A 57,671-nucleotide genomic window follows, 5' to 3' on the forward strand; every position below is an offset into this window, starting at 1 on the left:
CGCCGGGTCGATCGGCACGTAGGCGGCGCCGGCCTTGAGCACCGCCAGCAGCCCGACCAAGGTATCCAGCCCGCGTTGCGCCACGACGGCGACCCGCTGGTCCGGGCCTGCACCCAGCCCCACCAGTTGCCGCGCCAGCTGGTTGGCGCGACCGTCCAGCTCGCCGTAGCTCAGGGGCTGGCCAGCGTGCAGCGCCGCCACGGCCTCGGGTCGGAGCCTGGCCTGCGCCTCGATCCGCTGGTGGATCAACGGTGCCTGCTGCCCGTGGGCAGTTGCCGGCGGGTTCCAACGCTGCAACTGCAGCTGCTCAGCGGCCGTCAACAGGCCAAAATCGGCGATGCGCAAGCCTGGCTGCTGCAGCCCCTGGTGCAACACGTGAAGCAGCCGCTCAGCCAGGGCGGCGACTTCATCCTTGCTGAACCAGGCCAGGTTGTGCACCAGATGCAGGTGGGCCTTGCCGCTGTGCGGGTTGGTGCGCAGGTGCAGGCTCAGTGGCGTCGGCTCGTGGCCGTTACAGGTCATCACCGTATGGCCGCAGGCCTCGCCAAAGCGCAACGCGTTGCCATCTTCTTCATAGGACACCATCAGCTCGAACAGCTGCGGCCGTTCCTGGCGCAGGGCACCGAGCGCGCGGTTCAGCTCGCTGAGGGCGAAGCGCTGGTGGCGAAAGTCCTGCTTGAGGGCATCGCGAATGCTGCGCACCAGCGCGGCAAAGGGCTGGCTGCGGCCAAAATCCATGCGCAAGGCACTGACCTGGGTAAACAGCCCGAGGGTCGATTTGAAGCGGGCACTGGCGCGGTTGCGTACCGGCACGCCGACCACCCATTGGTCGCACTGCCAGGTGCGTGTGCAGCACACGTGCACCGCCGCCAACAGCACGTGGAAGGCCGACGCCTGGAGTTCGCTGCCCAGTGCGTTCATGCCCGCCAGCAGTTGCTCATCGAAGGGCAGGTCGAGGGCCGCGCTGGGTTCGCCGGCCGTCAACTGGCCGCGCTCACGCGGCGCCAGCAAGGCATCGGGCAATTGCTGATACTTGCCCAGCCAGTAGTCGCGGTCGCGGCCATGGCGTGCAGAGGCCTGGTACTGGCTGTCGTCGATGATGAACTCACGATAGCCCGGCGCGCTGTCCGGCAAGGGCTCGCCTTCGCCCAGCAGGCCATAGTAGTCGGCGACGCGCTTGAACCACAGGTCTACCCCCCAGCCATCGAGGATCAGGTGATGCGCCTGCAGTGCCAACAGGTAGCGCTGTTCGCCCAGCCTGATCAGCTGTGCCGCCCATAGCCCGACAGTGCCCAGCAAAAAAGGCTTGCGCATGCAGCTGTCGAGCAGCGTCCGGGCTGCGGCCAAAGGGTGCGCGGCAGCCCGCAGGTCATGCTCGTGCAATTCCACCGCCAGCGTTTCGGCAAAGTACTGGCGCGGTACGCCATCCTGCCCCTCCGGCGCCAGCAGCACCGTGCGCAAGCCTTCGTGCAGCGCCACCAGGTGCGCCACTGCCCTGCGCAACCGCGCAACATCCACCGCGCCGTCCAGCTCGACGTAGGCGCCGATGTTGTAAAGCGGTGAATCACCGTGGCCAATCTGGTCCAGCCAGATGTCCCGCTGGGCTGCGGTGAGGGCAAAGGTTTCGGCGGCAGGCATGAGGGGGCAGGTCCTTGTTGGCTTGAACATCCGCGGATTCAAGCACCCCCTCCCGGCACTGTATGGCCCGTTAAACCCGGACAACCCGGCTGCGTATCCCTGGCAGCTGAAAAGCCTGTAGGAAATCAACCATGGCTGGCCGCCCTGGATGGCTTACGTCAGGCCAGTGCGAGCGGAAACTGAAGCGAACCGCCAGGGATATGGCCGCGTTTCACTGGGCAAAACCGGTTTGCTGCGCAGCTGTCACGGTTTGATGTGCCACGCGCACAGCAGGAATCAATGGCATTTTCTGTCCCGGTTTTCCATTACAGACGCAGCCCTTGCAGCGGGCTTGAATACCGTCACCCCCTCCCCGCCAACCGGAGCACTCGACCGCGAGACCACCCGCCGTAACGCTTTGAATCAAGGAAGAAAGGATATGAAGCTGACCGCCAGCCTCGCACACCCGCCCGACCCTCAGCTGTACCTGCAACTTGGCGAACTGATCGCCAGTACCGGCGCCGACGCCTTCGCGGCACAGATGTTACGCCTGGTTGAGGCCCAGGTACCGATCCACAGGCTCGAACTCAGCGAATGGACCCTGGACCCGCGCCAGGCCAGCGTCAGCCGCATCCGGGTACTGGGCAGCGCCGGCCTGGAGCAGCAGCGACCCGGCAACGAGCCACTGCGCCACCCGTTACTGCAGAACATCATGCAGATGGACGACCCGCTGCTGATCGAGTTCAAGGCCCCGCTGGACGCCCAGCACCCCCATCAGTGCCACCTGGTGTCCTGCAGCGGCGACCGGCGCTGGGTCATCTGCTTCCATCGCCTGCCAGAACAAAGGGCGTTCACCCTGGCCGAGCTGTCACAGCTCAAGAGCCTTTCCGACACCTTGCTGCCGCTGGTCGAGCACCACGGCCAATTGCTCGGCCAAGGGCTGGCCCAGCGCGTCGGTTCGCCCTTGGTGGACCTGGAAGCCGGGTCGTTGCGCCACGCCTTTGGCGAGCGCCTGGCCCAGGAAGCCGTGAGGCTTTCCAGCCGCGAGGAAGAGGTGTGCATTGGCCTGCTCACAGGGGGCACGGTGCCGGAAATGGCGCAGAAGCTGAACGTGAAGAACAGTTCGATCGAAACTTATCTCAAGCGCGCCACCGCCAAGCTGGGGGTCAGTGGCCGCCATGGGCTGGCGAAATGGATGGCCGGCGCCTGATTGCACGAGAACCCGTGATGCCCCGACATGCCCTGACCCTGTGCGCCGCGCTGCTGTGCGGCTGCTCCCTGACGCCGGACTATCAGCGCCCCGCCGCCCCTGTGCCCGGGCAGTTCCCGCAAGGCTCGGCCTATCAGGGCGACGCGTTGGCCCGTCAGCCCGCCGAGGACTGGCGCGCGGTGTTCCAGGACCCGCTGCTGCGCCAACTGATCGACAGCGCCCTGGCCAACAATCGTGACCTGCGGGTGGCCGCGCTGAACATCGAAGCCTACCGCGCCCAATACCGCATTCAGCGCGCCGACTTGCTGCCCAGGGTGGCTGCCGACGCCACGGGCAAGCGCCAGTACCTGCCCCGAGGCATGACCGGCACCGACCAGGGGATGATCAGCTCGACCTACGCCGCAACGCTGGGTATCAGCGCCTACGAACTGGACCTGTTCGGCCGTGTGCGCAGCCTCACTGACCAGGCGCTGCTGACCTACCTGGCCAGTGAAGAGGCGCGGCGCAGCACCCAACTGAGCCTGGTGGCGAGTGTGGCCAGCGCCTACCTGACCTGGCGGGCCGACCAGGAACTGCTGGTGCTGTCCGAGGAAACCCTGGCCGCCGATGAACGCAGCCTGCGCTTGACCAGCGCCCAGCGCCGCGCCGGCACGGTGTCGGCGCTGGACCAGATCCAGGCACGCACCAGCGTCGACAGCACCCGCGCCGCGGTGGCGCGCTACAAACGCCAGGTGGCCCAGGACCTCAACCAACTGACCTTGCTGGTCGGCACGAGCGTGGATAGCGAGATGGCCGCCTTGCCCCTGAGCGACGAGCAGATTGCCGGTTTGCCGGCAGGCCTACCCTCTGACCTGCTTCGGCGCCGCCCGGACATCGTCCAGGCGGAGTACCAGCTGCGCGCGGCCAATGCCAACATCGGAGCGGCGCGGGCCGCGTTCTTCCCCAGCATCAGCCTCACCGCCAACGCCGGCAGCACCAGCCCGCAGCTGAGCGGCCTGTTCGACGGCGGCAGCGGCACCTGGCTGTTCCAGCCACAGATCAGCCTGCCGATCTTCACCGCCGGAAGCCTGCGCGCCAGCCTGGACTATGCACGCTTGCAGAAGGATATTCAGGTGGCGCAGTACGAGAAGGCCATCCAGGGCGCGTTCCAGGAAGTGGCCGATGGCCTGGCGGCACGCGCCACGTATCAGCGCCAGCTGCAGGCCCAGCGCGATCTGGTGGCGTCGAACCAGCGTTACTACGACCTGGCCGAGCATCGCTACCGGATTGGCGTGGACAGCAGCCTGACCTTTCTGGATGCCCAGCGCTCGCTGTTCACCGCGCAGCAAGGGTTGATCAGTGATCGCTTGGCGCAACTGGTGGCGGAAGTGAACCTGTATGCCGCACTGGGTGGGGGCTGGCAGGAAGCCGCAGAGCGGCCTCGGTAGCGCTTGGACCGCGCTCGGGTGCTCGCCGCGAACGCGGTCTAGACTGTACAGACCAGATGACATGGCATGAACCGGGGGGCTGCCACACGTGGAGGTGTGCGATGAGCCAGTTCAAGCGTCTGTTCGTCATGCTCGGCCCGCAAATGCGCCATACCCCGGCGCTGCAGCGCGCGGCAGCGCTGGCCGAGTCCAGTGGTGCCCTGCTGGATATCAATGTGTTCGTCGACGATGTCGACACGTTTGGCCTGATGAGCGACAGCCACGAACGTGAACGGCTGCTCGCCGACAACCGCCAGTGGCTGGCCGACGAGGCTGAGCAACTGGGCAACGCCGGGCTCGATGTATCCACCGAACTGCTGCTGACCCGCGACCCGCTGGGCAGCGTGCTGGAACGCATCGAGCGGCTGGGTTGCGACCTGCTGATCAAGGACGTGCAGCAAGAGCCGGTGCTCAAGCGCCTGCTGGTCACGCCGCTGGACTGGCAATTGCTCAAGGAAAGCCCGGTGGCCGTGCATCTGGTCAGCGACATCCGCCTGCCGCTGCCGCGGCAGATTGCGGCGGCGGTGGACCTCGAGTGCCACGGCGCAGGCGAGCATCTGGATGACAGGGTGATCCGCAGCGCCCATGCCCTGGCCTTGCAATGCAACGCCGAACTGCACCTGCTGCACGTGTGCGATGCGGCCAAGACCCATATCGCCGACTTCGGTGCCGGCACGGTCACCATGCCAGGGTTCGATGGCAGTGTGCGCACAGCGCAGCGGACGGCCTTCAACCGGCTCGGCGACCATCACCAGATTCCCCTGGAGCGACGGCATTTTGTCGAAGGTGCAGCCATCCGCGCGATCGCCCGGTTCGTCAGCCACAGCCGGGTCGATGTGATCGTGATGGGCAGCCATCGGCATGATGCGATGCAGACGTTCCTTGGCGGCACCACAGCGCATGTGCTGGAGCACCCGTTGTGCAATGTGCTGGCGATCAAGGACGCCCGCTGAGCATCGGTTTGCCCGGGAAGGCCAGACCCGCAAACTGCAGGGTATCCGGCACACCCGTACAACTAAAAAATAATGCATTTGATAATGATTCGTAGTAGTTTCTCGGCGCTTTTACCTCTTCCCATCAGCGCCCTACTCCAGGATCGTACCGTCGATGCGTCGCACGTTCGTTTCGCTTTGTGTGCTACAAGCTATCTCCCCGCTGGCCTTTGCCGAGCCTGAACCTGTCGGCGAGCCCACCCAGATCGAACTCCAGGCCCTGAACATCACCAGCAGCGCCGACGGCGAACGCGCCGATGGCCCGGTGGATGGCTACAAGGCCACCCGCTCGGCCAGTGCCACACGCACCGACACGGCCTTGCACGAGACCCCGCAATCGATCAGCGTGGTGCCCAGGGATGTGCTTGAAGACACCGGCGCCACCCGCCTGCAGGATGGCCTGGACTACGCCGGTGGCGTCGGCCGCGCCAACAACTTCGGCGGCCAGGGGCTGACCACCTTCACCGTGCGCGGCTTCACCACCGGCGAGTTCTACCGCAACGGCTTCCCGATCAACCGCGGCTACCCCAACGCCCCTGACGCCAACACCATCGAGCGCCTCGAAGTGATCCGCGGCCCGGCCACCAGCCTGTATGGCCGTGGCGACCCTGGTGGTACGTTCAACGTGGTCAGCAAGCAGCCGCTGGCCGAGCCCAAGGTGACCCTCGCCAGCCAGTTCGACGACCAGGGCATGCACCGGGCGACCCTGGACGCCACCGGCCCTTTGAATGCCGATGGCTCGCTGGCGTATCGGCTGAATGTGCTGGGCGAAGGTGGCGAGAGCTTCCGCGACGATGTCGAAAGCGAGCGCTATGACGTTGCACCGGTGATCAGCTGGCAGGTCAACGACGCCACCAAGGTCATCTTCGAAGGCGACTTCATGCGCAACAACCACCCGCTGGATCGCGGCCTGACGCGCCTGCCCGGCCAGATCGGCACGGCCTCGCGGGACACCAACGTCTGGGAAAAAGGCAGCGACAACCTGCTGCACAACGACAACGACATGGCCCAGTTGCGCTTCGAGCACCTGCTCAACGACAACTGGACGCTGGGCGGTGGCCTGCAATGGCTGGACGGCTCGCTCAAGGGCAACGCGGTGGAAGCCAACGGCCTGCAGGCCGACGGGCGCACGCTGGGACGCAACTTCAACTACCGCAAGCTGGAGTGGACCGACCGTGACTACCAGCTCAACCTCACCGGCCACTTCGACACGGGCGGCTTCGCCCATACCCTGCTGACCGGTATCGAATACGAAGACTATGACTACAACTCGATCATCCAGCGTTCGGCCGCCGGTAGCGGTGCCTACCCGATCGACATTTTCGACCCGGTGCAGGGCCAGCCGCGCCCTGCCCTGACCCGCACCACCACCCATGACCAGGAAAACCTCAAAACCTGGGCGGCCTTCATCCAGGACCAGGTGGCCCTGACCGAGCGCCTGAAAGCCCTCGCCGGGGTGCGTTTCGAGCGCTACGAGCATGACTACGACAACAAGCTCAACAATGCCGGTGACTTCAACAAGGGTGAGAACGGCGTCACCCCGCGCCTGGGCCTGATCTACGACCTGACCGACAGCGTCGCCGTCTACGCCAACACCGCGCGCTCGTTCAAGCCCAACAGCGGCGCGAGCCTGCAAGGCACGGGCTTCGACCCGGAAAAAGGCAAGTCATACGAGCTGGGCGTGAAGTGGGAAGCGCTGGATCGCCAGCTGAGCGTCGACGCGGCGATCTACCACATCGTCAAGGAAAACGTGCTCACCCGCGACCCGAACGACCCGAGCGGCACCTACAGCGTCGCTGCCGGTGAAGTGCGCAGCCGTGGCCTGGACATCAACGTCGCCGGCAACCTGACTCCGGAATGGCGGATGATCGGCGGCTACGCCTACGTCGACGCCGAGGTGACCAAGGACAACAGCCTCCCCACCGGCACCCGCCTGGCGAACATCCCGCGCAACAGCTTCAGCCTGCTCAACACCTATGAATTCCAGGATGGGCTGGCCAAGGGCCTGGGACTGGGGGTTGGCGTGAAGTATGTGGATGACCGCGCCGGGCAGACGGCGGCCAGTACCTACACCATGGAACGCTACAGCGTGGTCGACCTGCTGAGCTTCTACAAGGTCAATGAGCACGTGCGCTTGAACCTGGACGTGAAGAACCTGTTCAACAAGGGCTATGACGAAGGGGCGTTCAACACCTATGTGTACCCGGGTGCGCCGCGCACGGTACAGGCGGGGGTTGCCTATACCTTCTGACATGACAGGGGGCCGCCTGGCGGCCCCGTGCATCAGAAGCTCTTGCTGTAGAACAGCGAGTAGGACTCGATACCGTCGTTCGGTTGCTTGATGCCGGCATTCGAGTAGTGCATCAGGCGGACCCCCACCTTCTGCGCACCCGGCAGCTTCAGGCCAAAGCCGATGCGGTCTTCGAAGTTGACCGATGAGCCCAGGTGCTGGTCGCCCACATCGGTCTTGGAGAAGGCCGCCAGGCCGATGCCGGCTTCGACATACGGGGTGTAGCTGAAACCGCTGAATTCATAGGTGAACACCGGGCTGAACGACAGCGAGTGAGCGCCGCTGGCATCGCCACCTTCCCAATAGGTGTAGGCCGCGTCCCAATATCCCGTCACAAAGCCGATGTCGCTTTTCAGCCACTGCTTGTCCCAGTCGAACGCCATACCGAGACGGTACGTCATGTCGCCCTGGCTAGTAGCTCCCACGGCGCCGGAAATCTGTGCGGCCTGGGCCATAGAGGTGCCCCCGAGCACCAATAGGGCGGCGGCCAGCGTGCTGGCAAGACGGGTTTTCATCAATGACTTCTCCTGATGGTCACACGGGCAAGTGGGGGCTAGGGCCCCTCGATTTTGGCGGTGAACGGTGCATCCAACCGGTCACACGGCGTAATACTTTTCTGATTATTGTCCAGATAATCAGAAAGTTGAAAGTAAATTGCCAGCATTGGTTGAATTTACCCGCAGTGCCCAGCGACTGATGCCGGCAGGTCCGCGCCAAGGCGGAGTACAGATGTACTCCGCTCGTCATGGGCGCTCAATGCCAGTTCAGGCTTGCGGTGACTGGCGTCTTGCCGTTTACCGTGACCCGTTGCTGGACCGTTGCACCCTGCGCCTGGCCGGTGACCTGGTACTGGCCGGGTGGCAGCTGGACATAGACCAACGGCCCGGCATCCTGCAGGCTCAACACGGGCTTGCCTTGTGCAGTGCGGATGTCGACTGCGGCGCCGCTCTCGAACTGGCCGTGTGCACCGGTCGACAGTTCGATGTGCAGGTCATAACCCGGGGTCCGGCGTATGGCATTGGCCTCATCCTGGCCGATACCGCCCGCCAGGTAGCGCACGCCATTCTGCTCCTGCGGCTGCACCTGCACGGCTTGCATGTCGATGGGCGCGTTGTGGTCGTCGACTTCTGCGGCAGCGGCCAGGGTCCAGGGCAGCGCCAGTGCGATCAGCAACGTGGCGCCCACAGCATGGTGATGGTTACGCATGGTCAGCTCCTCCTCAAGGAGATGGCTTACCTGATGTTTGACCTCACACCCTGCTGATGTTCACGCCGCCCGCCGCTCTTCGAGAAGTTTCACGAACATGCTCAGGCTGCGCGAAACCGTGCCACGACGCCATACCAACCAGGTCTTGAGGTAGCGGAACTGCTCCTGCATCGGCCAGGCGCAGACCGTGCTGCAGCCAGGCATGTTGTCGAGCATGCTGCGCGGCAGCATGGCCAGGCCGGCACCGGCGCTGACGCAGGCGAGCATGCCATGGTACGACTCCATTTCGTGGATCTTGCCGGGCACCGCCTGGTCCTGGACAAACCAGTTCTCGAAGTGGTGGCGGTACGAGCAGTTGGCGCGAAAGGCATAGATGCTCGCGCCGTTGACGTCCTGGGCACGGGTGACCGGGGCGTGGTTGAGGGGCGAGATGATCACCATCTCCTCCTCGAACACCGGCATGCCTTCGAGCGTGGGATGCAGCACCGGGCCGTCGACGAAGGCCGCCACCAGGCGTCCCGACAGCACGCCTTCGAGCATGGTGCCGGAAGGCCCGGTGGACAGGTCGAGGTCGACTTTGGGGTAGCGCTGGTTGTAGGCCGCCAGCAGCGCCGGAATGCGCACCGCCGCCGTGCTCTCCAGCGAACCCAGGGCGAAAGTACCCTGGGGATCCTCGCCGGCCACGGTCAGGCGTGCCTCGTGCACCAGGTCGAGGATGCGCCGGGTGTACTCAAGGAAGTTCCAGCCCGCTGGCGACAGGCGCAGGCGGCTCTTCTCGCGGATGAACAGCTCGACGCCGAGGTCTTCCTCCAGCTGCTTGATGCGCGTGGTCAGGTTCGACGGCACCCGATGGATATGCTGGGCGGCGGCGCTGATGCTGCCCTGCTCGGCCACGGCCTTGAAGATTTCCAGTTGCACCAGGTCCACAGTCATTCTCCAAACGTGAATGTTTCGCTCATTATTATTCAGTTTTCATTAAAGCCATAGCCCACTAGTCTGGGGTCACCGAGTAACAACAACGAGAGTGTCCAGCCATGAGTGCGATCAGCAGCCTGACCCACGCCATCTCCGTCGACCCGTTCAGCGGCGAGCAGATCGGCGCCTACCCCTTCGACACCGACGCCGCACTGGAAGCGGCGCTGCAACGTGCCAAGGCTGGCTACGGCAACTGGCGCCAAGTGTCGCTGGGTCAGCGCAGCGAGTACCTGCTCGCCCTGGCCAGCACCCTCGAAGCCAAGGCCGAAGCCTTCGCGCAGATGATCAGCCGTGAAATCGGCAAGCCGATCGCCCAGGCCCGCGGTGAAGTCGCCAAATGCGTCAGCCTGTGCCGCTGGTATGCCGAGCACGGCCCGGCGATGCTCGCCGCCGAGCCGACCCAGGTCGAGAAAGCCCGCATCGAGTACCGCCCGCTGGGCCCGATCCTCGCCGTGATGCCGTGGAACTTCCCGGTCTGGCAGGTGCTGCGCGGCGCCGTGCCGGCGATCCTGGCCGGCAACACCTATGTCCTGAAGCACGCACCGAACGTGATGGGCAGCGCCTACCTGCTGGGTGAACTGTTCCAGGACGCCGGCCTGCCTGAAGGCGTGTTCGAAGTGCTGAACGTCACCCCGGACGGCGTCACTCGCGCCATCAACGACGTGCGCATCGCCGCCGTGACCCTGACCGGCAGCGTGCGCGCCGGCATGGCCATCGGAGCCCAGGCAGGTGCCGCGCTGAAGAAATGCGTGCTGGAGCTGGGCGGTTCCGACCCGTTCATCGTCTTGGCTGATGCTGATATCGACGCCGCTGTGCAGGCCGCCGTGATCGGTCGCTACCAGAACACCGGCCAGGTCTGCGCCGCCGCCAAGCGCCTGATCATTGAAGAAAGCATCGTCGAGGAATTCACGCACAAGTTCGTCGAAGCCACGCGCAAGCTGAAAGTCGGCAACCCGCTGGAAGACGACACCTACATCGGCCCGATGGCCCGCTATGACCTGCGTGACGAGCTGGATGGCCAGGTCCAGGCGTCGCTGGCCGAAGGCGCCAGCCTGCTGCTGGGCGGCAACAAGGTCGAAGGCGTGGGCAACTTCTATGCACCGACCGTGCTGGCCAACGTCACCCCGGACATGACCGCGTTCAAGCAGGAGCTGTTCGGGCCAGTGGCGGCGATCATCACGGCCCGTGACGCCGACCATGCGCTTGAGCTGGCCAACGACAGCGAGTTCGGCCTGGCGTCGACCGTCTACACCGCCGACTATGCACTGGCCGAGCGCATGACAGCAGCGCTGGACACCGGTGGCGTGTTCATCAACGGGTACTGCGCCTCGGACCCCCGCGTGGCGTTTGGCGGCGTGAAGAAGAGCGGCTTCGGCCGTGAACTGTCGCACTTTGGGGTGCGCGAGTTCACCAATGCCCAGACCGTGTGGCTGGACCGCAACTGAGTCCAGGCCCCCGGGGCCGCAGAGCGGCCCCGGCGTTAGCCATCCCGGACCTGGTCCTTGACCCAGTCCAGCATCCCCCCCGGCACGATCAGTTCGTGCCGCGCCCGCGAACAGGCGGTATACAGCCCCGCCAACAGCCGCGCCCGCTCGTTGCGATTGCCCGCCGTGCTCGGTGCCACCATCAGCTCCGGCGACACCATCACCCGGGCGAACTCCATGTTCTTCACATCCCGCACCCGGCCAAGGAACAGCTTTGGCGCCTTGTCCCAGCGGTAACGGCTCTTGGCCTTGGCAAAGTGCTCGGGGGTATAGCCTTTGCGCAGCATGCCGGCCACGGCGACAAAGGCCTTGTCGTCGCCCTTGTCCTGCTCCAGCGCCTGCCAGCTGGGGTAACGGAACAACATCGGGTGGCGCGCCCGGGTGCCATAGCGGTACAGCTCGATGCAGTCCTCGACGAACAGCTCGAAGTCCTTGCGCGCGCTTTGCAGCAGCACGAAAGGCACCCCTTGATGGGTCAGGCGCTGGAACCAGCCGAACAGGCCCCACTCGTCATCGACGATCAAGGCGGTTGGCTGCTCAGGCACGGTCACCGTGTCGAAGAAACTCACCCGCGTGTAATGCTCGGCACTGCCGCTGAAGGCCGCCTGGATCGCCGCCGGGTGCGCCTGGATCAACGGGTTGAGCACGCCGTCCATGGCCGGGCCAGCGCGCAGCGAGTGGTCGATGTAACGCTGGCGGATGAAATTGCCATGGTGCGGGCTGAGGCCATTGAGGTTCTGCAGCTCGTCACCCAGGGCAATCACCGACTGCGGACTGCGATCGAGCACCGCGAGCATCGGCGCGGACAATTCATGGGCTTCGTCGACAATGACGTGGCTGTAGCGGCTGTCGATCACCTCGGCAGTCAGCGACAACAGCTTGACCCGGTGATAGTCACGCACTGGCAGCTGGATTTCGCGGGCTGACGGGCGAATCAGCTCCTGCCAATACAGGCGCGCCTTCTCCAGCAGCACTTCCTGGTCCAGCGGCGAGGTACCCGGCCCGGCCCAGGGCAAGTGATGCAGCTGCAACTGGCTGTCGCCGCTGCGGCAGAAACTGCGCACGGCTTTGACGCACAGGGCCACCACATCGCGTGCGGCGAGCGGGCCGATGTCGGGGATGTTCAGCCAGCGCACCACCTGCGCCTCCTGCGGGCGCCAGGACAGTTTGGTACGGTACGGGTCGCGCAGGCGCCAGCCGTTGCTGGTGAGGTCGCGGTTGAGGATGTCGTCGGCCAACTGGCCGAAGGTCATCGCGGTGTAGGCCTGGGCGTCCTTCACCCGTGCCTGCAATGCCCGCAGCTGGCCTTCGGTGAGGGCCAGCAACAGCGTGCGCTGGGGGTCGAGCAGGCGTGCGAACTGGTGGATCAGGAAGGTCTTGCCGGTGCCGGCGAAACCCTGCACGGCAACCGATTCGTCGACGCCGCAAAGGAATTCGCGCAGCAAGCGGTTCTGTTGGTCACTGAGCATCAGGTCACTGCCCAGTGATGGCAGGTAGACCGGGTGGAGCGGGGTCACACGCTGGCGGTAGCTGTCGGCGAACTGGAAATTCCACTGGCCTTCGGCATCCTGGAACTCGTCGGCCTGGTACTCGGTTTCCGCCGACACCAGGCCCACGCCGTTCTCACCCAGCATGCCCAGCCCCATGGCGAACGCCTCGCGGTCGAAATGCTGCGCGACCTGCCCCTGGAAGCGCCCCGGGGCGGCACCCTCGACTTCATTGGCGATGCGCACGATCTCGGCGAAGCGACGCTCCTGCGCGTCCGCCGAGGCGCTGGCCGGTTGGCGTGGCAGGTTCTGCACGAACAGCACGGCGGCCGCCTCCAGCAGGCTGGCGGTCGGGAAGAAGTCGGTGGCGGTGGGCGCGCTGGCCAGGCGGTCGGCCTGGTCGCTGGGCAAAGGCAGGTAGAACATCGGGACCTCGGGTGGAAACTGCCGGGCACGATAGCAATTTTCCAGTGGGAATGCCGGTATGAACAGCAAAAAACTCAGCCTCTGCTCCGCTTGAGTGTTTCGCTCGGAAACTCCTTGAACAACTGCCGGTAACTCTCTGAAAACCTTCCCAAATGCCAGAATGACCAGCGCATGGCCACCTCGGCCACGGTCACTTCGCCGCCGCGTAACAAATCCCGCCGCGCACCGTTGAGTCGACGCAAGCGCAACCAGTGCGCCGGCGGCATCCCGGTGAAGGCCTTGAACGCCTGCTGCAGCTGGCGCAGCGAGACACCGGCGACCTCGGCCAGCTCCACCAGATTGAGCGTTTCTTCCGGGCAATCTGCCGCCCATTCGCTGACCCGCTGCATGATCGCCCGCTCCTCGCCGCGCCGCCCCAAGGCCCCGCCTTGCAAGCGCTGGCAGGCATTGTCGAGGATGAACAGGCAGTCTTCGAGCAACTGCTCGGCCAGTGCCTGCCCTTGCAGCGGGCAGTCTGCCTGGCCAAGGCGGGTCAAGGTGGCGCTCAGCCAGCTGCCGAACAACGCGTTCTGCCCACTGCCCAGCGGCACCATGAACAACCCTTCGAGCCGGTGCAGGTCCAGGCCATGGCGGGCGAGAAAGGCCTGGTCGAACACCACGGCCACTTCCTGGTAGTTCTCCGGGGTAATCCAGATGTTACGGCTTTGTTCGTTGAGCAGGTACAGGCTGTTCTCGCTCTGGTCGAAACAGAACGCCAGCGAACCGCTCGGTGCGCGGAAAAACTGCTCGACGCGGGTATTGAGCCGTTCCTCGTAGACCTCCACGCCATCGAGCCCCAGGCAGCGCAGCTGGCCGCTGAAATGTCCTGGCGACATCTGCCGGTACTGCTGCTGCCAACCGGGAGTGGCGCGCACCTGTTCGGTGACATCGGTGGTGTGGAAAGCCTGGACCTGCAAGGCGTTGGGCGCTGTCACGCTTTGTCCTAGTTGCACTCTTTTGGTGCATTCATCGCTGAAGAAAGTGGATAGATGGCTTTGCGAGCCTGCGCTCAAGATAGTCTCCAGCGCGCCACCTGGGAAGTCACCGGCACTGCCGCGCACACGAAACCCCAACCAAGAGGTCTGTATGAACGCCCCCTTCGATCAGCTGTCCGCCTGGCTGAAAGAACACCGCATCACCGAAGTCGAATGCGTGATCAGCGACCTGACCGGCATCGCCCGCGGCAAGATCGCACCGACCGCCAAGTTCCTTCACGAACGCGGCATGCGCCTGCCAGAAAGCGTGCTGCTGCAGACCGTCACCGGCGATTACGTCGATGACGACATCTACTACAGCCTGCTCGATGCAGCCGACATCGACATGGTCTGCCGCCCCGACCCGACGGCCGTCTACCAGATCCCGTGGGCCATCGAGCCCACCGCCATCGTCATTCACGACACGTTCGACAAGCAGGGCAACCCGATCGAGCTGTCGCCACGCAACGTGCTGAAGAAGGTGCTCAAGCTGTATGCCGACAAAGGCTGGCAGCCGATCGTCGCGCCAGAGATGGAATTCTACCTGACCCAGCGCTGCGAAGACCCGGACCTGCCCCTGCAAGTGCCATTGGGCCGCTCGGGCCGCGCCGAAAGCGGGCGCCAGTCGTTCTCGATCGACGCCGCCAACGAATTCGACCCACTGTTCGAAGACGTCTACGACTGGTGCGAGCTGCAGGGCCTGGACCTCGACACGCTGATCCACGAAGACGGCCCGGCGCAGATGGAGATCAACTTCCGTCATGGCGACGCGCTGGACCTGGCCGACCAGATCACCGTGTTCAAGCGCACCATGCGTGAAGCCGCGCTCAAGCACAACGTCACCGCCACCTTCATGGCCAAGCCGATCACCGACGAACCGGGCAGCGCCATGCACCTGCACCAGAGCGTGGTCGACATTGCCACCGGCAAGCCGGTGTTCGCCAACGACGATGGCAGCATGAGCGAACTGTTCCTGCACCACATCGGCGGCCTGCAGAAGTACATCCCCAAGCTGCTGCCGATGTTCGCGCCCAACGTCAACTCGTTCCGCCGCTTCCTGCCGGACACCTCGGCACCGGTCAACGTCGAATGGGGCGAGGAAAACCGCACCGCCGGCCTGCGCGTGCCAACCTCCAGCCCCGATGCGATGCGCGTGGAGAACCGCCTGCCGGGTGCCGACGCCAACCCCTACCTGGCGATCGCCGCCAGCCTGCTGTGCGGTTACCTGGGCATGGTCGAGCAGATCGAGCCGAGCGCGCCGGTCCAGGGCCGTGCCTATGAACGGCGCAACCTGCGGCTGCCGATCACCATCGAGGATGCGCTGCAGCACATGGAAGACTGCGAAACCGTGCAGCGTTACCTGGGCAAGCAGTTCGTCCAGGGCTACGTCGCGGTCAAGCGTGCCGAGCATGAAAACTTCAAGCGCGTCATCAGCTCCTGGGAGCGCGAGTTCCTGCTGCTGAGCGTGTGATTCACCGGGGAGGGCCAGGCGCCCTCCTTGCACCGTTTTCAAAGAACAAGACCAACGAGGTGTCGACATGCGTCATCTGCAAGCCCTGATCCCCGCTACCTTCGCCCTGCTGTTCGGCGCCGCCGCACAGGCCACGCCCAGCGTCAGCGTGTACAACTGGACCGACTACATCGGTGACACGACCCTGGCCGACTTCCAGGCCAGCAGCGGGATCAAGGTGGTCTATGACGTGTTCGACTCCAACGAAACCCTGGAAGGCAAACTGCTCGCCGGCCGCACCGGCTACGATGTGGTGGTGCCCTCCAACCACTTCCTGGCCCGCCAGGCCCAGGCCGGTGCGTTCCTGCCACTGGACCGCAGCAAGCTGCCGAACTGGCAGCACCTGGACCCGAAGCTGCTCAAGCAGCTCGAGCAGAATGACCCTGGCAACCAGTACGCAGTGCCCTACCTTTGGGGCACCAACGGCATTGGCTATAACGTCGACAAGGTCAAGGCCGCACTGGGTGTCGACCATATCGACTCCTGGGCAACGCTGTTCGAGCCAGAGAACCTGAAGAAGCTCAAGCAATGCGGCGTGGCCTTCATGGATTCACCCGACGAGCTGTTCCCGGCAATGCTCAACTACCTGGGCATGGACCCACGCAGCGAAAAACCGGGCGACTATGCCAAGGCTGAAGCGCGCCTGCTCGAACTGCGCCCGTACATCACCTACTTCCATTCCTCCAAGTACGTCTCGGACTTGGCCAACGGTGATATCTGCGTGGCCTTCGGCTATTCCGGCGACGTGTTCCAGGCGGCCAACCGGGCCGTGGAAGCGAAAAACGGGGTCAAGATCGCCTACAGCATTCCAAAGGAAGGCAGCAACCTGTGGTTCGACCTGCTGGCAATCCCCAAGGATGCGCAGAACCCTGAGCAGGCCCTGGCGTTCATCAACTACCTGCTCGACCCGAAAGTGATCGCCAAGGTCAGCGCCACGGTCGGCTACGCCAACGCCAACCCGGACGCCCAGGCCTACATGGACACGTCTCTGGTCGACAACCCGGAGATCTACCCACCCCAGGCAGTGCTGGACAAGCTGTACATCTCCAGCACCCCGAGCCCGAAGATCATGCGGGTGATGACCCGTTCCTGGAGCAAGATCAAGTCCAACCGTTGAACCGAGAACGCACCATGTCTTTCGATACCCAACATACCGCGTCGTACTACGCCGCCACGGCGCGCAACGCGGCGCCCTACCCCTGCCTCGACGGCGAGCTGACGGCTGACGTGTGCGTAGTCGGCGGCGGGCTGACCGGGGTCAACACCGCGCTGGAACTGGCCGAGCGCGGGCTTTGCGTGGTGCTGCTGGAGGGCCGGCGCATTGGCTGGGGCGCCAGCGGGCGCAACGGCGGCCAGCTGATTCGCGGCATCGGCCATGATGTCGGCGGCTTTGCCCGTTACGTTGGCCAGGACGGCGTGCGCTACCTGCAGCAGGCCGGCATCGAGTCGGTGGCACTGGTCGCTCGCCGCATCGAGCAATACGCGATTGCCTGCGACCTGCGCTGGGGCTTCTGCGAACTGGCCAATACCCCGGCACAGTTCGCTGCCTTCAAGGCTGAACAGGAAGACCTGGCCAGGCTGGGCTACCGCCACCACACCCGCCTGGTCGGGCCCGAGGGCATGCAGGAGATCGTCGCCAGCGACCAGTATGCCGGCGGCCTGGTGGACATGGGTTCAGGCCACCTGCACCCGCTCGACCTGGTCCAGGGCGAAGCGCGCGTAGCCCAGGGCCTGGGCGTACGCATCTTCGAGCAGAGCCCGGTGCTGCGCATCGAGCATGGCCCCACCGTGACCGTGCATACGGCGCGCGGCAAAGTACGGGCACAGAGCCTGGTACTGGGCTGCAATGCCCACCTCGACGACCTGGAGCCACGCCTGAGCGGTAAAGTGCTGCCGGCCGGTAGTTACGTGGTGGCCACCGAGCCGCTGCCGGAGGCCGTGGCCAGCAAGCTGATCCCGCAGAACATGGCCCTGTGTGACCAGAAAGTCGGCCTGGACTACTACCGCCTCACTGCCGACCGCCGCCTGCTGTTCGGCGGTGCATGCCACTATTCCGGCCGCGACCCCAAGGACATCGCGGCCTACATGCGGCCAAAAGTGCTCAAGGTGTTCCCACAACTGGCCAACGTGCGCATCGACTTCCAGTGGGGCGGCATGATCGGCATCACCGCCAACCGCTTCCCGCAAGTGGGGCGGTTGAGCCAGCACCCCAACGTTTTCTATGCCCAGGGCTATTCCGGGCATGGGCTGAACGTAACCCACTGGACGGCGAAGCTGCTGGCAGAAGGCATCGCGCTGGGGCAGAGCCAGGGCCTGGACGTGTTCAGCGCGGTGCCGCACCTGACGTTCCCGGGCGGCAAGGCGCTGCGCTCGCCGCTGCTGGCGCTGGGGATGTTGTGGTATCGGTTGCGGGAGGCGCTGGGCTAAACGCGAGTCAGGCCGAGCTTGTCGCGGGAGTGACGTTCTCGCGACGGTTCAACTTTATAAACAGCATTACAACCAAAGTGCAAACATATGATTTATAGACATATTTTTTAAAAGCAAATCAAATAAATCCTCTAAAGAATCGCCTGCAATCCCTTGATTGCAATGACATTTAGCAGCTTCAGCGCAGGCCCTGCAGGACGTGTCTCCCCCTGCTCCCATTTACGCACCGTTGATGCGCTGGTATGCAGATGCAATGCGAATACCGGTTGGCTGAAATTCAGTGCCTCGCGAAGCTGGCGAATATCCAGCGCACTGAAATCCCGCACCGGAGCGGGACAGAGCATTTCGAAATCCCGAAGGGTAACCTTGCCAACAGCCCCGGCCTCATGAAGTACGGTCAGATCCTCACGCAACGATTCAACAATTTTGCTGCTCACAGCAAACCTCCATCAAAACACCTGATTGCAAAGCCCGCCTGAGCGCTACGGGACAAAGCTCCAGGAAAACCCTGCCAGCGAAGCGCAACGCTTTTTGTTCTTCCAGCGTGATATTGGCCTTGTCACTCTTGGCAAACCCGTGCAGAAACACATAACGATTGCCGATTCGAGCAGACAGCAGTGTCCGGTAACCACCTCGCTTGCCAGTACCGTGCCCTGCAACACGCTTCTTGAACAAGTCGCCGCCGAGGCTGGCGTCAATCAGCCCTCTGCGCATTTCATTCACCGCCTGGCACAACATCGCATCTGATAATTTCTGCCCGGCTTGCCAGCGCGCAAAATCCTTGCGCTTGAGAACTTCCATGAGCGGTCTCCAAACCATACCCGTTACGGGCATAGTTTTTCAACGGTAGCCACGATCGCATAGACGCTCTTTCCGGCCAAATCGTAGGAAAAGTCAACGCCTCAACTCGTTACCGAAGCGACTTTTCGCCGACCCACTGGCCATCTGCCAAGCACCTGCTAGCGTTGTTCTGGCCGACCCATCATGGATGCAAAACCATCATGAAATCACTGCCCCGCGTTACCCTGTTGTGCGCCGCTTTGCTCGCTGTGGCCGCCTGCTCCAGCAACCGCGTGGACCCCAAGGACTATTCCGGCTTTCTCAAGGACTACAGCCGCCTGCAGGAAGCGAAAAGCCCATCCGGTGCATCGGTGATGCGCTGGATCGACCCCAAGGTCAATATCAACCAGTATTCGCAAGTCTTCATCGAGCCGAGCCAGTTCTACCCCAAGCCGCAGGCGACGGCGGTCATTTCCCAGCAGACGCTCAATGAAATCACCCGCTACTTCAACGATGCCCTGCGCCGTGAAATGGGCAGCGTGCTGACCCTGGCCAAGGCACCCGGCCCTGGCACCATCGTGGTACGCCCGGCGATCACTGCCGTGTCAACCAGCAATGAAAGCCTCAAACCCTACGAATTCATCCCGATCGCGCTGATTTCCGCAGGCGTCAACACCGCCATGGGCGGCCGCGACCAGGAAGTGGATGTCGGTGTCGAAGCGGCCTTCCTCGACGGCGGCAACCAGAAGGTACTGGCCCAGGTGGTACGCAAAGGTACCGGCAAGGAGCTGGAAAACGACAAGACCAAGCTGACCCTGAACGACGTCAAGCCGGTACTGGACGGCTGGGCCAAGGACATGCGCGCCAGCTTCATCACCCTCAAGAACAAGAGCAAATAGCCATCAGCCGCTCCGCTCGTCGGAGATAGTTCAAAAACGCCATCACTGCCTGGCAGCCCTGCTTTACTCAAGCGGGCTGCCAGGCAGGCGGCACCGCAGACCAGGGACTGGTTGCACAAGCTGGCTGACAACAGCCGCTCGCTCCGGGCAGGCAGCACTGCCGCTCGGCTCCCCTTCTCCCCGCTTTCCGCCCGCCTTTGCAGCCGTGTATCGGTATTTCATTCATCGAATGCAATGGAGGCAATCATGTCTGACTCACTGCTCGCACCCTCGGCAGGCCTGTTCCCGGTGTCCTACCAGATCGGCAACGCCGCCGCCGGCGCCCCGCGCCTGCAACTCGACCTGCTGGTCTATACCCCGGACCGCAGCCTTAACGGCACAGCCCAGATCACCCAGGCCGTCAACCCACCGCTGGACCTGCACCTGGATGTCTGGGGCAGCTACACCTACCTCACCGTTCAGCCACCAAGCGAAGGCAGGATCCTGATCACCGCCCAGGGCAACCAGGGTGGCCCACACGCCAACTCCCCGGTGCAGTTCAAGTTCAGGGCGCTGCTCGAGCCAGGCTGGCAGCATGGCGTGGCCGATTACGAGTATTACAACGGCCAGCGCTGGGTGAGTGTGGACAACGTCCCGGTCACGCTGGAAGGCCAGCGCATCCAGCAACTGGCCAATGTCGACCTGCACAGCGAACTGCACAACGCCACCCTCGAGGCCGCGATCGCCAACGGCGATCTCGCCCACCTCAAGCAGTTGGCCACGGGCGGCCTCGACCAGGCCATCGCAGCGACCAAGTCCCCGGCCACCAAGGCCGCCAAGAAAGCCTGAGCAGGCAAGGAGAAACATCATGGCAATCGGACTGTTCCATGTTCGCCTGAACGTCAGCAACGGGTTGCTCGGCGCCCCGACCCTGACCCTCGATCTGCTGGTCAACAGCGTGACCAAGAAAATCTTCGGCAAGGCCCGGGCCAGCCAGGCCACCTACCCGTCGCAGCCATTCCAGGCGAATGTGTGGGGTGACTACAGCGAACTGCAGTTCGCGCCGGCTGGCGCACCGTCGATCGTCCTCAGCCTGGACGGCAGCCCCAGCGGCCCACTCAGCCAGATCGCGCAGACTTTCCACCTGCACGGCCTGCTGGATACCGGCTGGAGCAACGGCTCGGCCAGTTACCGGTACTTCAGCAACGGCCATTGGGTCGACCAGCACGGGCGAGTGCGCAAGGCTCCGGATGTGACCCACCAGGGCCGGCCGCAACTGGCGCAGCGGCTGAAAGCGGCTGTCAGCCAGCTCGAAAACGTTTAACCCGCACACAGCGTTCGCCGGCAGGGCCACCTGCCGGCGAAACGCCGATCAACACTCGACGAACGCGACCGCCAGGCCGCCCCGCGAAGTTTCCTTGTAGTTGGCGTGCATGTCGGCACCGGTATCGCGCAGGGTACGGATCACCCGGTCGAGCGAGATGAAATGCTCGCCGTCACCCCGCAAAGCCATCTGAACGGCATTGATCGCCTTCACCGCAGCAATCGCATTGCGTTCGATGCACGGCACCTGGACCAGCCCGCCGACCGGGTCGCAGGTCAGCCCGAGGTTATGCTCCAGGGCAATCTCGGCGGCGTTTTCCAGTTGCGGCGGTGTGGCCCCCAGCACTTCGGCCAGACCGGCAGCGGCCATCGAACAGGCCGAACCGACTTCCCCCTGGCAGCCGACTTCAGCCCCGGAGATCGATGCATTCTTCTTGCACAGGATGCCGACCGCGGCAGCCGCCAGCAGAAACGCCACCACATCATCGTCACAGGCGCTCGGGTTGAACTTCATGTAGTAGTGCAACACCGCCGGGATAATGCCGGCGGCGCCATTGGTGGGCGCGGTGACCATGCGTCCACCGGCGGCATTCTCTTCGTTGACCGCCAAGGCAAACAGGTTGACCCACTCCATGGCGCTCAAGGTCGAACCGATCACATTGGGCTGGCCAGCTTCCTGCAAGCTTCGGTGCAGGCGCGCGGCACGGCGCTTGACGTTGAGGCCACCGGGCAGGATGCCTTCGTTGCGCAGGCCGTTGTCGACGCACTCGCGCATTGCCGCCCAGATCCGCAGCAGGCCTTCGCGCACCTCGGTTTCCGGGCGCCAGGCACACTCGTTGGCGAGCATCAGCTGGGCCACGCTCAGCTGGTTGGCCTTGCACAGGGCCAGCAATTCGGCACCGCTGGAAAACTCGTACGGCAGGTGAACGGCATTGGCCTCAGCCTGCGGTGCGTCGAGTTCGCCCTGCTCGACGATGAAGCCACCGCCGATGGAATAGTAGGTCTGCTGGAACAGGCTGCCCTGCCCGTCCATGGCCTGCAGGGTCATGGCATTGGGGTGATACGGCAGGCTTTCGTCCAGCAGCAGCATGTCGCGGGCATACTGGAACGTCAGCGGGTGGCTGCCATCGAGCATCAGGCACTGCTCCTGCAGCAACTGATGGATGCGCGGCTCGATGGTGGCCGGGTCGATACGATCCGGCCACTGCCCCATCAGGCCGAGCAGGCAGGCGCGATCGGTTGCATGGCCGACCCCGGTGGCGGAAAGGGAGCCGTACAGGCGCACTTCGATGCGCTGCACCTGCGTCAGCAGGCCTTGCTCACGCAACGCCTGGGCGAAGCTTGCCGCCGCCCGCATCGGGCCTACGGTGTGGGAACTGGAGGGGCCGATGCCAATCTTGAAAAGGTCGAAAACACTGATAGCCATGCTAATGCCTGACCGTGTCGGAGCTTTACACTGCCGCACGGCTGTCTGAGAAAATTGAGCGGTATTGCCAATTTGCGCGATACTGCCGCGGTCACTGGCAGATGACCAACGAAACTTCCTAAGCAAGGCTTTAGTGGTACTAAACGATGAGGCGGCAACTCAATGGCCAGATGTTCGTCTGGCTGCATGTCTTTTCCTGCGCGGCACGGCACCTGTCGTTCACCCGCTGTGCCGACGAACTGCACATCACCCCCGGTGCTGTCAGCCAACAGATGCGCCAACTGGAAGAGCGCCTGGGCTACAAACTGTTCCTGCGCCGGGCACGCGGCGTGGAGCTCAGTGCCGAGGGCCAGCGCCTGGCACAGACGGTCACCGAGGCCTATGGCAGCATCGAGGCCGAACTGTTGCGCCTGGATGCCGGTGAAATCCGCGGCACCTTGCGCCTGCGTTCGATCCCGTCGTTCCTGGCCAAGTGGCTTACTCCCCGATTGCCGCGCTTCCAGCAGCGTTACCCGGACATCGAACTGCGCCTGGTCGCCGAAGACAGCGCCCATGCGTTGCACCCCGGCGACTTCGACCTGGCCATCGACCTCAACGACGGCAGCTACCCAGGCATGCTGTCGACGCCTTTGCTGGATGAACAGATCTTCCCGGTCTGTTCACCTGCGCTGCTGCGTGGTCGCCCACCGCTGCATGGCCCGGCCGACCTGGCGCATTACCCGCTGCTGCACGACATCACCGCCTGGCGCGGCAGCTCGGAATATGCGGAATGGGAGTTCTACCTGGAAGGCATCGGTGCCGGCGGGCTGGACGTGCGCCGGGGACATACCTTCAACCGCAACCACCTGACCATCGAAGCGGCGATCGCCGGCGTCGGCGTGGCGATTGCCCGGCGCACGCTGCTCAATGACGAGCTCGAACGCGGCGCCTTGATCGTGCCGTTTGGCCACCCGATTGCCAACCACAAGCGCTACATGGTGCATTACCCCCCAGGCGGCCTGAACCAGCCGGGCGCGCGTGCGGTGCATGACTGGCTGGTGGAAGAAGCGCAAGGCTTTCGCGCCTTGCACCCGCTGACGCTACCGGCCTGATCACTCGACGGCTATGTGCCGGATGTCGAAGTCGAACGATGGCACAAAGCCGGTCGCGAGCAGGTGTGGGCACTCCGAGGGCTTGTAGTCATCGCTGAGCAAGTCCTGGGTGCTGTCATAGCCGGGCATGGATATCCCGGCCATGTTCAGCAGCGTATGCGGCAGCGAGCCGATGCTGACCTGCTGGTCCTCCCTGGCCTTCAACTTTTCCAGTTTGGCCATCTGCTCTGGCGAAAGGTCGCCGCTGGACCAGACAAACGCCGATGTCGACAGGTCGTACTGGTTACCGATGCCATGGCCCAACAGCTTTCGGCTGTCATCCAGCAGGTTCTCGCCATGGTCCGACGCGTAGACCAGCAGGGCTTTCCTGTGCCTGGCCGCCAGCGTTTGCATGATCGAGAACAGCAGCCAGTCGGTGTACAGGACCGAGTTGTCGTAATCGGCCGTGATCCGGTCTTTCTGGCTGCCGCTGGCCGGCTTGAACCGGGCGAAGTCACGTGGGTAGCGCCGAGCGTATTCGAAGTGGCTGCCCTTGATGTGGATGAATATCGCCTGGCGGCGCCCATCGGCCTTGCCCAGCACCTGTTGCAACACCGGCACCAGCGCACCGTCGTAGCTGCGCTCCAGGTACTGGCGGTACTGAGCTTCTGCGGCGATCTGCGGAATGATCCCGCCAAAGCTGTCGACCTCCTGCGAAGACAGCCAGTACGTGTCGTAGCCGGCCGCACGCAGGATCCCCACCAGCGATTTGTTCGATGCAATCAGGTCCCAGTCGCGGATGGGGTGCAGGCTGAGCAGCGAAGGCACGGCAACCGACGTGTAAGGTGCGGTGGTGCACATGCGCTTGAACTTGAACAGCCCAGGCTGCTGATCGAGGTGGGGCGTGGTGGTGTTCGGGTAACCGTACAATGACCAGTTGTGCGGGCGCGATGACTCGCCGATGACGAACACCAGTGTCTCGAGGTCGGCCTGGTCGGAGATGCGGGTGATGTTCACCTGCGCCGCCATGCGTTGCTGGATATGCCCCTTGGACTGCCAATACAAGGCCGCCGTCAGGCCGAGCTGCGACAGGTAACCTGCGGGCGTGCTCTGGTCTTTCGCCAACAGGTCGAGCACTGCGCCCTTGCTCAGTGAGTTGAGCGTGACGGTCTTGTAGAAATACGCCCCATAGCCCAGCAGCAAGCCGCCGAACGCCAGCGCAAGCATGGCCTTGTTGCGGTGCTGGCGGCGGCCGTGGAGCCCGGCCAAGCCCACCCCGTAGCACACTGCGAACACCGCCAAGGTCGCAGCGATCGAGCGCCAGTAGGTGGCGAAAAAGTCCGTCGCTTCCTTGTAGTTGGTCAGGGCAATGTACAGGTAGGCCGCCGTCAGCCGCGAACCGAAGTTCAGCACCACGAACAGGTCGATGCTCGCCAGCAGGTAGAACGGCAACAGCAGCAGATGCACCTTGAACGGGTTGGCCGATATGAAGCGGATTGCCAGTAGCCACAACAACGAAATGGCAAAGGTGTACAGGACCAGCAGGTCGATTTTCGCGCATTGGCAATCGGCCAACAGCCTGGCGAACTGCGGCGAAAATAGAAAGGCCCAGAGCAGCAGCGAGGGCCACTCGGCTTTCAACAGCCTGGCGATAGCGGCGCCTCCCGCGGACAAGATGATGATGCCCCTCCCCGCCCTGCCGGACTGCGGCGTCAATAAGCCTGCTTGCCAGTGAAGGCATTGAGGGTTCGTACCAGGATCACGAAGTCGAGCCACAACGACCAGTTGTTGATGTACTCGATGTCCGAATTGACCCGCTGGATCATCTGCTCGATATCCTTGGTCTCCCCCCGGTACCCGCGTACCTGCGCCAGGCCCGTCATGCCGGGCTTGATGTTGTGGCGGGCGAAGTAATCGACGATGTCCTGCGAGTACAACGTGTCGTGCTGCAAGGCATGGGGGCGCGGGCCGACCAGCGACATGTCGCCGGTCAGCACATTGAACAGCTGCGGCAGCTCATCGAGGCTGGTGCGCCGAATGAACGCCCCAACCCGGGTCAGGCGCGGGTCATTGCGCTGCGCCTGCTCGACCACGCCGTTTTCCGGCTGATGCACATGCATGCTGCGGAATTTCCAGATACGGAACGATTCCCCCGTCCAGCCGGTACGGTCCTGGCGGAAAAACACCGGCCCCGGGCTGTCGAACTTGATGATCAACGCGACCGCCAGCAACACCGGCGAGGCGCACAGCAGGATGAGCGCGGCCAGCACGCGGTCTTCCAGGTTCTTCAGGAACAGGCTGGTCCCGGTCAGCGGCGTTTCCGACAGGGTCAGCACCGGGATCCCGGCAATTTCGCGCACGCTGTGGTTGATCAGGCGCAGCGAGAAGATGTCCGGAACCCAGTTGACCGCAATGCACTTGTCGAGCAGCTTGAGGTACACATCCTGAATCACTGCCGACCCGCCAAGGGGCGTGACCAGGTAAACCGTGCGGATGCCATGCTGGGCGATGATCTCGTCGAGATCGGCGATGCTGCCCAGCACGGGCAGGCGCAGCTTTGCATCCTGGCCCTCGCGGGCCTGATCTTCTTCCTGATCGACCCAGATGCACCCCATCACCCGCTCGCCGAACCATGGGTTGTTGCTGATCTTCTGATACAGGAAGTTGGCCAGGTCGCCATTGCCGATGATCAAGGCATTGTCCAGCCGCGCATGGGCGGTGAAGCGCTTTTGCAACTCGCGCATGGCCACGTGCAGGAACAGCTGGACGATGTAGCCGATGACAAACAGTTGAACGACCAGCAACCGTGAATAGGTTTCGCTCTGTTTGGTCAGGAAGGCGATCACCACCAGGAAACAGAACGTCGCCGACCAGGCCTTGAACAGCCGGAAGGCCTTTACCGATAGCCCCACATTGCTGCGGTAGATGGCGTAGTGGTCATAAATGACCGCCAGCGCGCCGATCAGCAGCAGCAGCATGATCACGTAGTCCGAGGTGATGTAGCCAAACTGGTCGTAGATCAGGTACCACGCCACACTGGTGACGGCAATCCCATCAAGGCCGGCTTGCACGGCGTTGCTGACGCTACTTCTTCGCTGGAGCAACGACCGACTGCTTCTGGGTTCGAACACCATCGTAAGGCCTCACTGAACTGTGTGTGGCAAAAGCCTGACCATCACAACGAAGCGATGGAAACTCACCTCAGGTAGCTGAAAAACCTTTGAAAATTCGCAGCACGGCGCCCCGCCTCGATTGATATCACTGTAGCAGTACCCGGCGTTTGCTGCGGGGGCTCATCGACCGCCCCGACAGGCAGCATTCAGCTTCGCCGTCGTGCTCGCTGCGCAGGCGCTCTGGCATAAAGCAGCGCACGCACCAGGAACAACGGATTACCCAGCACATAACGGGTAAACAGGCGCTTGGGCTCTTTGAGCAACCTGAACACCCACTCACCGTTCAGGCGGCGCACCCAGGAAGGCGCTCGCGCCACCTTGCCACCCAGGAAGTCGACAATCGCACCGCCGCAGACGATCAGGCAGGGGCCGTCCAGTGCCGCCAGGCGAGCGGCGAGCTGTTCCTGCTTGGGCATTCCCATGCCCAGCACGATCAGCGCAGGCTGTTGTGCCTGGGCAAGGGCGAGGTAAGTGTCGAGTTCGGCGAAACCCTCATGCCGTGACACCACGTGCACGCCATAGCGCGCTTCGCAGCGTTGCACGGCCTCGGACAGGAACGGTTCGCGGGTTCCCCAGAATGCCACGCGCCTGCCATTGAAGGCCGCCAGCAGCTTGGGAATGAAGTCCGTGCCGTTCATGTTGAGCCCAGGAGCCAGTCCCAGGCGCCGCAGCAATATCGCCATGCCGGCACCGTCACGCAGCAGCACGTCAGCGGCCGAGAGTGCCTGGCAGTAATCAGCCTTGCCGGCAACCAGGTTCATGGCATGGGCGTTGACGAAAGCCAGTATGGTTGCCCGCTGTGGTGAACCTAACGTCGCGAGCAGGCATTGCTCATCCGTTGCATCCTGGACCAACCGCAGCTTGCCGATGACCGTGTCCCAGCGTTGCAACCCTGTCCAATCCCGCATCAGCTGTCATCCCGCTTCGATCGCACCCAGTCGACCTGGCGCTTGAGTAGGAACCCCAGGTACAGGGGGATTTTCCTCGCCGCATAGAACGGCGCGTACAGCAGTACCGAAAACGGGATCAGCTCCCGTGCGAAGCGCCCCCACGCCAACAATACAGCGGCACCGAGCAGGCCCAACGCCAGCGTGGCAAGTAGCGCTGGCAGCAGCACGCCGAACATGCCGAAGGCCAGCCAGGTGACCGCGAACAGCACCATCAGCAGCAAGGACAACAAGGCCAGCGGCGGCACCAAAAGGTCCATGGCCATGCCCAGCAGCGGCCAGTTACGTCGCACCAGTGCGTGACCTAAAAGCCTGGGCCCCTCAGCCAGCACCACCCCCAGGTGCCCATGCTCCCAACGCTTGCGCTGGATGTTCAGGCCTTCCTGGCTGGTGGGGAAGTGACTGTTGACGACAGCGGCCGGGCAAAACAATGGCGGTTTTCCCAGCGCGGCACACTCCAGGCCCAGCTTCAGGTCTTCGACCAGGTGCCCGGTCGCCAGGTTGAGGGCCGACAGGTCTTGCCAGGCAAATGCCATGCCCGCCCCCATCAGCTGGCAAGGCATCCCCAGCCGGGCCCAGCCCAGTGGGCGGACCAGGTTCTTCACGCGCCAGGCAAAGGCAGCCACCTGCACCTTCAACCCTGCACCGCCAGGCGCATGCATCAGATACAGCGCTTGCGCAGGCCGGGCGTTGTCGACGCAACAGTGCGCCAGCTGCTCGAGCGCACCCGCGCCGAGCTGGCAGTCGGCGTCGATGATGATCAGCACCTCAGGGGGCGACTGGCGCAGGTGCTGCACCCCGAAGTCCAGCGCGTAGCCCTTGCCACGCCGCTGGAGATCCTGGCGCTCGACCACTTGCGCGCCCGCCGCGCGGGCCAGGTTCGCAGTCTGGTCCGTGCAGTTGTCGGCAACTACCAGCAACTGGTCGCCCTCGCACAATTGCGGCCTGATGCTGGCCAGCGTCGACGCGATCAGCCTTGCTTCGTTGTGCGCCGGCACCAGCACCGCCACCCGCGCTCGCGCAGCTTGCCGGGCTACCCGCGCAGGCGCAGGCAAACAGGCGAGCACCACCTGGGCAAACAGCACCAAGGTCGGCATCAGGACCAGCAGCGCCGCCAGGACCAGCAACGCGCTCAACAGGTTCAGCATGCCGCCCCCCTGAAATGGCTGACCAACCGGGCTGCTTCGGTGTCGATGTCGTGGCGCACGAGCACGCGCTGGCAAGCAGCCTCGCCCATGCGTTGCAGCACCTCCACCGGTTGCTGCAGGCAGTCGAGCATGGCCTCGGTCAACGCCTCGACGGAACCTGCCGCGAACAACCAGCCGTTGTCACCCTGGCAGACCAGTTCGGGAATGCCTGCCACGTAAGTGGTAAGGACCGGCCGACGCAACGCCATGGCCTCCATGATGACCACCGGCAAGCCCTCGGCAAAGCTGGGTAGCACCAGGGCACGCGCGGCGAGGATTTCATCGCGCACCTGCGCGCTGCTGATCCAGCCCGTGATACGCACCTGCGCCTGCAAGCCGTACCGGGCGATCAGCGCCTCGATCGGGCCGCGCATCTCACCATCGCCCGCCAGCACCAGCTTGAAGTCCACACCCCGGCTCGCCAGAGCGCGGGCCGCCTCGACCAGCAGCAACTGGCCTTTCTGCTCGCACAGCCGCCCCACGCAAACCAGCCGGGGCGCGGCGGGCGGCGCCAGTGCAACTCCCTGGTGGAAGCTGCGCTCCAGGCCACAATGCACCACCTTGACCTTGTCCCAATGCTCATGGGCCACCCAGCGATACAACTGACTGCGACCGAAGGAACTGACGGCAGCCACGAAAGCGGCCCGGCGCACCTTCTCGCCCAGGTGCAGGATCTGCGCCTTGTCGAACTCTTCCGGCCCATGCACGGTGAAGCTGTAGGCCGGCCCGCCGAGGGCATTGGCCAGCATCACCACCTCGGTCGAGTTGGTGCCGAAATGCGCATGCACATGTTCCGTGGCGGATGCCTGCAGCCATTGCAGCAAACGGCATGCTTCGGCCAGGTAGACCACGTGGTAGGGCCATGGGCGATCTGCGCGCCAGCCCAGGCGAAGCGCCAGGCGCAGTGCGCCGAGAAAACGCTTGGGTCGTGCCCGCACGACGTCGAACAGCGGCCTCAGCAAGCCGTACAACCCTTGCTCCAGCACATAGCGGGTCTTGCCCCGTTCTGCCAGGTCTTCCGGGTCGTGCAGTTCGGCATCCCAGCCTCGCAGGGCGATGCGCTGAACCTCGATGCCCTGGCGCTCCAGCGCCTGTATTTCGCGGCGGATGAAACTGTGGCTGACCTTGGGATACTGATTGATGAAATAAGCGATACGCATAGAGCCCCGAATCTGTGTCCGTTTACGGGATGACCAGGTCTGCCATGGCCTGCTGCACCGGGCTGCCGGCCAAGGCGGTCTGGATCTGGCCAAACACGTCATCCAGCAACGCATGGCGCCTGCGGTACATGGCGCGTTTCTTCGCTGCAACGTCCTCTGCCGCACGTTGTGCGGGGGCCAAGGGAATGCTGAAGAAGTCTTCGCGGTCCGATGGCACGGCGCCATTTTCCTGCCAGATGACATCGTAGTTGGCCGCCAGGTCCTGGTGCTTGTCGGCGCCAAAATAGGGGTGGCGATGGTGGCGGTATTCGTCCCCCACCGCGTAGATACGCTCGGCCCCCACCGTCCTCGCCACGCATTTGATCGCCTCGATCAGCAGGCTCCTGGGGCGCAAGCCTTCGAAATCCTTGGTCAGCTCCCGGTAGATGGTCAGCGAGGTATCGCTGTCCACGCCCTTGTGGATGCCCTGCACGGCGCCGATGTACAGGCACAGGCCCGCCGCTTCCCGGCACAGGGTAAAGGCCAGCGAAGCCACCCGCAGATCGCCCTGGAACAGGTTGACCACCAGCTCGCCTTCGCGCTGAAACCAGATCGGCCGGTCGAGCACCAGGCTGCAGCCGCTGGCGTATGCCGACAGGTCGCACAGCCGCCGATGCTCGTCACGTCGCAACAACAGCAACGGGGCACAGTGCGCGGCGACCACTTCGTAGTGCGACGCCACCGCTTCGAGCCGCTGTGGGGCGCTCCAGCACTTGCTGATATATGGCCACTGAACCACGCCAATGCAGTCGACGCCCAACCGCTCGAAGCGCTCCTGGCCCAGCGCCTGCGACATGCGCTGCACGAACGCCTGCAGGCCGGACCACTCCCGGGCCATCGCTACTGTCAGCTTGAACTTGTTGTTGAGCGCGCGCAGCGAAAAGCCGGGCTGCAAGGTGAGCACGCTCCTGGCCAGCGATCTGAACGTCATCGTCATGTCATTTGTACTCGATCAGCAGCGCCTTGCCGGCCGCATACCTGTTCAGCAGGAACTTCGCCTGGCCGAGCATTTCCGGAAACTTGCCCACTACCAGGAACACCGCCTGCCACCAGTTCTCCCGCGTCGAGCGCCCACCCCGGCGGGCCAGGCGCACGACCTGCAACGGATAGACCAGCAACAACCACAGCCCCCAGCCGCCCGACAACAGGCTCACCGCCAGGATCGCCAGTGGCAGGTTCAGGCCCCACAACCAGGCGCGCCGTGACTCGCGCAGCCAATGGCGCTCCGGCGTCTGCCCATGCAGGTAGGCGCCTTCGGCATAGGCATAACCGGCACGCAGGCTTCGCCGCCACCATTGCCCGAATCGGGTCATGGCGGCATCGTGCAGGGTCATTTCATCGGCCAGGCGCCAGATCTTCCAGCCCCCGGCACGCAGGCGCACGCACAGCTCCGGCTCTTCACCGGCAATCAGTTCGGGGCGAAAACCGGACACCGCCATGAAGGCGTCGACGCGCATCAGGGCATCGCCCCCACAGGCCTTGGCTTCCCCCACGGGGGTATCCCATTCGAGGTCGCAGAGCAGGTTGTACACCGAACGCTGGGGGAAGCGTTCGCGACGGCGGCCACACACCACTGCCACGTCAGGGTGCTGGTCGAGAAACGCCTGGGCCTTGCCCAGCCAGCCGGCATCCACTTCACAGTCACCGTCGACGAACTGCACATGGCGGATGCCGGGCACGATGCCTTGCAGGCAGGCAAAGCCTTCATTGCGTGCGCGTGCGGCGGTAAAGGGTTGCGTCATGTCCAGCGCCACCACTTCAACGCCCAGCCGCTTCGCCAGCTGTACCGAGCCATCGGAGGAGCCGGAATCCACATACACCAGCTGATCCGCACGCCCCATCAGCGACAACAGGCAGCGCTCCAGGCGCTGGCCTTCATTGCGGCCGATCACCACCACTCCAATGCCTGTCTTCATGGGCGTCACTCGTCAGCTGCGGGCCAGGTCAGGTGTACTGCATCGCACCACTGTGCTTGCGTGCCTTGATGGTCGCAGGTACCCCTACTGCCAGGCAGTTGTCCGGCACATCGGTCAGCACCACCGCGTTCGAGCCTATCGCCACGTTGTTACCGATGCGTATATTGCCCAGCACCTTGGCGCCAGCGCCGATGTCCACGTTGTTTCCGAATACCGGGGCAATGGGTTCGTCGACATTTTTCAGGCCTACCACCACGCCATTGCGGATCCGGCAATCGTCGCCAAAACGCGCATAGCCGCTGATGACGATGCCGCCGAAGTGGTCGATGACGAAGTTGCGGCCAATCACCACCTCGCAGGGCAGCTCGACCCCTGTGATGATCTGCACGAACTTGAACAGCACCTTGTAGAGCAAGGAGCACAGCTTGCGCAGCAAGGCCGGGCGCACACCATAACGCCAGCGGCCAAAGCGGTAGACCAGCAGTACCCAGAACCCCTGGGCGCCCCAGTCACCACCATGAGCGCGCAAGTCTGCACGGATGTTATCGAACATGGTTTCACCTACCGTGTGGGCTGGCTGGCAAACTGGGTCTTGAACAACAGTGACCAGGTGGCGCGGGTATGCCGCCAGCACGCCTTGATCGCGGCCAGGCCGCGGCCCTTGAGCAATGCCTTGAGCGCCAGCACCAGGTCGCCCAGGCTCACCAGCAGCATGTGCAAGGCCAGCCCCGCTGCACCGTGATGCTTGCGGAAATACAACAGTTCGCTTTCGATCTGGTAGCCGGAAATCTGCCGGCTCGCCGCTTCCAGTTCAGCCACCGACTTGGAGCTTTCTCCGCCGATGTGCACCACGGTGGTATCGGGGAAATACACCACTTTCCAGCCGGCCGCCTTCACCCGCTTGCAATGGTCCACCTCCTCGTAATAAAGGAAGTAGCGCGGGTCGAACAGGCCTACCTGATCCAGCACTTCGCGGCGCACCAGGTAGAAGCAGCCGGGCAGCCAGTCACACTCACGCACCGAGGCGTGGTCCCAGTCCATTTCATCGACCATTTTCAGCCCCGGGAAAAAACGCTGGAGCCCGGTGCGCCCGACGAACACGTTCAAAGGGGTCGGGAAATAGCGACAGCTCGGCTGCAGGTCACCCTCCCGGCCCACCAGCCGCACCCCCAGAATGCCGCACTCCGGGTGTGCGTCCATGTAGTCGATGGTTTTCTGCAGGCTGTCGGCGGCCACAAAGGCGTCGGTGTTGAGCAGCAGCGCGTACTTGCCCTGCAAGTGCGCCAGCAACTGGTTGTTGGCGCGGCCGAACCCGACATTGAGCTTGTTGCTCAACAACAGGGCTTGCGGGCAGACCTTGCCCAGACGCTCCACAGAATCGTCCACCGAGGCATTGTCCACCACCAGGTAGCTGGCCAATGCCTCACCCCCTGCGGCGCGCAGTGCATCGAACATCGGTTGCAGCAACCCTGCGGTGTTGAAGTTGACCACCATCACGTCGACAGGCTTCTTATCCATTGCTGCCGTCCCCGAAGAAATAGCGACGCCTGTGCATCGCCAGGGTTGACTCCAGCGACGGGTCGAAGGAGCCTTTGCGTTGCTTGATCAGGTCTATCCAGGGGTAGGCGTTGCAGCGCGCTTCGACCCGTTTGATCAGGTCTTCGGTAGTGCAGATGAACTTGGCCGGGTTGCCGCCGACCACCGTCCCGGGCGCTACGTCTTTGGTCACCACCGCACCGGCAGCCACCACCGCATCTGGCCCGATGGTCACTCGCGGCATGACGATTGCGCCGTGGCCCACGAAACTGTTGTCCTTGACGTCGATGACACCGACCGAGTCGAGCTTTCTGCCATAACAGAGTTCGATCAGCGCCACCACGCCGTCATGGCCGATCAACGTGCAGTCGGACAAGCCGACGTTATTGCCGATGCGTACCAGGGCCGGGTCGGTGACGTTGCAACCCACATTCATGTGAAAGTTGCTGCCCACCGAATAGAACTTGCCCCATCGATGCTGAAACTCGCCCCACTGCCGCGGAGTGGGTTTACAGAGTTTCAGGTAGGCCGTCACGCCCCGCCCGGTGGTGTTGGCATAACGCGCCACTGCACTGCGTATCCATCCAAACATATGGCAAGCCTCGCAAATCAAGCGACCCTGGACTGTCCCTGAGGCGAACACGGTCTCGTTCTTGTGAGTGTTGACCCTGTCGCACTCAACCCTTGCACACCGCTACTTCAGTTCAACAGGCTCAGGCCACCGCCTTTGCCGCACGCATCTTCTCGTTGAGGTGGTCGGCCAGCCTCAAGGCGAATTGCAGCAGTGGCATGGTCGGGTTCGAAGCCCCGCCGGTGGCAAACACGCTGCTGCCAGCGACGTAAAGGTTTTCAATGCCAAACACCTTGCAATTGGTATCGACTACCCCGTCCTTGGCATTGGCCGCCATCCGCGTGGTGCCCATGTGATGCGCATGCGGTGACAACCTCAGCGGCAGGCTGGTGTCGTAGACGTAGTCGTTGAGCTTGACGAAACCCAGGCCCATTTCTGCGAACTGCTTGGCCAGTTCACTGCCGATGCACTTGATCGTGTGCCGGTCGCTGGCGCTCAGTACCCAGTTGACGTTGACCTTCGCCACCCCCAGGTCGTCCTGCTCGTCCAGCAGCGATATGCGGCTCTGCACGTTGGGGAACTGCTCGATCAGGGTGCTGATAACGCCATCGCCGGGGCAGCTGAACTTGGCCACGAATTCGATCTTGCTGGCCACGCCCATTTCGCAGGCCAGGTTTTCCAGGAAGTACTTCACCTCAGCCGTACGCCCGTAGGTGCGCACATCGGCCAGCACAGACGCCAGGACATTGCCTTTACCGGCGTGATACTCGGCGACGAAGGCATCGGTGGTGAAATACTGGCGGGGCTCCGTATCTTCGCCGCTGCGCAGGACGAAGGTACCCATGTCGATATTCAGGTGCTCCATGAAGCACCGCCCGACCAGCCCGTCCTTGTGCACCACGCCGGCCTGCACCAGCGACTGGCTGTTGAGCAGTTGCCTGGCGTTTTCAATGGCCCCCATGGCGAGGATGTAATTGCGCGCGGTGACAGGCTGGCGCTTGCCGTCGTAGTCGGAAACCTGCACGGCCTTGAGCTGCCCAGCGGCCTGATCGAACAGCAGGTCGACACAGTTGCAGTTGATGAATACATCCAGCCCAGGCGTTTCGTTGAGCGCCGTGGCGTACTTCTGCGCAAAGCGCGTTGGCGGGCTGAGCAGAAAGCGGTCGGCATCGAAATCGCCACCGTTGAGGCCCGCATTCACCGCGCGAAATTCCGCGCCCTGGGGCAGATCGACGATTTCCATGGCGCCTGGCAAATAGCGTTCGACTTCTGCATAGGGAATTGGCCAACCCGGCATGTCGACGGGTGGGGGCACGGCAAAATCAGAAGCAGTGAAAGGCCGGCAGCGGCCCATCCAGTGATTGGAGGTGCCGCCCAGGTAACGCAGGCGGGCTTCCCCGGGGTACAGCTCGAGGCCAGTGGAGGTGCACTTGTACAGCGCCTGCGAGCGCGGCGTGTATTCGCGCCCGCCACCTTCGAGCAACGCTACGCTCCAGCCGGCCGTGGCCAGGCGCAACGCCAGGGTGATCCCCGCCGGGCCTGCGCCCAGGATGCAGAAATCGTAGGCCTTTCGCAGGCTTTTGTCGGCGTCGTAATCCTTGATCATGAGCGTCCGTCCTGGAAGTATCCGACCGGCAATACCCAACCATTGATGATGACGAAACCGCCCTTGGGCTCAGGGTTGCGCGCTGCCTTGGCATTGGCGCAGACACCGAACGCGGCCGCCCCGGCACTCAGCAAGACACAACTGCGGACAAAGCTTCTGCGCCCCAGCGAAGACGTACAAAACTGCAGCTTCCCCATGATCACAGCCCCATACCGTTGATTTTGTTATGCCCCGCGCACTGCTGCGGGCCTTGTCGGGCGACCATCAGGATCAATCGAAAACGCGCGTCAACAAGGTACCCCTATCGCAATCATAGGCATAACCAACGCCACTCGCCTGTGCTGGAACGTTCGCATCGCCACGTCTCGAATCGACTGCATGACTTCAATCTCCGACCGAATGGCTAGAAGTCACTATAGTTTCATTTAGCCACGATGCTAGCCTCCATCCAGCCCACCGAGGGATAGGTGCCTACAGCCCATGCCAGAACATTTGCGAGCCCTGGTCGTCATTCTGCTTGTGGCCAGTGTGGTTTTCTTCATGGCCCGCCGTCCGGCGGCCGATCTGATCGCCGTTGCGGACTTCAAGCGGCGCCGCAATCTATGGTTCACCCTGACCCTGATGGCGTTCTTCGCCCACAGTTTCTGGGTGTATGCCGCAGCCGCCACGGTCATCCTGCTGGTCGCCAGGCGACGTGAGCACAACCCGCTGGCGCTGTTTTTCATGCTGTTGTTCCTGATCCCGCCGGCGATGACCGAAATACCTGGCTTTGGCGTGATCAACTACCTGTTCGACATCAATCACCAACGGGTACTGACCCTGTGCGTGCTGCTCCCGGCGGCGCTGGTGCTGAGCAGGCAAAGCGAGAGCGTTCGCTTCGGCCGGCTGCTGCCCGACAAGCTGCTGCTGGCCAGCCTGGTACTGACCAGCGTGCTGGCGCTGCGCGAGACCACGGTCACCGACACGCTGCGCCAGGTGTTGAGCCTGTACATCGATGTGTTTCTGCCCTACTACGTGGCCAGCCGTGGCTTGCGCGAACTCAATGACTTCAAGGACGCCATGCTCGCGTTCGTCCTTGTTGGCTTCCTCCTGGCGCTGCTCGGGGTCGCCGAGTATGTCCGTCACTGGCTGCTGTACAACGCCCTGCTCGATGCCCTGGGGCTGCAATGGGACATGAAGGCCTACCTGAGCCGTGGAGGCTCGCTGCGTGCCAGTGTCACCACCGGCCAAGCCATCGTGCTCGGCTACGTGATGGCGGTGGCCGTGGGTTTGTTCCTGTTCGTCCAGCACTTCGTGCAGCGGCCTGCGCACCGCTACCTGGGCGCCCTGCTCCTGGCTGCCGGGCTGTTTGCGCCACTTTCGCGCGGCCCGTGGATCGGCGCCGGGGTGATCGTGGTGGTGTTCATCGCACTGGGCCGGCACGCGGTGTCACGCCTGGCATTGCTGGCCCTGGCCGGGGTATTGAGCCTACCGCTGCTGAGCGTCATGCCCGGTGGCGACAAGATACTCGACCTGCTGCCCTTCATCGGCAAAGTGGACACAGAGAACATCACCTACCGCCAACGCCTGCTCGACAATTCGTGGATCGTCATCCAGCGCAACCCGCTGTTCGGCTCCTTCGATTACCGCAGCACCCCGGAAATGCAGTCCATGATCCAGGGCGAAGGGATCATCGACATCGTCAACACCTACGTCGGCCTGGCCCTGCGCATCGGCTTGGTGGGGCTGGGGCTGTTCCTGGGCTTTTTCGCCTGCATCCTGCTGGGTATCTACCGGGCGATGCGCGCGGTCAGCGACAACGCTGACCCGTACCGCCTGCTGGGGCGTGTGTTGCTGGCGACCTTGCTGGGGATCCTGGTCACCATTTTCACCGTCAGCAGCATCACCGTCATCCCGATCGTGTACTGGTCGATTGCCGGGCTCAGCGTCGCCTACATACAGATGATGCGCCGACAGGCCATTGAAGAGCCCCGCCAGGTGACCACCATCAGCCTTCAACCGAGGTAGTTCGATGCCCAGCCTTGCCCTGTGTACATGGACCCGCACATCGCTACTGGTCGGCCTGCTGGCATTGCCAGTGGGCGCCTGGGCATCCGAGTGGGTGGTGCGAGTCGACGAACAGAACGGCCTGCCCACATTGACCCACGGCGGTGGCCCGGCGTTTGTCCCCAGCTTTGACTTCTGGGGCGCGAACTGGGGCTGGACCGGGTTCTATCCGACGCTCAAGGTCGATGGCCCCTACCGTTACACGCTGAGCGGCACCAACAAGGACCTGGACTTCGACCTCAAGGCCGTCATCCATAAGCCCCAGGCGCAAACCCTCAGCTGGGACTTCGACCTGCAGGCGCACAGCCGGCAGAGCGACGTGATGGGTGGCGGTATCGTCTGGCGCTTCGACCCCACGCTGATTGCCGGGGAAATGGGCGACCCGGTGCTGTTGCCCGACAACCGCGGCTGGGCGTGGGGCAAGAACCCGCAAGGGCCGCACGTCGAAATGCGCTTCGATCCACCGCTGGCCAAGGTCTATTTCGAACGCGGCAACACCGACCAGGTGCGCACCTTCTTCTACACCGACCCGATCAAGCCTGGGCAACAGCACATCAAGGCGCAGCTCAGCGTGACCGGGGATATCACCATTGGCCAGACCGCGACGGAACGCTTCGGCATGAGCGACCCCACGACGTGGCCGGATGACCAGCTCGACTGGCGCACCTCACCGGTCGACCTGTCGTTCCTCAACGCGCCGGAGAAACCGGCCGGCAAGCGCGGCTTCGTCAAGGCCGAGGGTGAGCAGCTGGTGTTCGCCGACGGCACCCCGGTACGCTTCTGGGGGACCAACCTGTCGGCCTATTCGCTGTTCCGTACACCCGACGAGGAAATCAGGCTGCAGGCCAAGCGCCTGTCGGCGCTGGGTTTCAACCTCGTGCGCCTGCACCATCACGACTCCCCTTGGGTGACGCCCAACATTTTCGGCGACCTGCAGCAGATCAAGGACACGCAAACGCTCAGCGCCGAGTCGTTGAAGAAGATCGACCTGTGGGTCAAGAGCCTCAAGGACGAAGGCATCTATGTCTGGCTCGACCTGCATGTGTCGCGGCCAGTCACGGCCGCTGACAACATTTATGGCTTCGACGAGTTGCCCAAGGACCATGGTGTCGCCGGGCTCAAGGGCTACCTGTTCGTCAACGCCAGCATGCAGCAGGCCTTGAAGCGCTTTGCCGAACAGTACCTGACCCACGTCAACAGCTATACCGGGCTGGCCTACAAGGATGACCCGGCGATTGCCGCCGTGCTGATCACCAATGAGAACGACGTCACCCACCACTTTGGCAACGCGCTGCTACCCGACAAGGAGGTACCCAAGCACAGCAAGCTCTACATGGACCAGGCCAAGGCCTTTGCCGAGCGCCATGACCTGCCCGCGGACAAGACCTGGCGTGCCTGGGAGCATGGCCCTTCGAAGCTGTTCCTCAACGACCTCGAGCAGCGTTTCTATGCCGACATGATCGGTTACCTGCGCACGCTGGGCGTCAAGGTGCCGATCGCCACCACCAGCACCTGGGGCCTCAATGGCTTGTCCTCGCTGCCTGCACTGACTGCCGGTGATGTGGTCGACGCCCACAGTTACGGCGGCCTCGGCCAACTGGAGAAGAACCCGCTGAGCAGCGACGGCATGATCAACTGGCTGGGCGCGGCGCAGGTGCTGGGCAAGCCGATGACCGTCACCGAGTGGAACGCCGAACCCTTCCCCCTGCCTGACCGCCACACGCTGCCGCTGTACGTGGCCGGCACCGGCAGCCACCAGGGTTGGGACGCGATCCTGCAGTACGCCTACAGCCAGCAGGCGTTCTTTGAACAATGGCGCCGGGCCGACAACTGGAACGCCTACAACGACCCGGGGCTGATCGCCACCCTTCCCGCCGCCGCCCTGCTCTATCGGCGCGAGGACGTGCACCAGGCCAAGACCCGCTACGTCTTTGCACCCGCGGCAGAAACACTGTTCAACCAGGACATCTCGCCAGCCAACTCGGTGATGTTGCGCACGGCCATGGAAAAAGGCCGCCTGCAGATCGCCATGCCGCACACCCAGCAGTTGCCGTGGCTGCGGGCCGGCACGCTGCCGGCCGACGCGCAGGTGCTGAAAGACCCGGGGCAGTCACTGATCGATGCCAATGCCAGCGAAGCCGTCAGCGACACCGGCGAGCTGCGTCACAACTGGCAGCAGGGCCTCTACACCATCGATACGCCCATGACCCAAGCGGCGAGCGGCTGGCTTGGCGGCCAGTCGCTCAACGTCGGCGACATTCAGGTCCAGCTGAAAACCGGCTATGCCAGTGTCGTGGTGCAGAGCCTGGACAGCAAGCCGCTTGCCCAGTCGCGCAGCCTGCTCATTTCACTGGGCAGTCGCGCCATCCCCAGGCCCGAAGACGTCACGCCCTTCCATGTCGAACCACTCGACGGCAGCCTGAGCATCAAGGCGCCGGCTGGCCTGAAACTCTACAGCCGCAGCAGCGATGGCAAGGAAAATGCCTTGCCGGCGAGCTACAAGGATGGGCGCTACCTGATCACGTTCGATGGCCAGCACATGGCCAACTGGCTGTTCTTGAAATAGGGCATATCGCCATCTACAGTCATTGAAGCCCTGTACACCAGGCATTCAACGCTGCGTCTGCTCCAGGAGGATTGGATGAAGTATCTGGTTGTCGGTGGTGCAGGTTATATCGGCTCACACATGGTCAAGCACCTGCTGCGTGCCGGCCATGACGTGGTGGTGGCAGACCTCCAGGCGCCGGCATCCGGCGTCGAATGGGTGTGCCTGGACATTGCCGACGGCCACGCGCTGGACACCCTGTTCAGCGACTACCACTTCGAGGCCGTGTTCCACTTCGCCTCGTTCATCCAGGTCGGCGAGTCGGTGGCAGACCCCGACAAGTATTACTTGAACAACGTCTGCTCGACCCTCAGCCTGCTGGAGGCCATGGTACGGGCAGGCATCAAGCGGCTGATCTTCTCCTCCAGCGCCGCGGTATACGGCGACCCCCTGTCTGTTCCCATCGACGAGCAACACCGCAAGCTGCCGATCAACCCGTACGGGCGCACCAAGTGGATGGTGGAGCAGATGCTCGAAGACTTCGACCGGGCCTATGGCCTGCGTTCGGTCAGCTTGCGCTATTTCAATGCCGCAGGCGCTGACCCGGACGGTGAGTTGGGCGAATGCCACGAGCCGGAAACCCACCTGATTCCATTGATCCTGCAGGCGGCCTCCGGGCGACGCGAAGCCGTGACCGTGTTCGGCCATGACTACGACACCCCGGATGGCACCTGCATCCGCGACTATATCCACGTTGCCGACCTGGCCTGCGCGCACGCCCTGGCCGTGGAGTACCTGCAGGCCGACGGCGCGACGACGGCGTTCAACCTGGGCAACGGGTTGGGGTTCTCGGTGCAGGAAGTGATCGATACTGCGCGGTCGGTTACCGGGCGGCAGATCAATGTGATCGAGGCCCCACGCCGCGCTGGCGACCCGCCCCGGCTGGTGGCGGATGCCGAGAAAGCCAGGTCCGTGCTGGGCTGGCAGCCTGCGCTCAGGTCACTGGATGAGATCGTCAGTCATGCGTGGGCGTGGGAGTTGAAGTATCCCTGGAGGTGACAGCCAGCCCCTTCACGGTTGCTCGACGCGAAGGGGCCACCTCTCACTCAATAGTAGGTCCGCGGTTGCTCATCCGCCTTGTTCAACACTGCCCCCACCAGGTTCGATGAAGCCAGGTGATACAGGCAATCCTCGATATCCTTCTTGCTGTTCATGCCATTGGCCACCACCAGCAGCACACAGTCGAACCTCGGCAGCACAGTGATCGCGTCGTCCGAACTCAGCAGTGGCGGCAAATCGAAGATGCAGATCCGCGATTCATAACGGTCGCGCAGCTCGCCGATCAGGGTGTTCACCTTGGGCGACGACAGTACCTCGGTAGACATCGGTACCGGCTCGCGTGTCGGCAGCACGACGAAGCGTGGCAGGGTCGGATTGACCAATGCCTCTTCGAGCCAGGCCTTGCCATCGAGCACGTCGTTCAGCGCCTTCTCCATCGGCAAGCCGAGGCTGCTGCCAACCCGTGGGCGACGCAGGTCGAAGTCCACCAGCAAAGCGGTCTTGTTGGTGTGGTGGGCGATGCTCATGGCCAAGTTGACCGCCAGCACCGTCTTGCCCGCCTCGGGGGTTGGCGAGGTAATCGCCAGCGTGCGCCAGCCATTGTCCTCCATGGCCTGCAGCACCTGGGTGCGCAACAGGTCGATCGCCCCGCTCATGTTCGAGTTCTTGTTGAAGGAAACGATCCGGTTGCGCTCCAGGTGGTCCGCATTGAGCGGCACCACCTTGGTCTGCACGTAATCGAACAGCCCGAGTTCCCCGGGTTTGTCCATGACCGATGGCACCTGCGCCGTATCGGACGTGGCTGGCGAAACCTGGTGAATGTTCTTACCAATAGCCGGCGTACTTCTGTCCATCGCTGCGCTCCCTATTCAAACCGAGCCATAGCTTTGAAAAGCAGGAGGTCCAGAGGCATGTAGAACATGTGGACACCCACCAACAGGATAGCAACCACCAGCAAAGCGGCAGCGATCATCATGCTCAGCAGCCGCTTGCGCCTGGCCTTTTCCGCCTTGGTCGCGATATACGGCACAGCCACCAGCACGCGCCGGCCCAGTACGCTCTCCAGGGCACCGACACCGCGCACGCGCTGATTGAGCATTTCCAGCAGCATTACCAGGCCACCGCCTGCGGCCGGGGCCAGTACCAGGCCAAGGGCGACGATCTTCTTGCGGTTGGGTTTGACCGGTTTTTCCGGCATCAGCGGCGGCTCCAGCAACACGAAGCGCTCGGCCTTGTTCTCTTGTTCGAGGCTTTCGGTGATTTTCGCGCCCATTTCCTTGTTGCGGATTTCCTCGTACTTCTTGCGCGCGTTGTCGTGATCGCGCATCAGCGTCACCAAGCCGCGCTCGACTTGCGGTGCCTCGAGGATATCGGCCTCGTAGCCTTCCATCTTGGTGGTCAGCTGGCGCTTCTGCTCGGCCAGCGAGGCGATGCGCGATTGCGCGGCAGCCATCTTGGTACGGACCCTGGCGGCATCCAGGTTGGTGGCTCCGGCGGCGGCGATACCCTGGTCGCCAGAAGCCTTGAGCGCGTCGATCTTGCGCTTGACCGCCACCACATCCGGGTGCGCTTCGGTGTATTTCGTCAGCAGGCGCGCATACTCTGCCTTCAGCCCTGGCAGGTCTTGCGGATCGGGCGCAACGGCCTTGCCGTTGGCGGTCTGGGCCGGCGCGCCGGCATTGGCTGCGGCCAGTTCCAGTTCCAGGTAGCGCAGTTCTTCCTGTGCTGACTTGTAGTCGCGGTCCACTTCGCGGAACTCAAGCTCCGAACGCGACAGCATGCTCATGCGCAGTTGCTGGTTCTCGGGCAATGCGTTGGCGTGGGTCTGCTTGAAGTCGGCCAGCTGGTTTTCCAGGTCGGCCAGCTCGGCACCGAGCTTGTTGGCTTCCTGGGTGAGGAATTCGGTGGTTTCGGTGGCGCGTTCGGTGCGCTGCTTCATGTTCTCGTTGAGGAACAGCGACACCAGCTCGTCAGCCACTTCCTTGGCCACTTCGGCGCGTTTGTCTTCGTAGGAAACCGTAAAGGCCACGGTGGCCTCGCCGCGCCCCTTGACGTAGGTGCTGAGCGTGGCGACCACGATCGCACTGCGCATCTGCTCGATCTTGTCGGTTTCGCTGAAGCGGCTGCCGCGGTCGGCGAACAGGTTGTACTTGTCGATGATCCGCAGCAGGTTCTCGCGAGTCATCACTCGCTGGCGGATGACCTCGATACGCTCATCGGCAAAGGTATTGTTGCCGGCCGAGACCAGGTCCGGGGAGATCTGCTGCGACTCCACCAGAATGGTCCCGGTCGACTGATAGATCGGCGGAACGCTGATCGCCACCCCGATGGTGGCGGCCACCACGACCACTATGACGATCCCCAACAACAAGGCACGGTCCTTGATGATGGCGATGTAATCTTTGATAGAGAGCTCGTACTCAGATTTCATAGTGGCCACCAATCCGAAATTCAGATGTCGGGGTATCGGTACGTCAGCGTCAAACCAGCGATGGTAGCGTCGGCATTGGGCAGGCCCTTTTGTTGGCGCTCCTTGTACATCAACGAAAAACGCAGGTCCCAGGCCGGCGAGAACGCCCGGCTGGCCCAGACGCTGTAGGTTTGCAGGGTATTGGGGTTCTGCCCTTTGCTGTCCTGCCACCAGGCGTCTGCGCCGACCCGGGTGGTTTCAGTGAGCAGGTAGCTCCAGCTGCCACGCACCATGTCCATCTCGGCCGCGCCGCCCTGGGCGTTGGACATCGTGCTGCGGTCGGCACTGAAGCTGGCCTCGTGGCGTGAGCCGCGGTAGGTCAGCGAGGCGCCGCCTTCACCACGGCGCTGAGTACCGGCACCGTTGGTCTGGTTGACGCCGACATGCATGGCGCCGACCAGGCTGTCGGAGAACTGGTACTTCAGACCGATGCTGGGGACATAGCTGTTGGTGGCGACTGCGGAGCTGGTGTCATCCGGCTCGTAACGCCGCGCTTCGAAACCGGTGATGATGTCGGTACGTTCGCTCCAGGCGTACGTCCAGGTGAAATCGTTGGCGTACTCGTCGTAACCGGTCAGCGTGCTGATGTCGTAACTGGCATGGGAGTAGCGAAGTTCGTTGGCCAGGGTGCTGCGCTCGGTTACCGCGCTGCTCCAGTTGCCCGTGAGCCGTGACATCTTCTGGGTGCCGTCGGTGGTGGTCACCACACCGGTATCCTGCACCGCACCAGAAAGCGTCGAGCTTTCATCGTACTGCGCCAGCAGGCCAAAGCCACCGCTTTCGGTTTCGCGTTGCCAGCCCAGGCTGAGGTTGGGGTCTTCACGGTCATCCATCACCGAACGGTCGGATGAGCGCAGCACATGCATGCCCACGCCCATGCGCAGCTGGTCGCGATCGAACTGACCTACCAGGGTGTAATCAGGCGCAATGATGGTACGCGTCACACCTTTCTCCTTGGAGGTAAGGAGCAATGGGTTGCTGTCGTACTCGACAGTCGTGGGAACCTCGACTGAAGACTGCCAGTTGGCGGCATCAACCACCCCGGAGAACGGCATCATCATGATCGCCGTTACAACACTCGTCGTTTTATTGATAGGCACAAGTCGTTCTTAATTTTTAGGAGAGTCAGGGTACGACCAGCGTATCGCCAGCCTGAAGTTGGAAGTTGGTGGACATGTCACGCCCAGAAACCAGATCCTTGTAACGCACCGGCATGACCTTTTGGCCGCGGATGACTTTGATGGCGCTTTCGTCGGCGAATTTGTCCATTCCGCCCGACATGCTCAAGGCCTGAAGCACCGCCGTAGGGCCTGCCATCGGTACCGGGCCGGGCTTGATCACTTTGCCTTGAACATACACCAGGTTACCCGCGGTGCTGGTGACGACCACGCTGACATTTGGCTGGGCCAGGTAAGGTTTCAGCGCGGTCTCGATTTTCTTTGCCACGGCGGTGGCTTCAAGGCCGGCAACGTCCACACGCCCCGCCAGCGGGAAGGTGATACTGCCATCGGGAAGAACGACGGTTTCCTGGCGCAGGGTGTCTTCCTGCCACACCGAGATCATCACCTTGTCACCAGGGCTTAACAGGTAAGTCGAGGAGGACGTGTCGGCGGCGGCACTGCCAGAGCCGACGACCAGGGCGCAGAGAACGGACATCAGCAAACGTACCATGAGGGATCCCTCCGGCCAGTCGGCCCAGGTTAAGAGCACTGAATGAGTACAACGACGAACCTCTCGCTCCGCTTCGCCGCCCGTTTTCTGCGAAGGCCACACCCATCCTGGAGGCGCTTTACCGCGATGCCGCCCTGCCTGCCTTTTTATCGACTGTTCGCGTCGAGGACGCTGGCTACTGGAATATAGCAACAGCTGTAAAATTGACAAGCATCGACTACGCCGAAAAACATAAACACCCACGCTTTTGCGTCAACGCATTGGCATCGCGATAAAACCGAAACAACTTAGATCTTCTTTCTATTGGCCACCGCGATGAAACCGATCACCGCAGACGCGAACAACCAGCCCGCCGTGGACAGCGGCACAATGGTGTTTTCCGATAAGTAAGAGTCCGCCGCTCGCGCTGCACCAGTCAATAACACCAAGAGGAAGAAAGACTTGATGAGCAAAGTCGAGCGCATATTCGTCACCTTCAAAGAGGAACGTTGTTATTGAATGGCGGAAGACTGGATCGCTGTTGACTTGAGCTTATGGGCACAATGATATTACGTCAATGATCCGACACCATAATAAATCTCAATCGGACAGGGCTGACAGAGTCAAAAAGCCGTCAACTTGAATTCGCTGACCTCGACACCCTGCCGGGGCTGCATTGCGCACGCAGACGGGCAGTCGATCATCGCCCCGTCGAGGTTCAATAAGGGAACAGATCCAGCGTTCGCTCCACTTCATCGACATCGATGGTGAAGCCTTCGCCTTGCGGCGTCCCGACCACGAAACCGAAGTGCTGATGATCGCGATCCGTCAGGTATTTGTAATAGCTGACAAACCGGTTCGGCGGCTGCAGCGCCAGTATCGAACCGCCGGGCTGCAATACATTGACCCCGTGTACCAGCTGGCTGCCTTCAACGCCGATCACCGTCCGCGCCCCGGCACAGGCGGCAACGATACCTGGCACATCGGTTTTCATCGGGTCGACAATGCGAAAACCACGGGACTTCTGCAGGTGCGAGGCGACTTCGAGCTCATTGCGCATGAGGCGCAGGTCGCCCTCGCTGCCACGCAGGATGAACACCCCCGGGTGCGGCGAAGGGTCGACATGCGACAACAGCTTGTCACCCATGGCTCGATAACGCGAATACCTGCTGCGGTTGTTGCTGAGGTCGTCGAACAACACCAGTTCGCGGAAATACGCCCCACGCGTGCGCAGCGGTTGCATGCCCAGCCAGCGCTCATACGCCGGCCCCTGGGAGAACAGCGGGTAACGCGCCGAGGGCGCCGTGGTCACCGGCACGCCTTCTTCGCAGGCCAAGGCATAGGTCGGGCAGTCTTCCATCAACCAGGTACCGAACCAGGTGTTGCCGTTCTGGGTGCAGTAGATGGCCCCACGGTCGATCTCGTGATCCACCGTGATGCCAGGGAACCGGCCCGGTTTCAACGACAACCAGTGGCTGGCATTGCCCTTGTACAATGCCCCGTCGACCAGCCAGACATCCTTGAACAGGTAGCCCCGGGTCGGCCCCTGTTCGACAGTGATCCCGCCTTCCATGGTCCGCCCAGGATGCACATACGGGTAAAAGCGCTTGGCCTCCCAGCCTGTTACGCGCTCCAGCTGGTTGGGCAAATAGAACGCTGGGGGCGAGACGGTTGTTTCACCGGGGGCGATATCCCACGTTTTCTCGGCGACACGCTTGATATCGATATCGGCCTTGCGTGCCAAGCGTTTGCGCGCGATGTGCCGGTAGGCAGCCAGGGTCCAGGTGTTCTGGCTGGCAAGCGAAGCGCCGCTGAGGTTCGAGATACCGCTACCCATGAAATGCCCCTCCCGAGGTGACACGTCTCTGGCCTGAGGCAAGGCACGCATTCCTGGCATGCCTTGAAGCCGGTTCAGCTGGAAACGACAACCCGTTCCATCATGGGCGGGGACTGTAGCGTGGCGTAACGCGAGCGCAGCGTTTGCAGGAATGACTCGCCGCTGCTCCTGGCGCCATAGAGGTAGATCTTGTGCAGCCCACCGAACACCATTTCGTGATAACGGCTGGCAACCTCGTCGTCACTCGGCCCTTCTGGCAACCCCAGGTGCAGCGTCAGTTTGTTGCCCTCGACGGCAAACAACGGTGTATCCCAGAGGAACTGCGCGGTCCCCGTGCGCGGCAGGCGGACAAACAGGTAGGCATGGTTGCCCAAGGCATCGATATCGCCACCACGCCGGCGCTTCCACTTCAGCAGGCCATCGTCCGGCCGCGCCAGGCAAAGGCCGATATCGTAATAGTCATAGCCGTTGGCCAAGGCCCATTCGAGGGCCATGAAGGTGGTGATCGAGTTGACCTCGCGCAGCCTTTTCGGGTCTGAGAACACCGCCTCGCAATAGCCGAAACGCAGGGTGCTCCAATAGCGTTTGCCATCGCGCGTGATCTCGCAGCCCAAATGGCAACCGATCACCTCTTCACCGCAGGTAATCAGGTCGAGGCGCCCGACCCCCTTGGCCAGACGAAACACCTCGTCGGTGGGAAACTGCGCCGCATGGATGCCCTGCCTGGCCGTGGCATAGGGCCGCAACAACTGTTGATCAGCCATGGCGATCTCGTCATCGGCGAGCGTCTGGCGCATCTGGTAGAGCGGGCGGTTCTTGCGAATGCTGCGGCGCAGTTCACTGTCGTAGCGGGCGGTGATGTCATCGAGCGAACGCCCCAGGGGCACCACCGCGCTCAGGTAATGAGGTACCGTCAACGCGCCTGCCGTCGGCATCTCGCTCACCACCACAACATGACGGTTCGTGGCGGGTGCAGCCTCCTGGGCAACCTCGCTGGCCAGCGGCTGGCCCTTGCCGCCGATCAGCAGCTTGGCCATCTCGCGCTGCTGCTTGCGGCCGATGTAGAGGATCTCGTAAGGGCTGGCCTGCTGCAGGCGGAAACGCGAGATTTCCCAGCGCCAGAGACAGGTGCGGGCCAGCACTTCGCGTAACTTGCTTGAAACAGTCCGGATCTCGTAGCGCATGGAAGGCGAGATCACTTTTCGCGCCACAGCCGCCAAGTTCTCTTTCATGTCTTCTTCGACATCCTTTGATGTTGTCAACGAGGCGAATCGGAAATAATGAAGCGAAGCTTGAAAGCCTGCATAACGTGTTGATTTATGGACCATCAACTACGCACGCCGCCTTTCCATCCTGAATCTAGTTAAGATGCAGGCGTGCCGCTTGGCAAGCGGCATTTTGACAGCATCGCAGTGTGATTAATGGCGTCAAATTTCCTCGCACAGGGGCACTTCAAATGTTGCTTTCGCTATAGATCAACCGTGTTTCATGCACTGAAAGTTGCGCTATATCACTACCACCGCAAGCGACTGCAAAAATTGCCTGATGGCCCCTTCGACGAAGGAGCCTCCCTATGACCCGCCAAGCTACCGCTTCGCCGCATGAAGAACTGATCGCAACGCAACTTCCCACCTGGGCCCGTCACATCCCCTCCCGGCACTGGCAGGCCTTACGCCAGAGCCAACGCCTCGATGCATTTGACCAGGACTGGTACAACAACGCCGCGCCTGACCTGCAAGAGGCCGTGCAGGCCAGCCATACTCGCCTGCTGCACTCGCAAGCCAAGCTGGCACGTTCGCTCAAGGGCCTGCAGCAGATCACCGAGTTTGCCGAACCGCTCCTGCAGGCACGCCTGGCCGAGCTCGATTTCAGGGCACCGCTGCGCGGCAGCGAGCTACTGCGCGTCGAGCGCACCTGGAATTGGAGCGTGTTGCGCTACCTGTATCGCCATCGCCGTGACCCTTTGCTCCAGGCTGCCTTGCAGAACTTTGCAGACGACGAGACGTTCACCCAGCAAAGCGCTATCGCCCTCAGTGACAATATCCAGGTGACGCCTGTCAAGGTTCACGGCAAGGTCGTGACTGGCCCACAGACACCACCCGCGCAGATCGCGCTGGCATCGGAACAGTATCAGGTAGAACGCCTTGCGCTCACGCCCGAGGCCTTTGCAACCACCTGCCGCCAGCTCGACCTGGGTGGCGCCTACCAGAGCCATCTGCAGCAGCACCTCGCCTCGTCGCCCGCGCGCGCTCAGGCCATCGCAGTGCAACAGGACCGCTTGCGCCTGGCCGCAGACCTGAGCTACATGCGTCATGAGCTGAGCGGCAGCGCGCGCGATCGTATTGACCTGTTGTTGCGTAACGGCGCAGTGCCATGCCGGCAACTGGCCCTGTTCGGCATTGTGCTGCACGAGGTAATGCTGATCGATGTCGGCGATGCCGGCTGGCTGCTCTACCTGCCCGGCCATACCCCTGCCCTGCACACCTGCTCCGGCCTGGACGTCATCAATCAGGTGCTGGGGCCCCTGCTGCGCAAGCCAGAAATCCGTCAACGCTTCCAGGCCTATCTGAACCAGGCCGACCAGTCGCGCTTTCTCGACTTGCTGCAGCAGAACCTCGACGACGCCAGCCCGGCCGACCTGCATCCCACCTTCCCAGCCATCAGCGGCGACCCCTTCGGCTTTTATCAAGACCTGCACCTGGCCCGCCTTGAAAGGGAAGCCGAACGCCTTGCGGTGCCCACCGCCGCGGCTGACGCTCAGGCCCGCGCCAAACGCCTTGAGCAGTGGGAGAACCTGGGCCTGGACCTGCTCAACGTGGCCGGTTTCTTCATCCCCGCTATCGGTACGCTGATGCTGGCCGTCACCGCTTGCCAGTTACTGGGTGAAGCCTACGAAGGCTATGAGACCTGGCTTGAGGGAGACCGCCACCTGGCCCCGCAGCATCTCGAAGCCGTCGGCCTGAACCTGGCCCTGATCGGCGGCCTGGCAACCGCAGGCCACCTTGTGCCGAAATTGTTCAAAAGCCCGTTGCTGGAAAAGCTCCAGGAAGTTCGCAGCAGCGATGGCCGCTATCGTCTATGGCAGCCGGACCTGAAGCCCTACCGCAGTACCCAGGCACTTCCAGAAGGGTTGCAGGCCAATGCGCAAGGCCAGTACCTGCATGAGGGCAGCCACTACCTGCGCATGGATGGCCAGCTCTACCAACACCGTTTCGATCCCGATATCCAGCAGTGGCGGATCGTTCGTCCCGACGCACCCGACGCTTATCAACCGCCACTGGAACACAACGGCCAGGGCGCATGGCGCGCTGCCCATGAACAGCCATTGCAGTGGCCATTCACAGTGCTGGCAAAGCGTCTAGGCGAAGCGTATGCGGCCTTTACCCCGGAGCAACTGGAGCTGGCTGGGCGCATCTGCGGTGTCGACGCAGCCCGCTTGCGTCAGGTGCACCTTGAAGGCAAGCCTGCACCAGCGCTGCTGCTCGACACCCTGAAACGCATTGCCACGCGCACACCGGTCGAACCGCTCACGGGCGAAGCCGCGCAAGCGCGTCTGTCGCGTCATCATGAATGGCCCCTGGTACGCGCGCTGGAAGAACTGGTAATCCCCTGGCAAGGTACAACCGACAGTGAACGGCTGCTGTTCAGCAGCCTCGACGCCCTGCCTGAATGGCCTGCGGACCTGCGCCTCGAGCTGCGCGCCGGCAGCCCGCAGGGCCCGCTGCTCGAGAGCTGTGGCAGCAGCCGGGCCAGCAGGGTCTGCCGCGTCATCAAGTCCACCGAGGGTTATGAGCCCGACCTGGGCGAACGCCCTGCCCCGGCGTCCCGGGATCAGGACCTGTGCCGGGCCATCGAACAGGCACTGCCCAATGCCTGGCGCAAGACGCTGGGTCTCTCGACCACAGATGGCAACACCCTGCGTCAGCGTGTGCTGGCCTGGACCGAGCCCCGTCGCAGCGAACTGCTTCAGCGCCTCTGGGGCACGGGCGCGCGGCGTCGGATTGGCCGCGCAGGGCTACAAGGTGGTCGCGAAGCAGTCCCCGATGGCCCCTATCTGCAAGCACCGCTGGCAACCCGCTATCGCCGGCTCTACCCCACGGCGACCGATCAGGATTACGTCCGTGCCATGGACGACTGGCAGCGCCAAGGGCGCTCCCCGACGCAGGAGATGCGTAACCTCGAGCACCGCCTGGAGGCCCTGCGCCGAGACCTCGGCGAATGGGCACGCCCCGACCCGCAATACCCGCACCGTCGTCAGGAGGCCATCGCTCCCATCATCAATGCCTGGCGACGCCTGTCCCGCCTGCCACTGGGCCAGAACGTCGTGGTTTACAGCCTGGACCTTTCACGCCTTGACCTGGAAGACCGCGACCTGGGCAGCCTGGCCCTGCCTGACGATTTCGCCCACATCGAACACGTGTCGCTCAAAGGCAATCGCAACCTGAGCCAATTACCCGCCGAGTTCTACGAACGCTTCCCCAGGCTCAAGCGCTTGCTCCTGAGCCATTGCCACTTCAATCACTTGCCTCGCCTGGCCAACCCCCAGGCGCTGGCATGGCTGGACCTCGACCACAATCGCATCACCTGGGATGACAGTGCCCAGCAGACGCTCGACCAATTCACCCACCTGGGCGTGCTGGACTTGGGGGGCAACCCTTTGCTACGCGCGCCCGACCTGAGCCTGCTGCCTCGCCTGTTCACAGTGTTCCTCGACAACTGTGCACTGACCGAATTGCCGCACGGGCTGGGCAGCATCACCAGCACGCCGGTGACCATCGACCTGGCCGGCAACCAGCTGCAACAGCTGCCTGCCGACTTTCAGGTGCCACAGCCGGTCGCCCGGGCGATGCGCCTTGAAAGCCAATGGCTCAGCCCACGCATGCTCGACGAAATCGAGGCCTACAACGCAGCGCATGATGTCGATCTGTTGGTAGATGACAGCGACTATGATGATTTTTTCCAAAACACTGGCCCCGCTGAACAGGCACTTTGGCAACGTCTACCGCTGCAATATCGACGAGACCTCAGGCCGCTGCTCGACCTTGAACCTTTCACATCACACCCAAGACGCGCCCACGCAGAGTTCTGGCGGCGCCTGGCCGTGATCGACCAGAACCTGCCGCTACGCCAGCAGGCACTGCAACGCCCGGCTCATGAACTGTTCGATCTGGCACTGTAAAGTGCCCGGCCCCTAACGCGGCATTCGCGCCCTGAGTGGATTGTGCGCGATCCACTTCTGCAACTCGGCGGCTGGCATCGGCCGCCCCAGCAGATAGCCCTGGCCTTGGTCACACCCGGCATTGCGCAAAAAGTCATACTGCTGCTGGGTCTCGATCCCCTCGGCCGTGATGCGATAGCCCAGGGCATGCCCCAGGTCGATGATCGCCCGGGCAATGGCCACCGCATCGTCGTCATCCGGCAAGTCCTTGATGAACGCCCGGTCGATCTTCAGGTGGTCGATGGGCAAGGCGCGCAGGTAGGCCAGCGACGAATATCCGGTACCGAAGTCGTCCACCGCCGTGGCCACGCCCATCGCCTGCAACTGGGCCAGCGCCGCACAGGCCTGTTGCTGGCTTTCCATCAGCAGGCTCTCGGTGATTTCCACTTCCAGCAGATTAGGTGCCAGCCCGTGACGTTCCAGGGCAATGGCCAGGCTTGAGACATAGTCGCTGCGCTCGATCTGCAGCGCTGCCACGTTGATCGCGAGCGGGCCCGGCAGGCAATCGGCGGCGCGCCAGGCGGCCATCTGTGCACAGGCAAGATCGAGTACCCGCTCGCCCAAGGGAATGATCAGGCCGGTACGTTCGGCCAGCGGGATGAACTCGCCGGGCGGAATCAGCCCGTGATCCGGATCACGCCAACGCAGCAAGGCTTCGACACCTTCCAGCTGGCCACTGAACAGGTCGACCTTCGGCTGGTACCACAGTTCGAACTCGTTTTCCTGTAAGGCCCGGCGCAAGTTGCGCTCCAGTTCCAGGCGCTGGTGCAGCCGCGCGGTCATGTCCGGGTGATAGGGGCGCCAGGCGTTGCGCCCACCCTCCTTGGCCGCATACATGGCCGTGTCGGCATGGCGCAGCAGGCTGCCGACGTCTTCGCCATGTTGCGGGCACCAGGCCAGGCCGATGCTGCCGGTCACCAGCGCGGCGTTGCCATTGAGGTCGAACGGCCGCTGCAGGCAGCGCAGCAACTCGCGCAGCTGGTGGCTGACCTGTCCCTGGGTGCCCTGCAGCATGAACACGAATTCATCGCCGCCCAGCCGGCATACCCGGTCGCTGGTGTCGAGCTCCTGCAAGAAGCGCGCAGTCGCCTGCTGCAACAGCAGGTCACCCATGGCGTGGCCCAGGCTATCGTTGACCTGCTTGAACCCGTCGATATCCAGTAGCAGCACAGCCAGCCCATGGCCTTCGGCAGTGGCCTCGGCGAGCTGTTGCTGGAACAGCACCCGGTTGGGCAAACCGGTGATGGTGTCGTAATGCGCCAGGCGTTCCAGCTGCGCCTGCGAGCGCTGCAGCTCGCGGTTACGCTGGCGCAACTGGCGCTGCTTGCGGTTGATCTGCGCGATGAACAGGCTTAGCAGGCCGCTGCAGGTCAAGGCGAACCAGAACAACGGCGAGTAGAACAGGCTTGCGTCCTGGTGGTTTTGCTGGCGCTGGATATCCACGTGCCCAAGGGCCATGGACACGCCGATACCGGCCAGGGAAACGCCCACCGGCAACAAGCGGCAGAGGGCCCGTCGCAGCGTGCCGGTGGTCGGTTTCTGTTCGTAGGTCATCGGGGAATTGGACGGGGTCATAAGCCTGCAGGCGTGAGCGATTGCCCCTGTATCGGCGCGGTGTCGGCGAAATTGAGCCAGACTGGTGTTTTTCTTGCCCAGGGTGCATGCTCGAAGCTGAAGCGTTTCACCCGCCCAGACACGTGAGGTGCAGTACCCATGGAACATCTGCTCGATTCGCTGTTTCCGACCGCCGAAGACATTCCTGAACACTGGCGCCTGGAAGCACCACTGGAACAACGCGACTATCTGGTGAACGGTGAACTCCGGCGCTGGGACGGGCCGCTGGCCACGGTCCGCAGCCCGGTCTGGCTGAAGCAAGCGGATGGCGAGCGCCAGGTCGTGCTCGGCAGCGCGCCCCTGCTGGATGCCGACACCGCCCTCACCGCCCTGGACGCGGCGGTAAATGCCTACGACAAAGGCCGTGGCGCCTGGCCGAACATGCGCGTTGCCGAACGTATCCAGCACGTGGAAACCTTCCTCGCGCGCATGCGTGAGCAGCGCACCGCCGTGGTCAAGCTGCTGATGTGGGAAATCGGCAAGAACCTCAAGGACTCGGAAAAGGAATTCGACCGCACCTGCGACTACATCGTCGACACCATCAACGCCCTCAAGGACCTCGACCGCCGCTCCAGTCGCTTCGAGCTGGAACAAGGCACCCTTGGCCAGATCCGCCGTGCACCCTTGGGCGTGGCGCTGTGCATGGGCCCCTACAACTACCCGCTCAATGAAACCTTCACCACGCTGATCCCGGCCCTGATCATGGGCAACACGGTGGTGTTCAAGCCGGCCAAGTTCGGCGTGCTGCTGATCCGCCCGCTGCTCGAAGCGTTCCGCGACAGCTTCCCACCGGGTGTGATCAATGTCATCTATGGCCGTGGCCGCGAAACGGTCAGCGCGCTGATGGCCAGTGGCAAGGTCGATGTATTCGCCTTCATCGGCACCCACAAAGCCGCCAGCGACCTCAAGAAACTGCACCCTCGCCCGCACCGGCTGCGTGCGGCCCTGGGCCTGGATGCGAAGAACCCGGGCATCGTCCTGCCCCAGGTGGACCTGGACAATGCCGTGGAAGAGGCCGTGACCGGCGCCCTGTCGTTCAATGGCCAACGCTGCACGGCGTTGAAGATCCTGTTCGTGCACGAGGATGTGGTCGAACCCTTCCTCGACAAGTTCCAGCGCAAGCTCGCCGCGCTCAAACCCGGCATGCCCTGGGAGCCGGGCGTCGCGCTGACACCACTGCCGGAGCCGGGCAAGGTCGACTACCTCGACCAGCTGGTGGCCGACGCCCAGGCCAAGGGTGCGCAAGTACTCAACGAAGGTGGCGGGCAGAGCCGCGGTTCGTTCTTCTACCCCGCCCTGCTCTACCCGGTCAACCGCGACATGCGCGTCTACCACGAGGAGCAGTTCGGCCCGCTGGTACCGGTGGTGCCTTATCGCGACCTGCAGACCGTGATCGACTACGTGCTCGACTCCGACTACGGCCAGCAGCTGAGCCTGTTCGGCAACGACCCGGCCACCATCGGCAGCCTGGTCGATATCTTCGCCAACCAGGTCGGCCGCATCAACCTCAATGCCCAGTGCCAGCGCGGCCCGGACACCTACCCGTTCAACGGCCGCAAGAACAGCGCCGAAGGTACCCTGTCGGTGCACGATGCCTTGCGCGTGTTCTCCATCCGCACCCTGGTCGCGACCCGCTTCCAGGAAGCCAACAAGGCGCTGATCAGCGAGATCATCCGTAACCGCCAGTCGAGCTTCCTGACTACCGACTACATCTTCTGACAGGCGCGCTTATAGAGAATCGATCTAGCCAGGTTGTCGATTCTGGCTGTGCGCAGACGACTCTAATGCATCAGGGCGCCCATCGGCGCCCCATGCAAAGGAGCGTCGCACATGGCAGCCAAACCGATTCCCGAAGGCCAGCACAGCATCACCCCGTACCTGGCCATCAACAACGCCGCCAAGGCCATCGAGTTCTACAAACAGGCCTTTGGCGCCACCGAAATGTTCCGCCTGGAAGGCCCGGGCGGCACCGTCGGCCATGCCGAACTGCGCATCGGTGACTCCTCGCTGATGCTCGGCGACCCTTGCGACCGCGAGGGCGGCCTGACCGCCAGCCAGAAACTCGCCGGCGCCGGCGTCGGCCTGCACCTGTACGTCGAGGACTGTGACAAGGTCTATGCCCAGGCCCTGGCGGCCGGCGGCACCGCATTGCACCCAGTGACGGACCAGTTCTACGGCGATCGCAGCGGTACCCTGAAAGACCCGTTCGGCAATATCTGGTTCGTCTCCACCCACAAGGAAGACCTGACCCCCGACGAAATCCGCGCCCGCGCCGCGAAGATGTTCAGCGGCAACTGAGCGACGAGTTGAAAGCACGGCGCGTTTGCTTGAAGCTTGAGGCTCGTAGCTTGGAGCTGCTTCATGCGAATCATCGACAAAACCGCCGCGCAGGTGCGCAGCCTGACCCCGGCCGAAGAGGAACTGCTGGTCGGTTTCGCCACCGGCAGCCTGGCCGGGCCACGGCTGCTGCAGGCCAACCAGCTGCTGATGAAGGTGCGCAGTGCCAACCAGTGGCTGGCCTGCGACTGCCGCAAGGATGCCTTGCCGGTGCTCAATGTCACCCTCAATGGCAGCACCGGCACGCTGTTCCTGAAAAACAACCCGGGCACCGCCGAGCATGCGCCCGGCTGCCCGTTCACCAAGGACGAACGCGAAGCCAGCGAGCGTGAAGAGGCGCCAACGGTGCCCGCCGCCTGGCTGGCACCTGACACCCCGCTGCGCCTGATCGGTGACTACCGCAGCGCCAGCGACAGCGCTGCTGGCGCTGTTGACGGTAATGAGCGCCGCGAACAACAGCGCCTGTTGTCACTGCTGCTGACCTGGATCGAGACCAGCGGCCTCAACCTCTACGCCACACACCTGAAGAAAGACCTGACCGGCCAGTTCGCCGAGCTGCGCAGTGTCGCCAGCCGTTACCCGTTGCTCGAACGGGTGCCAGCCAGCAACTACCTGGAAACCCGCCTGGACATGAAGCACATGATGATGCTCAAGTCCCGCCTGCGCGAAGCCACGGTGTTCGGCAACCACCGTCGCCATGGCCTGCTGCTGGACTGCGTCGACCAGATCAAAGGGCGCAAACTGTTCAACAACCGCAGTGAGGACGGTTTCGACTTCCAGGGCCACCATTTGTATTGGGGCGGCAACCGGGCGTCTGGCCCGTTGCTGGCGCTGGCCCTGTACTCACCGACCACCGCAGGCAGTCACTTCTATGAACTGATCCATGTGGCCAGCGTGCCGGTGCTGTCGCGTGCGCACCTGTTCCCGGTGTATCGCGACGAAGAACGCGAGCCGCTCAAGGCGCTGGTGTCGCTGATCGACTGGATGGCCAGCAAAGGGGTGAAGGTGCAGATGCGCCGGCCGGTGATCGGCGGGCAGGTGATGGATGAGCTGGTGCTGACCTCGGATCAGGACCGGGTGCTGTCGGTATCGTTGCTGGAGCAGCCGATCGGGCCAGAGCCCGATGCCGAAAACTTCAAGCGCTATGCCGACTTCAAGAGCCTGGAGACCTTTCGCAAGT

General features: G+C 63.2%; 47 protein-coding genes (2 of these 47 running past the window's edge). 19 read left to right on the plus strand and 28 right to left on the minus strand.

Going from position 1 to position 57,671, the window contains the following annotated elements:
- Nucleotides 1-1,638, minus strand: partial view of a non-ribosomal peptide synthetase gene (locus HU738_RS18335; protein ID WP_186603029.1) — the 5' end (the start) only. It extends 4,713 nt beyond the left edge of the window; only the first 1,638 of its 6,351 coding nucleotides appear in the window; it begins with the start codon at nucleotides 1,636-1,638; the stop codon falls past the left edge of the window.
- A gap of 418 nt (nucleotides 1,639-2,056) precedes the next feature.
- On the opposite strand from HU738_RS18335, the gene HU738_RS18340 reads away from it, so the two are divergent.
- The 4 genes from HU738_RS18340 (at nucleotide 2,057) to HU738_RS18355 (ending at nucleotide 7,536) form a co-directional block, all read left to right on the plus strand.
- Nucleotides 2,057-2,827 carry a helix-turn-helix transcriptional regulator gene (locus tag HU738_RS18340; RefSeq protein ID WP_186603028.1) on the plus strand — a complete coding sequence of 257 codons (771 nt, stop codon included), beginning with the start codon at nucleotides 2,057-2,059 and terminating at the stop codon, nucleotides 2,825-2,827.
- Between the two features lie 17 nt (nucleotides 2,828-2,844).
- Nucleotides 2,845-4,254 carry an efflux transporter outer membrane subunit gene (locus tag HU738_RS18345; RefSeq protein ID WP_186603027.1) on the plus strand — a complete coding sequence of 470 codons (1,410 nt, stop codon included), beginning with the start codon at nucleotides 2,845-2,847 and terminating at the stop codon, nucleotides 4,252-4,254.
- 101 nt (nucleotides 4,255-4,355) lie between these two features.
- Nucleotides 4,356-5,246, plus strand: coding sequence for a universal stress protein (locus tag HU738_RS18350; protein ID WP_186603026.1), 891 nt, complete (start codon nucleotides 4,356-4,358; stop codon nucleotides 5,244-5,246).
- A gap of 154 nt (nucleotides 5,247-5,400) precedes the next feature.
- Nucleotides 5,401-7,536, plus strand: coding sequence for a TonB-dependent siderophore receptor (locus HU738_RS18355; RefSeq protein ID WP_186603025.1), 2,136 nt, complete (start codon nucleotides 5,401-5,403; stop codon nucleotides 7,534-7,536).
- A gap of 32 nt (nucleotides 7,537-7,568) precedes the next feature.
- On the opposite strand, the gene HU738_RS18360 is transcribed toward HU738_RS18355, so the two are convergent.
- The 3 genes from HU738_RS18360 to ptrR all read right to left on the minus strand — a co-directional run bounded on the left by HU738_RS18360 (nucleotide 7,569) and on the right by ptrR (nucleotide 9,708).
- Nucleotides 7,569-8,090 (minus strand): acyloxyacyl hydrolase, encoded by a 522-nt coding sequence (locus HU738_RS18360; RefSeq protein ID WP_176509563.1) that lies wholly within the window; start codon nucleotides 8,088-8,090, stop codon nucleotides 7,569-7,571.
- 238 nt (nucleotides 8,091-8,328) lie between these two features.
- Entirely contained in the window at nucleotides 8,329-8,781 is a 453-nt protein-coding gene (locus tag HU738_RS18365; protein WP_176509564.1) for a carboxypeptidase regulatory-like domain-containing protein, read from the minus strand.
- Between the two features lie 60 nt (nucleotides 8,782-8,841).
- Nucleotides 8,842-9,708 carry a putrescine utilization regulator PtrR gene (gene ptrR, locus HU738_RS18370; protein WP_085679542.1) on the minus strand — a complete coding sequence of 289 codons (867 nt, stop codon included), beginning with the start codon at nucleotides 9,706-9,708 and terminating at the stop codon, nucleotides 8,842-8,844.
- Nucleotides 9,709-9,815: 107 nt separating this feature from the next.
- Here ptrR and HU738_RS18375 point away from each other — a divergent pair, with 107 nt between their 5' ends.
- Nucleotides 9,816-11,201 (plus strand): aldehyde dehydrogenase family protein, encoded by a 1,386-nt coding sequence (locus HU738_RS18375; protein ID WP_186603024.1) that lies wholly within the window; start codon nucleotides 9,816-9,818, stop codon nucleotides 11,199-11,201.
- A 35-nt stretch (nucleotides 11,202-11,236) separates the two neighbouring features.
- Here the strand turns inward: HU738_RS18375 and HU738_RS18380 are convergent, their stop codons facing one another.
- Nucleotides 11,237-13,153 carry a P-loop NTPase family protein gene (locus HU738_RS18380; RefSeq protein WP_186603023.1) on the minus strand — a complete coding sequence of 639 codons (1,917 nt, stop codon included), beginning with the start codon at nucleotides 13,151-13,153 and terminating at the stop codon, nucleotides 11,237-11,239.
- A gap of 74 nt (nucleotides 13,154-13,227) precedes the next feature.
- Complete coding sequence (locus tag HU738_RS18385; protein WP_186603022.1) at nucleotides 13,228-14,127, minus strand: helix-turn-helix domain-containing protein; 900 nt, start codon at nucleotides 14,125-14,127, stop codon at nucleotides 13,228-13,230.
- Nucleotides 14,128-14,278: 151 nt separating this feature from the next.
- On the opposite strand from HU738_RS18385, the gene HU738_RS18390 reads away from it, so the two are divergent.
- The 3 genes from HU738_RS18390 (at nucleotide 14,279) to HU738_RS18400 (ending at nucleotide 18,103) form a co-directional block, all read left to right on the plus strand.
- On the plus strand, nucleotides 14,279-15,637 hold the full coding sequence (locus HU738_RS18390) for a glutamine synthetase family protein (protein WP_054885413.1): 1,359 nt from the start codon (nucleotides 14,279-14,281) through the stop codon (nucleotides 15,635-15,637).
- A 67-nt stretch (nucleotides 15,638-15,704) separates the two neighbouring features.
- The gene (locus HU738_RS18395) at nucleotides 15,705-16,793 is read left to right on the plus strand and encodes a polyamine ABC transporter substrate-binding protein (RefSeq protein ID WP_186603021.1); all 1,089 of its coding nucleotides are present in this window, start codon (nucleotides 15,705-15,707) and stop codon (nucleotides 16,791-16,793) included.
- Nucleotides 16,794-16,807: 14 nt separating this feature from the next.
- Complete coding sequence (locus HU738_RS18400) at nucleotides 16,808-18,103, plus strand: NAD(P)/FAD-dependent oxidoreductase (RefSeq protein WP_186603020.1); 1,296 nt, start codon at nucleotides 16,808-16,810, stop codon at nucleotides 18,101-18,103.
- Between the two features lie 131 nt (nucleotides 18,104-18,234).
- Here HU738_RS18400 and HU738_RS18405 read toward each other — a convergent pair whose 3' ends face one another.
- Nucleotides 18,235-18,540 (minus strand): helix-turn-helix domain-containing protein, encoded by a 306-nt coding sequence (locus tag HU738_RS18405; RefSeq protein ID WP_176509570.1) that lies wholly within the window; start codon nucleotides 18,538-18,540, stop codon nucleotides 18,235-18,237.
- Nucleotides 18,521-18,904 (minus strand): type II toxin-antitoxin system RelE/ParE family toxin, encoded by a 384-nt coding sequence (locus HU738_RS18410; protein WP_176509571.1) that lies wholly within the window; start codon nucleotides 18,902-18,904, stop codon nucleotides 18,521-18,523. The genes HU738_RS18405 and HU738_RS18410 overlap by 20 nt, the downstream gene beginning before the upstream one ends.
- A 200-nt stretch (nucleotides 18,905-19,104) precedes the next feature.
- Here HU738_RS18410 and HU738_RS18415 point away from each other — a divergent pair, with 200 nt between their 5' ends.
- From HU738_RS18415 to HU738_RS18425, 3 genes are all read left to right on the plus strand, one after another.
- A complete protein-coding gene (locus tag HU738_RS18415; RefSeq protein WP_186603019.1) occupies nucleotides 19,105-19,782 on the plus strand; it encodes a DUF3313 domain-containing protein in 678 nt (225 codons plus the stop codon).
- A 246-nt stretch (nucleotides 19,783-20,028) separates the two neighbouring features.
- A complete protein-coding gene (locus HU738_RS18420; protein WP_176509573.1) occupies nucleotides 20,029-20,610 on the plus strand; it encodes a DUF1842 domain-containing protein in 582 nt (193 codons plus the stop codon).
- Nucleotides 20,611-20,629: 19 nt separating this feature from the next.
- Complete coding sequence (locus HU738_RS18425) at nucleotides 20,630-21,085, plus strand: DUF1842 domain-containing protein (protein ID WP_186603018.1); 456 nt, start codon at nucleotides 20,630-20,632, stop codon at nucleotides 21,083-21,085.
- Between the two features lie 48 nt (nucleotides 21,086-21,133).
- Here the strand turns inward: HU738_RS18425 and HU738_RS18430 are convergent, their stop codons facing one another.
- Entirely contained in the window at nucleotides 21,134-22,510 is a 1,377-nt protein-coding gene (locus tag HU738_RS18430) for an L-serine ammonia-lyase (RefSeq protein WP_186603017.1), read from the minus strand.
- Between the two features lie 146 nt (nucleotides 22,511-22,656).
- On the opposite strand from HU738_RS18430, the gene HU738_RS18435 reads away from it, so the two are divergent.
- Nucleotides 22,657-23,601 (plus strand): LysR substrate-binding domain-containing protein, encoded by a 945-nt coding sequence (locus HU738_RS18435; RefSeq protein WP_176509576.1) that lies wholly within the window; start codon nucleotides 22,657-22,659, stop codon nucleotides 23,599-23,601.
- Here HU738_RS18435 and HU738_RS18440 read toward each other — a convergent pair whose 3' ends face one another.
- The 11 genes from HU738_RS18440 to HU738_RS18490 all read right to left on the minus strand — a co-directional run bounded on the left by HU738_RS18440 (nucleotide 23,602) and on the right by HU738_RS18490 (nucleotide 35,715).
- Nucleotides 23,602-25,254 (minus strand): phosphoethanolamine transferase, encoded by a 1,653-nt coding sequence (locus HU738_RS18440; protein ID WP_189660615.1) that lies wholly within the window; start codon nucleotides 25,252-25,254, stop codon nucleotides 23,602-23,604. It lies immediately after the preceding gene.
- A 38-nt stretch (nucleotides 25,255-25,292) separates the two neighbouring features.
- Nucleotides 25,293-26,714 (minus strand): undecaprenyl-phosphate glucose phosphotransferase, encoded by a 1,422-nt coding sequence (locus tag HU738_RS18445; protein ID WP_054885418.1) that lies wholly within the window; start codon nucleotides 26,712-26,714, stop codon nucleotides 25,293-25,295.
- A 185-nt stretch (nucleotides 26,715-26,899) separates the two neighbouring features.
- Complete coding sequence (locus HU738_RS18450; RefSeq protein WP_186603016.1) at nucleotides 26,900-27,661, minus strand: WecB/TagA/CpsF family glycosyltransferase; 762 nt, start codon at nucleotides 27,659-27,661, stop codon at nucleotides 26,900-26,902.
- Complete coding sequence (locus HU738_RS18455) at nucleotides 27,661-28,848, minus strand: glycosyltransferase family 2 protein (protein ID WP_186603015.1); 1,188 nt, start codon at nucleotides 28,846-28,848, stop codon at nucleotides 27,661-27,663. The genes HU738_RS18450 and HU738_RS18455 overlap by 1 nt, the downstream gene beginning before the upstream one ends.
- On the minus strand, nucleotides 28,842-30,047 hold the full coding sequence (locus tag HU738_RS18460; protein WP_186603014.1) for a glycosyltransferase: 1,206 nt from the start codon (nucleotides 30,045-30,047) through the stop codon (nucleotides 28,842-28,844). The genes HU738_RS18455 and HU738_RS18460 overlap by 7 nt, the downstream gene beginning before the upstream one ends.
- A 22-nt stretch (nucleotides 30,048-30,069) precedes the next feature.
- Nucleotides 30,070-31,017 (minus strand): VirK/YbjX family protein, encoded by a 948-nt coding sequence (locus HU738_RS18465; protein ID WP_186603013.1) that lies wholly within the window; start codon nucleotides 31,015-31,017, stop codon nucleotides 30,070-30,072.
- Nucleotides 31,018-31,024: 7 nt separating this feature from the next.
- Complete coding sequence (locus HU738_RS18470) at nucleotides 31,025-32,002, minus strand: glycosyltransferase family 2 protein (RefSeq protein ID WP_186603012.1); 978 nt, start codon at nucleotides 32,000-32,002, stop codon at nucleotides 31,025-31,027.
- 28 nt (nucleotides 32,003-32,030) lie between these two features.
- Nucleotides 32,031-32,555: a serine O-acetyltransferase gene (locus HU738_RS18475; RefSeq protein ID WP_186603011.1), complete on the minus strand. Its 525-nt coding sequence runs from the start codon at nucleotides 32,553-32,555 to the stop codon at nucleotides 32,031-32,033.
- A gap of 8 nt (nucleotides 32,556-32,563) precedes the next feature.
- Nucleotides 32,564-33,520, minus strand: coding sequence for a glycosyltransferase family 2 protein (locus tag HU738_RS18480; RefSeq protein WP_186603010.1), 957 nt, complete (start codon nucleotides 33,518-33,520; stop codon nucleotides 32,564-32,566).
- Complete coding sequence (locus tag HU738_RS18485) at nucleotides 33,513-34,130, minus strand: acyltransferase (RefSeq protein ID WP_176509584.1); 618 nt, start codon at nucleotides 34,128-34,130, stop codon at nucleotides 33,513-33,515. The genes HU738_RS18480 and HU738_RS18485 overlap by 8 nt, the downstream gene beginning before the upstream one ends.
- Before the next feature lie 121 nt (nucleotides 34,131-34,251).
- Nucleotides 34,252-35,715 carry an FAD-dependent oxidoreductase gene (locus tag HU738_RS18490; protein WP_186603009.1) on the minus strand — a complete coding sequence of 488 codons (1,464 nt, stop codon included), beginning with the start codon at nucleotides 35,713-35,715 and terminating at the stop codon, nucleotides 34,252-34,254.
- A 480-nt stretch (nucleotides 35,716-36,195) separates the two neighbouring features.
- Here HU738_RS18490 and HU738_RS18495 point away from each other — a divergent pair, with 480 nt between their 5' ends.
- The 3 genes from HU738_RS18495 (at nucleotide 36,196) to galE (ending at nucleotide 41,365) form a co-directional block, all read left to right on the plus strand.
- Nucleotides 36,196-37,722: an O-antigen ligase family protein gene (locus HU738_RS18495; protein WP_186603008.1), complete on the plus strand. Its 1,527-nt coding sequence runs from the start codon at nucleotides 36,196-36,198 to the stop codon at nucleotides 37,720-37,722.
- A gap of 4 nt (nucleotides 37,723-37,726) precedes the next feature.
- Nucleotides 37,727-40,327 (plus strand): glycoside hydrolase 5 family protein, encoded by a 2,601-nt coding sequence (locus HU738_RS18500; protein ID WP_186603007.1) that lies wholly within the window; start codon nucleotides 37,727-37,729, stop codon nucleotides 40,325-40,327.
- A gap of 75 nt (nucleotides 40,328-40,402) precedes the next feature.
- Nucleotides 40,403-41,365: a UDP-glucose 4-epimerase GalE gene (galE, locus tag HU738_RS18505; RefSeq protein ID WP_186603006.1), complete on the plus strand. Its 963-nt coding sequence runs from the start codon at nucleotides 40,403-40,405 to the stop codon at nucleotides 41,363-41,365.
- Nucleotides 41,366-41,412: 47 nt separating this feature from the next.
- Here the strand turns inward: galE and HU738_RS18510 are convergent, their stop codons facing one another.
- The 7 genes from HU738_RS18510 to HU738_RS18540 form a co-directional block, all read right to left on the minus strand.
- On the minus strand, nucleotides 41,413-42,219 hold the full coding sequence (locus HU738_RS18510; protein ID WP_186603005.1) for a CpsD/CapB family tyrosine-protein kinase: 807 nt from the start codon (nucleotides 42,217-42,219) through the stop codon (nucleotides 41,413-41,415).
- A gap of 11 nt (nucleotides 42,220-42,230) precedes the next feature.
- Nucleotides 42,231-43,796 carry a GumC family protein gene (locus HU738_RS18515; protein ID WP_176509591.1) on the minus strand — a complete coding sequence of 522 codons (1,566 nt, stop codon included), beginning with the start codon at nucleotides 43,794-43,796 and terminating at the stop codon, nucleotides 42,231-42,233.
- Between the two features lie 20 nt (nucleotides 43,797-43,816).
- Nucleotides 43,817-44,935 carry a hypothetical protein gene (locus tag HU738_RS18520; protein ID WP_176509592.1) on the minus strand — a complete coding sequence of 373 codons (1,119 nt, stop codon included), beginning with the start codon at nucleotides 44,933-44,935 and terminating at the stop codon, nucleotides 43,817-43,819.
- Between the two features lie 25 nt (nucleotides 44,936-44,960).
- Nucleotides 44,961-45,506: a polysaccharide biosynthesis/export family protein gene (locus HU738_RS18525; RefSeq protein ID WP_054885433.1), complete on the minus strand. Its 546-nt coding sequence runs from the start codon at nucleotides 45,504-45,506 to the stop codon at nucleotides 44,961-44,963.
- 287 nt (nucleotides 45,507-45,793) lie between these two features.
- On the minus strand, nucleotides 45,794-45,970 hold the full coding sequence (eppA, locus tag HU738_RS18530; RefSeq protein WP_176509593.1) for an EPS-associated small membrane protein EppA: 177 nt from the start codon (nucleotides 45,968-45,970) through the stop codon (nucleotides 45,794-45,796).
- 233 nt (nucleotides 45,971-46,203) lie between these two features.
- The gene (locus tag HU738_RS18535; RefSeq protein ID WP_186603004.1) at nucleotides 46,204-47,322 is read right to left on the minus strand and encodes a glycosyltransferase 61 family protein; all 1,119 of its coding nucleotides are present in this window, start codon (nucleotides 47,320-47,322) and stop codon (nucleotides 46,204-46,206) included.
- A 74-nt stretch (nucleotides 47,323-47,396) separates the two neighbouring features.
- Nucleotides 47,397-48,554, minus strand: a complete 1,158-nt coding sequence (locus HU738_RS18540; protein WP_186603033.1) for a GNAT family N-acetyltransferase — start codon at nucleotides 48,552-48,554, stop codon at nucleotides 47,397-47,399.
- Nucleotides 48,555-48,895: 341 nt separating this feature from the next.
- Here HU738_RS18540 and HU738_RS18545 point away from each other — a divergent pair, with 341 nt between their 5' ends.
- Complete coding sequence (locus HU738_RS18545) at nucleotides 48,896-52,501, plus strand: dermonecrotic toxin domain-containing protein (RefSeq protein WP_186603003.1); 3,606 nt, start codon at nucleotides 48,896-48,898, stop codon at nucleotides 52,499-52,501.
- Between the two features lie 12 nt (nucleotides 52,502-52,513).
- Here the strand turns inward: HU738_RS18545 and HU738_RS18550 are convergent, their stop codons facing one another.
- On the minus strand, nucleotides 52,514-54,115 hold the full coding sequence (locus HU738_RS18550) for a putative bifunctional diguanylate cyclase/phosphodiesterase (protein WP_186603002.1): 1,602 nt from the start codon (nucleotides 54,113-54,115) through the stop codon (nucleotides 52,514-52,516).
- A gap of 138 nt (nucleotides 54,116-54,253) precedes the next feature.
- Between HU738_RS18550 and HU738_RS18555 the strand changes: the two genes are divergently transcribed.
- The 3 genes from HU738_RS18555 to HU738_RS18565 all read left to right on the plus strand — a co-directional run.
- Nucleotides 54,254-55,873: an NADP-dependent glyceraldehyde-3-phosphate dehydrogenase gene (locus HU738_RS18555; RefSeq protein WP_186603001.1), complete on the plus strand. Its 1,620-nt coding sequence runs from the start codon at nucleotides 54,254-54,256 to the stop codon at nucleotides 55,871-55,873.
- 111 nt (nucleotides 55,874-55,984) lie between these two features.
- Entirely contained in the window at nucleotides 55,985-56,452 is a 468-nt protein-coding gene (locus HU738_RS18560) for a VOC family protein (protein WP_186603000.1), read from the plus strand.
- A 63-nt stretch (nucleotides 56,453-56,515) separates the two neighbouring features.
- Nucleotides 56,516-57,671, plus strand: partial view of a DUF8534 domain-containing protein gene (locus HU738_RS18565; RefSeq protein WP_186602999.1) — the 5' portion only. It continues 32 nt past the right edge of the window; 1,156 of the gene's 1,188 nt are visible here — the first part of the coding sequence; its start codon is at nucleotides 56,516-56,518; the stop codon falls past the right edge of the window.

The sequence above is a fragment of the Pseudomonas vlassakiae genome, from assembly GCF_014269035.2.
In the GTDB taxonomy this organism is placed as follows: Bacteria; Pseudomonadota; Gammaproteobacteria; order Pseudomonadales; family Pseudomonadaceae; genus Aquipseudomonas; species Aquipseudomonas vlassakiae.

What these genes read in the sequence shown, in the direction of transcription:
- HU738_RS18340 (WP_186603028.1), top strand. Translation starts at nt 2,057, where the DNA reads ATGAAGCTGACCGCCAGCCTCGCACACCCGCCCGACCCTCAGCTGTAC.
- HU738_RS18345 (WP_186603027.1), top strand. Translation starts at nt 2,845, where the DNA reads ATGCCCCGACATGCCCTGACCCTGTGCGCCGCGCTGCTGTGCGGCTGC.
- HU738_RS18350 (WP_186603026.1), top strand. Translation starts at nt 4,356, where the DNA reads ATGAGCCAGTTCAAGCGTCTGTTCGTCATGCTCGGCCCGCAAATGCGC.
- HU738_RS18355 (WP_186603025.1), top strand. Translation starts at nt 5,401, where the DNA reads ATGCGTCGCACGTTCGTTTCGCTTTGTGTGCTACAAGCTATCTCCCCG.
- HU738_RS18360 (WP_176509563.1), bottom strand. Translation starts at nt 8,090, where the DNA reads ATGAAAACCCGTCTTGCCAGCACGCTGGCCGCCGCCCTATTGGTGCTC.
- HU738_RS18365 (WP_176509564.1), bottom strand. Translation starts at nt 8,781, where the DNA reads ATGCGTAACCATCACCATGCTGTGGGCGCCACGTTGCTGATCGCACTG.
- HU738_RS18375 (WP_186603024.1), top strand. Translation starts at nt 9,816, where the DNA reads ATGAGTGCGATCAGCAGCCTGACCCACGCCATCTCCGTCGACCCGTTC.
- HU738_RS18380 (WP_186603023.1), bottom strand. Translation starts at nt 13,153, where the DNA reads ATGTTCTACCTGCCTTTGCCCAGCGACCAGGCCGACCGCCTGGCCAGC.
- HU738_RS18390 (WP_054885413.1), top strand. Translation starts at nt 14,279, where the DNA reads ATGAACGCCCCCTTCGATCAGCTGTCCGCCTGGCTGAAAGAACACCGC.
- HU738_RS18395 (WP_186603021.1), top strand. Translation starts at nt 15,705, where the DNA reads ATGCGTCATCTGCAAGCCCTGATCCCCGCTACCTTCGCCCTGCTGTTC.
- HU738_RS18400 (WP_186603020.1), top strand. Translation starts at nt 16,808, where the DNA reads ATGTCTTTCGATACCCAACATACCGCGTCGTACTACGCCGCCACGGCG.
- HU738_RS18410 (WP_176509571.1), bottom strand. Translation starts at nt 18,904, where the DNA reads ATGGAAGTTCTCAAGCGCAAGGATTTTGCGCGCTGGCAAGCCGGGCAG.
- HU738_RS18415 (WP_186603019.1), top strand. Translation starts at nt 19,105, where the DNA reads ATGAAATCACTGCCCCGCGTTACCCTGTTGTGCGCCGCTTTGCTCGCT.
- HU738_RS18420 (WP_176509573.1), top strand. Translation starts at nt 20,029, where the DNA reads ATGTCTGACTCACTGCTCGCACCCTCGGCAGGCCTGTTCCCGGTGTCC.
- HU738_RS18425 (WP_186603018.1), top strand. Translation starts at nt 20,630, where the DNA reads ATGGCAATCGGACTGTTCCATGTTCGCCTGAACGTCAGCAACGGGTTG.
- HU738_RS18430 (WP_186603017.1), bottom strand. Translation starts at nt 22,510, where the DNA reads ATGGCTATCAGTGTTTTCGACCTTTTCAAGATTGGCATCGGCCCCTCC.
- HU738_RS18435 (WP_176509576.1), top strand. Translation starts at nt 22,657, where the DNA reads ATGAGGCGGCAACTCAATGGCCAGATGTTCGTCTGGCTGCATGTCTTT.
- HU738_RS18445 (WP_054885418.1), bottom strand. Translation starts at nt 26,714, where the DNA reads ATGGTGTTCGAACCCAGAAGCAGTCGGTCGTTGCTCCAGCGAAGAAGT.
- HU738_RS18450 (WP_186603016.1), bottom strand. Translation starts at nt 27,661, where the DNA reads ATGCGGGATTGGACAGGGTTGCAACGCTGGGACACGGTCATCGGCAAG.
- HU738_RS18455 (WP_186603015.1), bottom strand. Translation starts at nt 28,848, where the DNA reads ATGCTGAACCTGTTGAGCGCGTTGCTGGTCCTGGCGGCGCTGCTGGTC.
- HU738_RS18460 (WP_186603014.1), bottom strand. Translation starts at nt 30,047, where the DNA reads ATGCGTATCGCTTATTTCATCAATCAGTATCCCAAGGTCAGCCACAGT.
- HU738_RS18465 (WP_186603013.1), bottom strand. Translation starts at nt 31,017, where the DNA reads ATGACGTTCAGATCGCTGGCCAGGAGCGTGCTCACCTTGCAGCCCGGC.
- HU738_RS18470 (WP_186603012.1), bottom strand. Translation starts at nt 32,002, where the DNA reads ATGAAGACAGGCATTGGAGTGGTGGTGATCGGCCGCAATGAAGGCCAG.
- HU738_RS18475 (WP_186603011.1), bottom strand. Translation starts at nt 32,555, where the DNA reads ATGTTCGATAACATCCGTGCAGACTTGCGCGCTCATGGTGGTGACTGG.
- HU738_RS18480 (WP_186603010.1), bottom strand. Translation starts at nt 33,520, where the DNA reads ATGGATAAGAAGCCTGTCGACGTGATGGTGGTCAACTTCAACACCGCA.
- HU738_RS18485 (WP_176509584.1), bottom strand. Translation starts at nt 34,130, where the DNA reads ATGTTTGGATGGATACGCAGTGCAGTGGCGCGTTATGCCAACACCACC.
- HU738_RS18490 (WP_186603009.1), bottom strand. Translation starts at nt 35,715, where the DNA reads ATGATCAAGGATTACGACGCCGACAAAAGCCTGCGAAAGGCCTACGAT.
- HU738_RS18495 (WP_186603008.1), top strand. Translation starts at nt 36,196, where the DNA reads ATGCCAGAACATTTGCGAGCCCTGGTCGTCATTCTGCTTGTGGCCAGT.
- HU738_RS18500 (WP_186603007.1), top strand. Translation starts at nt 37,727, where the DNA reads ATGCCCAGCCTTGCCCTGTGTACATGGACCCGCACATCGCTACTGGTC.
- galE (WP_186603006.1), top strand. Translation starts at nt 40,403, where the DNA reads ATGAAGTATCTGGTTGTCGGTGGTGCAGGTTATATCGGCTCACACATG.
- HU738_RS18510 (WP_186603005.1), bottom strand. Translation starts at nt 42,219, where the DNA reads ATGGACAGAAGTACGCCGGCTATTGGTAAGAACATTCACCAGGTTTCG.
- HU738_RS18515 (WP_176509591.1), bottom strand. Translation starts at nt 43,796, where the DNA reads ATGAAATCTGAGTACGAGCTCTCTATCAAAGATTACATCGCCATCATC.
- HU738_RS18525 (WP_054885433.1), bottom strand. Translation starts at nt 45,506, where the DNA reads ATGGTACGTTTGCTGATGTCCGTTCTCTGCGCCCTGGTCGTCGGCTCT.
- eppA (WP_176509593.1), bottom strand. Translation starts at nt 45,970, where the DNA reads ATGCGCTCGACTTTGCTCATCAAGTCTTTCTTCCTCTTGGTGTTATTG.
- HU738_RS18535 (WP_186603004.1), bottom strand. Translation starts at nt 47,322, where the DNA reads ATGGGTAGCGGTATCTCGAACCTCAGCGGCGCTTCGCTTGCCAGCCAG.
- HU738_RS18540 (WP_186603033.1), bottom strand. Translation starts at nt 48,554, where the DNA reads ATGAAAGAGAACTTGGCGGCTGTGGCGCGAAAAGTGATCTCGCCTTCC.
- HU738_RS18545 (WP_186603003.1), top strand. Translation starts at nt 48,896, where the DNA reads ATGACCCGCCAAGCTACCGCTTCGCCGCATGAAGAACTGATCGCAACG.
- HU738_RS18550 (WP_186603002.1), bottom strand. Translation starts at nt 54,115, where the DNA reads ATGACCCCGTCCAATTCCCCGATGACCTACGAACAGAAACCGACCACC.
- HU738_RS18555 (WP_186603001.1), top strand. Translation starts at nt 54,254, where the DNA reads ATGGAACATCTGCTCGATTCGCTGTTTCCGACCGCCGAAGACATTCCT.
- HU738_RS18560 (WP_186603000.1), top strand. Translation starts at nt 55,985, where the DNA reads ATGGCAGCCAAACCGATTCCCGAAGGCCAGCACAGCATCACCCCGTAC.